Origin of the sequence: uncultured Fibrobacter sp. (assembly GCF_937877005.1) — a bacterium.
Taxonomy (GTDB): Bacteria; Fibrobacterota; Fibrobacteria; order Fibrobacterales; family Fibrobacteraceae; genus Fibrobacter.
This window is the reverse complement of the sequence record NZ_CALEFV010000019.1, coordinates 1-56,548: the sequence shown is the minus strand read 5'-3', so window position 1 is coordinate 56,548 and position 56,548 is coordinate 1. Positions and strand designations below refer to the sequence as shown.

The 56,548-nt window shown below is 52.3% G+C and carries 40 protein-coding genes and 1 pseudogene; 29 read left to right on the top strand and 12 right to left on the bottom strand.

Annotated elements, in window-relative coordinates; translation table 11 throughout:
- Positions 1 to 2,051: pseudogene (locus Q0628_RS01105) on the top strand (spermine synthase); the annotation flags it as partial.
- 49 nt (positions 2,052 to 2,100) lie between these two features.
- On the opposite strand, the gene Q0628_RS01100 reads toward Q0628_RS01105, so the two are convergent.
- Positions 2,101 to 2,928: an outer membrane beta-barrel protein gene (locus Q0628_RS01100; RefSeq protein ID WP_298767722.1), complete on the bottom strand. Its 828-nt coding sequence runs from the start codon at positions 2,926 to 2,928 to the stop codon at positions 2,101 to 2,103.
- A 105-nt stretch (positions 2,929 to 3,033) separates the two neighbouring features.
- A complete protein-coding gene (locus Q0628_RS01095) occupies positions 3,034 to 3,987 on the bottom strand; it encodes a porin family protein (protein WP_298767718.1) in 954 nt (317 codons plus the stop codon).
- Positions 3,988 to 4,038: 51 nt separating this feature from the next.
- Between Q0628_RS01095 and Q0628_RS01090 the strand changes: the two genes are divergently transcribed.
- Together Q0628_RS01090 and Q0628_RS01085 are read left to right on the top strand one after the other, a co-directional pair.
- Complete coding sequence (locus tag Q0628_RS01090) at positions 4,039 to 5,829, top strand: ATP-binding cassette domain-containing protein (protein WP_298767716.1); 1,791 nt, start codon at positions 4,039 to 4,041, stop codon at positions 5,827 to 5,829.
- Between the two features lie 99 nt (positions 5,830 to 5,928).
- Positions 5,929 to 8,646: an Ig-like domain-containing protein gene (locus Q0628_RS01085; protein ID WP_298767713.1), complete on the top strand. Its 2,718-nt coding sequence runs from the start codon at positions 5,929 to 5,931 to the stop codon at positions 8,644 to 8,646.
- 199 nt (positions 8,647 to 8,845) lie between these two features.
- On the opposite strand, the gene Q0628_RS01080 is transcribed toward Q0628_RS01085, so the two are convergent.
- Complete coding sequence (locus Q0628_RS01080; RefSeq protein WP_298767711.1) at positions 8,846 to 10,018, bottom strand: acetate/propionate family kinase; 1,173 nt, start codon at positions 10,016 to 10,018, stop codon at positions 8,846 to 8,848.
- An 83-nt stretch (positions 10,019 to 10,101) separates the two neighbouring features.
- Here Q0628_RS01080 and Q0628_RS01075 point away from each other — a divergent pair, with 83 nt between their 5' ends.
- From Q0628_RS01075 to Q0628_RS01060, 4 genes are all read left to right on the top strand, one after another.
- Positions 10,102 to 10,665, top strand: coding sequence for a phosphatase PAP2 family protein (locus Q0628_RS01075; protein WP_298767709.1), 564 nt, complete (start codon positions 10,102 to 10,104; stop codon positions 10,663 to 10,665).
- Positions 10,666 to 11,340 (top strand): histidine phosphatase family protein, encoded by a 675-nt coding sequence (locus tag Q0628_RS01070; protein ID WP_298767707.1) that lies wholly within the window; start codon positions 10,666 to 10,668, stop codon positions 11,338 to 11,340.
- Between the two features lie 35 nt (positions 11,341 to 11,375).
- Complete coding sequence (locus Q0628_RS01065) at positions 11,376 to 12,362, top strand: hypothetical protein (protein ID WP_298767705.1); 987 nt, start codon at positions 11,376 to 11,378, stop codon at positions 12,360 to 12,362.
- A 91-nt stretch (positions 12,363 to 12,453) separates the two neighbouring features.
- On the top strand, positions 12,454 to 12,729 hold the full coding sequence (locus Q0628_RS01060) for a hypothetical protein (protein WP_298767703.1): 276 nt from the start codon (positions 12,454 to 12,456) through the stop codon (positions 12,727 to 12,729).
- A 48-nt stretch (positions 12,730 to 12,777) separates the two neighbouring features.
- On the opposite strand, the gene folD is transcribed toward Q0628_RS01060, so the two are convergent.
- Together folD and Q0628_RS01050 are read right to left on the bottom strand one after the other, a co-directional pair.
- The gene (gene folD / locus Q0628_RS01055; protein ID WP_298767701.1) at positions 12,778 to 13,617 is read right to left on the bottom strand and encodes a bifunctional methylenetetrahydrofolate dehydrogenase/methenyltetrahydrofolate cyclohydrolase FolD; all 840 of its coding nucleotides are present in this window, start codon (positions 13,615 to 13,617) and stop codon (positions 12,778 to 12,780) included.
- A gap of 103 nt (positions 13,618 to 13,720) precedes the next feature.
- Entirely contained in the window at positions 13,721 to 13,924 is a 204-nt protein-coding gene (locus Q0628_RS01050; RefSeq protein WP_298767699.1) for a hypothetical protein, read from the bottom strand.
- A 305-nt stretch (positions 13,925 to 14,229) separates the two neighbouring features.
- Here Q0628_RS01050 and Q0628_RS01045 point away from each other — a divergent pair, with 305 nt between their 5' ends.
- The 13 genes from Q0628_RS01045 to Q0628_RS00985 all read left to right on the top strand — a co-directional run bounded on the left by Q0628_RS01045 (position 14,230) and on the right by Q0628_RS00985 (position 30,454).
- The gene (locus Q0628_RS01045; protein WP_298767697.1) at positions 14,230 to 15,138 is read left to right on the top strand and encodes an FKBP-type peptidyl-prolyl cis-trans isomerase; all 909 of its coding nucleotides are present in this window, start codon (positions 14,230 to 14,232) and stop codon (positions 15,136 to 15,138) included.
- A gap of 171 nt (positions 15,139 to 15,309) precedes the next feature.
- Positions 15,310 to 15,786, top strand: coding sequence for an RNA polymerase sigma factor (locus tag Q0628_RS01040; RefSeq protein WP_298767694.1), 477 nt, complete (start codon positions 15,310 to 15,312; stop codon positions 15,784 to 15,786).
- On the top strand, positions 15,783 to 16,580 hold the full coding sequence (locus Q0628_RS01035; protein WP_298767692.1) for a hypothetical protein: 798 nt from the start codon (positions 15,783 to 15,785) through the stop codon (positions 16,578 to 16,580). The genes Q0628_RS01040 and Q0628_RS01035 overlap by 4 nt, the downstream gene beginning before the upstream one ends.
- 10 nt (positions 16,581 to 16,590) lie before the next feature.
- Complete coding sequence (locus Q0628_RS01030) at positions 16,591 to 18,969, top strand: caspase family protein (protein WP_298767688.1); 2,379 nt, start codon at positions 16,591 to 16,593, stop codon at positions 18,967 to 18,969.
- Positions 18,970 to 19,087: 118 nt separating this feature from the next.
- Complete coding sequence (locus Q0628_RS01025) at positions 19,088 to 21,589, top strand: TonB-dependent siderophore receptor (RefSeq protein ID WP_298767686.1); 2,502 nt, start codon at positions 19,088 to 19,090, stop codon at positions 21,587 to 21,589.
- 43 nt (positions 21,590 to 21,632) lie between these two features.
- Positions 21,633 to 23,231, top strand: coding sequence for a hypothetical protein (locus tag Q0628_RS01020; protein ID WP_298767684.1), 1,599 nt, complete (start codon positions 21,633 to 21,635; stop codon positions 23,229 to 23,231).
- Positions 23,232 to 23,351: 120 nt separating this feature from the next.
- Positions 23,352 to 24,149, top strand: coding sequence for a DUF3450 family protein (locus Q0628_RS01015; RefSeq protein WP_298767682.1), 798 nt, complete (start codon positions 23,352 to 23,354; stop codon positions 24,147 to 24,149).
- 68 nt (positions 24,150 to 24,217) lie between these two features.
- Complete coding sequence (locus tag Q0628_RS01010) at positions 24,218 to 25,813, top strand: MotA/TolQ/ExbB proton channel family protein (protein WP_298767680.1); 1,596 nt, start codon at positions 24,218 to 24,220, stop codon at positions 25,811 to 25,813.
- A 48-nt stretch (positions 25,814 to 25,861) separates the two neighbouring features.
- Positions 25,862 to 26,545: a MotA/TolQ/ExbB proton channel family protein gene (locus Q0628_RS01005; protein ID WP_073056660.1), complete on the top strand. Its 684-nt coding sequence runs from the start codon at positions 25,862 to 25,864 to the stop codon at positions 26,543 to 26,545.
- Between the two features lie 54 nt (positions 26,546 to 26,599).
- On the top strand, positions 26,600 to 27,004 hold the full coding sequence (locus Q0628_RS01000; RefSeq protein WP_072798016.1) for a biopolymer transporter ExbD: 405 nt from the start codon (positions 26,600 to 26,602) through the stop codon (positions 27,002 to 27,004).
- A gap of 54 nt (positions 27,005 to 27,058) precedes the next feature.
- Complete coding sequence (locus Q0628_RS00995) at positions 27,059 to 27,706, top strand: energy transducer TonB (RefSeq protein WP_298767677.1); 648 nt, start codon at positions 27,059 to 27,061, stop codon at positions 27,704 to 27,706.
- Between the two features lie 133 nt (positions 27,707 to 27,839).
- On the top strand, positions 27,840 to 28,919 hold the full coding sequence (locus Q0628_RS00990) for a tetratricopeptide repeat protein (protein WP_298767675.1): 1,080 nt from the start codon (positions 27,840 to 27,842) through the stop codon (positions 28,917 to 28,919).
- A gap of 29 nt (positions 28,920 to 28,948) precedes the next feature.
- Positions 28,949 to 30,454, top strand: coding sequence for a DEAD/DEAH box helicase (locus Q0628_RS00985; protein WP_298767673.1), 1,506 nt, complete (start codon positions 28,949 to 28,951; stop codon positions 30,452 to 30,454).
- 19 nt (positions 30,455 to 30,473) lie between these two features.
- Here Q0628_RS00985 and Q0628_RS00980 read toward each other — a convergent pair whose 3' ends face one another.
- Both Q0628_RS00980 and Q0628_RS00975 read right to left on the bottom strand, forming a co-directional pair.
- On the bottom strand, positions 30,474 to 31,286 hold the full coding sequence (locus Q0628_RS00980) for a hypothetical protein (RefSeq protein ID WP_298767671.1): 813 nt from the start codon (positions 31,284 to 31,286) through the stop codon (positions 30,474 to 30,476).
- An 11-nt stretch (positions 31,287 to 31,297) separates the two neighbouring features.
- A complete protein-coding gene (locus tag Q0628_RS00975; protein WP_298767669.1) occupies positions 31,298 to 32,308 on the bottom strand; it encodes a hypothetical protein in 1,011 nt (336 codons plus the stop codon).
- 197 nt (positions 32,309 to 32,505) lie between these two features.
- Here Q0628_RS00975 and Q0628_RS00970 point away from each other — a divergent pair, with 197 nt between their 5' ends.
- A complete protein-coding gene (locus tag Q0628_RS00970; RefSeq protein ID WP_298767668.1) occupies positions 32,506 to 38,247 on the top strand; it encodes an InlB B-repeat-containing protein in 5,742 nt (1,913 codons plus the stop codon).
- Here Q0628_RS00970 and Q0628_RS00965 read toward each other — a convergent pair.
- Entirely contained in the window at positions 38,240 to 39,280 is a 1,041-nt protein-coding gene (locus tag Q0628_RS00965; RefSeq protein WP_298767665.1) for a sigma-54 dependent transcriptional regulator, read from the bottom strand. The two genes, Q0628_RS00970 and Q0628_RS00965, sit on opposite strands and share 8 nt — an antisense overlap.
- A gap of 262 nt (positions 39,281 to 39,542) precedes the next feature.
- Here Q0628_RS00965 and Q0628_RS00960 point away from each other — a divergent pair, with 262 nt between their 5' ends.
- Positions 39,543 to 41,663 (top strand): glutamine synthetase III, encoded by a 2,121-nt coding sequence (locus Q0628_RS00960; RefSeq protein WP_298767663.1) that lies wholly within the window; start codon positions 39,543 to 39,545, stop codon positions 41,661 to 41,663.
- A 273-nt stretch (positions 41,664 to 41,936) separates the two neighbouring features.
- Positions 41,937 to 42,890, top strand: a complete 954-nt coding sequence (locus Q0628_RS00955) for a hypothetical protein (RefSeq protein WP_298767661.1) — start codon at positions 41,937 to 41,939, stop codon at positions 42,888 to 42,890.
- A gap of 4 nt (positions 42,891 to 42,894) precedes the next feature.
- Here Q0628_RS00955 and Q0628_RS00950 read toward each other — a convergent pair whose 3' ends face one another.
- Together Q0628_RS00950 and Q0628_RS00945 are read right to left on the bottom strand one after the other, a co-directional pair.
- Positions 42,895 to 43,728, bottom strand: coding sequence for a tRNA threonylcarbamoyladenosine dehydratase (locus tag Q0628_RS00950; protein WP_298767659.1), 834 nt, complete (start codon positions 43,726 to 43,728; stop codon positions 42,895 to 42,897).
- Positions 43,729 to 43,739: 11 nt separating this feature from the next.
- Complete coding sequence (locus tag Q0628_RS00945; protein ID WP_366979005.1) at positions 43,740 to 44,963, bottom strand: cysteine desulfurase; 1,224 nt, start codon at positions 44,961 to 44,963, stop codon at positions 43,740 to 43,742.
- A 59-nt stretch (positions 44,964 to 45,022) separates the two neighbouring features.
- Between Q0628_RS00945 and Q0628_RS00940 the strand changes: the two genes are divergently transcribed.
- Entirely contained in the window at positions 45,023 to 46,420 is a 1,398-nt protein-coding gene (locus Q0628_RS00940; protein ID WP_298767655.1) for an FISUMP domain-containing protein, read from the top strand.
- Positions 46,421 to 46,434: 14 nt separating this feature from the next.
- Positions 46,435 to 47,400: an EF-P lysine aminoacylase EpmA gene (gene epmA / locus Q0628_RS00935; protein ID WP_298767653.1), complete on the top strand. Its 966-nt coding sequence runs from the start codon at positions 46,435 to 46,437 to the stop codon at positions 47,398 to 47,400.
- 17 nt (positions 47,401 to 47,417) lie between these two features.
- Here epmA and Q0628_RS00930 read toward each other — a convergent pair whose 3' ends face one another.
- On the bottom strand, positions 47,418 to 47,915 hold the full coding sequence (locus Q0628_RS00930) for a TlpA disulfide reductase family protein (protein ID WP_298767651.1): 498 nt from the start codon (positions 47,913 to 47,915) through the stop codon (positions 47,418 to 47,420).
- 84 nt (positions 47,916 to 47,999) lie between these two features.
- Between Q0628_RS00930 and Q0628_RS00925 the strand changes: the two genes are divergently transcribed.
- The 3 genes from Q0628_RS00925 to Q0628_RS00915 all read left to right on the top strand — a co-directional run bounded on the left by Q0628_RS00925 (position 48,000) and on the right by Q0628_RS00915 (position 51,504).
- Positions 48,000 to 49,067, top strand: a complete 1,068-nt coding sequence (locus Q0628_RS00925; RefSeq protein ID WP_298767649.1) for a type IV pilus twitching motility protein PilT — start codon at positions 48,000 to 48,002, stop codon at positions 49,065 to 49,067.
- 3 nt (positions 49,068 to 49,070) lie between these two features.
- A complete protein-coding gene (locus Q0628_RS00920; protein ID WP_298767647.1) occupies positions 49,071 to 50,279 on the top strand; it encodes a type II secretion system F family protein in 1,209 nt (402 codons plus the stop codon).
- A gap of 178 nt (positions 50,280 to 50,457) precedes the next feature.
- The gene (locus Q0628_RS00915; protein ID WP_298767644.1) at positions 50,458 to 51,504 is read left to right on the top strand and encodes a family 16 glycosylhydrolase; all 1,047 of its coding nucleotides are present in this window, start codon (positions 50,458 to 50,460) and stop codon (positions 51,502 to 51,504) included.
- Positions 51,505 to 51,595: 91 nt separating this feature from the next.
- Here the strand turns inward: Q0628_RS00915 and pflB are convergent, their stop codons facing one another.
- The gene (pflB, locus tag Q0628_RS00910) at positions 51,596 to 53,854 is read right to left on the bottom strand and encodes a formate C-acetyltransferase (protein WP_298767642.1); all 2,259 of its coding nucleotides are present in this window, start codon (positions 53,852 to 53,854) and stop codon (positions 51,596 to 51,598) included.
- 290 nt (positions 53,855 to 54,144) lie between these two features.
- On the opposite strand from pflB, the gene alaS reads away from it, so the two are divergent.
- Positions 54,145 to 56,548, top strand: a 2,404-nt coding sequence (gene alaS, locus Q0628_RS00905) for an alanine--tRNA ligase (protein ID WP_298767640.1), incomplete at its 3' end; no start/stop codon positions are given.

Sequence of the window (56,548 nt, the reverse complement as noted above, 5' to 3'; positions counted from 1 at the left end):
TGTATTTCCACCAGCCCTTCTGGGGCATGATGAACGAGGCGAACCAGATTTTCAACCCGACATCGGATGGTTATGTTTGCTGGAGCCTCTTTAAATACGCACTTTCGCTCCTGTGGATGGTACCCACCAGCTTCTTTGCAGGCATGACGCTCCCGCTCATCACCTTGATTCTCACGCGCGCCTTCAAGAGCGAAGCGCCCATCGGCAAGGTCTACGGCTGGAACACGGTCGGCTCCATCATCGGCTCGGCAGGCGGCGGACTCCTGCTGCTCCCGTTATTGCAGCTGAAAGGCGCCCTCGTCACGGCGGCGCTCCTCGACTTCGCCATCGGCTTCATTCTTCTAGTGGTTTACCGCAGGCGCTTCCGCTACAGCGTCATGTTCTACATCATGGTGTGCGTGATGATTCTCCCGTCGCTGTTCGTGAAGTTCGACCCGTCGCTCATCACTTCGGGCGTGTTCCGCAGCTACAAGAACATGCACCCCAACGAAAAGATCCAGGTCATCGACGGAAAGACGGCAACCATCAGTTTCCACGAATCGCCGGTGCATTATTACGTGAAGACGAACGGCAAGGCCGACGCGAGCATGAGCAAGAACCGCGAAGCTCCCATCTCGAGCGACGAACTCACGCAGGCTGCAACGGCGTTCATGCCCATGGCCGTGAAGACGGAACCCTACGACGCCGCGATGGTCGGCTTCGGGAGCGGCATGGGCGCGCACTACCTGCTTGCCGACCCCTTGCTCAAGGACTTCGACTGCGTCGAAATCGAAGAAGCCATGATGACACTCGCCAAGGGATTCTACCCGTGGAACTACCGCGGTTACGATGATCCGCGTATCCATATCTTTATCGATGATGCAACGACATTCTTCCACACGAATCGCCGCAAGTACGACATGATTATTAGCGTGCCGAGTAATCCGTGGGTCAGTGGCGTTGCGGGACTTTTTGCGCATGAATTCTATGCCAAGATGCGTCGCTACATGAAGCCGGGTGCACTCTGGGTGCAGTGGATTCAGACCTACGAATTTAACGACCTGATGTTCCTAAATATCCTGAAGGCGCTCGATACGGTGTTCCCGTATGTGAGCCTGTACAAGTCGACCGATGAACCGGATATCATCATGATTGCAAGCGACCAGCCCGTGATGCAGAAGGGTATAGGCCGTTTCTCGACGGATACGGCGTTAGTGGCAGAATTCAAGCGTATTCATCGAGATCCAGAATTCTTTGGCGAAAGGAACTTCCTTTTCACGAACAAGATGGTGGCCTCACTCCTTGATGGCGTTAAGCCTAACAGCCTGTTTATCCCGATGGTCGATAATAAGGCCGAAGAAGCGCGTTTCGTGCATTCCGAAGCTCATATTGTACAGGTGTTTGACAGCTGCGAAGTGTGCTGGCAGCAATACCTTGATCCCGAGGATTATGCGCTTCGTCGCGGAGCCCGAGTGAAGGCGATGCTTGCCGAACCGAGGGACGAGTTCAAGAAGACTTCGGTCCTTGCATTCTTGAAGCTACTGGAAGAAGAGGCTGCTGCCGATACGGTGGTCCAAGCTGATTCGGCAGTCGTAGATTCCGTCCAGTCTGAAAATCCGCGTCTCGCCGCACTCGAAGCGTCTGTCGGTTTCCAGAAGTTCCGCGAGAACTATATCGAGTGGATTCGCTCCATTCCGATGGAAGCCCGCGATACGGACGAGGTCTATATTAAGGTTAGCGAAGCCGTGAATGCAGGACATCTTCCGAGAAGCTTTTCCGAGGAATTCGGCATCATGGAAGCGGCACGGGAAGGCGTATACAAGCAATCGTCTCTCCTGATTGCAGACTTCTTTGATCGTTACGAGATTGGCGAAATGGGTGATATCTTCCTGCGGAACTGTATCGTGATTGCGCTCCTAGCGGGCGAACCGGAACTCGCCGATGTCATCTACAAGAATGCCATTCAGAAGAACGAGGATTTCTTCGCCGTCGAGAAACGGCTGATCGAACGCGAAATCCAGAAACTCCGGAGGATGCAGGCAAGTGCTCCTCAGGGAGACGCGGAGGAATAGAAAAAAAGAACCCTTTGAGGGTTCTTCTTTTTGTATAACCGTTGGACCATTAGAACAGGAAGCTTACGCCGATAGTCGTGTAGAACGTGTTGAGCGAAGATTCGAGGAAAATGTCTTCGCGCATCAGGGACTTGTTGGAAAGGCTCGTGAAGCACTGGACGACGCGCAGGTCGACATGGACCCATCGAGTAATCATGTAACCGATGTCGAATACGCCGCCGACTTCCATGCCGGAAGTCGAAATGGTATTGTCCTGCGCCTCGCTGGCGGCACCGTTCTTGAATTCGGATGTTCCGCTAAGCTTTAGCCCCATGTTCAGGCCGAGGCCTACGAAGAAGTTGTAGTCTTCGAAGGTGTAGCGGAAAATGATAGGAATGTCGAAAATGAAAATGTCGATGCTACCCTCGTTGGTATAGATGTCCATATCCATTTCGTAAGTATAGTGCCTATAGTTGAATGTGAGTTCGGGAACGAGACTCAAATTCTTTAGCATGAAATTCATCTTGAGCATGAGACCGCCACCGACCTGAAAACCGGTGTTCCAGCCGTCGGAGTTTTCGCCGAAGAAGGTGTTTATGCCAGCTTGGGCGCGGACGCCAAGGAGCACTGCTCGGGCGAAACCTTCGTTACGCTGGCGGTTAATGTCGGACCTTTTAGTCGTCTCGGCCTTGTAACGTGCGTAGGCGCTGGCGTATTCTTCATCGTTTGCAAATTCGCTGTCGGTGGAACCGTCGTATGTACCCGGTTCGACTGCTGCATTTTCAGAAGAACCGTCGTTGCCGGAAGATGCATCTGCTGCGGTTGCCCATTCTCCATCATCTTCGGAGGCCTCTTGTGCCATTACTGGCATGGCCAAGGCAAAAGCTGTGGCCAACACTACACTCAATCTCTTAAAGTTCATAGTTTAATAATAATAAATGAACACGTGAATCCCGCCTATAAAATAAATTCACTGTGTAAAAAGGGTGTAGAAAATTTTTTTTTACAGCAGAAGGGTGATGCCGGCAGTAACGTGCATTGTGTAGAGCTTGGTGCGCGTAAGCGCTGATTCTGCGATGAGGTCCTGATCAAGCAGGTTTGTAAAATTTTGTATAACTCTTATGTCGACAATCAGCCATCGGTTGATGGTGTAACCGATGTCGAACAGTCCGCCGATTTCTACGCCGACAGTCGGCAGGGTGTTGGGCCGCTTGTCTTTGTCCTTGTATTCGTCGGTCTTGATTTCCTGCTTGAATTCGGATTCGCCACTCATTTTTAGACCGAGGTTCATGCCGAGTGCGACGAATAGGCCGTCTTCGTCAAAATAGTACTGTGCCATGACGGGAATTTCGAAGAGGAACTCGTCGATGGTTGCCTCGTTGTGACCGTATTGTTCGTTTTCTTCGTAGCTATAGTGACGGTAGGTAAAATCAAGTTCCGTTAGAACGCCGATGGAGGGGCCGAGCGGAAGTTGGGCCATCAGACCGCCAGTTCCTTCGTAGCCAAGGTCCCAGTTTTCGGATCCGTTTCCGAAATGGGTGCTGATGCCGCCTCCGAGACGGATGCCGAACTGAATGCCTCTGGAGAAACCTTCCTTGCGGGCGCGATATTCTTCGGCGTTCTCGTTTATGAAGTTTGGCCTGTCATCGTCTTCTTCGTCGATGTTGACGACAGCCTTTGCTGTGTCCTTGGCAGCAATGCTATCGGCCGTGGCGACAGTGGAGTCCAGTTGCGTTTCGTTGGAGTCGGCAACGACGGCATTGTTGGATTCTGTAGAGGAGGTCTCGCTAGAATTGGCCTCGTTTGCAGGAATGTAGCCACATCCATCACCGACGCAGTTTGGGTCGCTAACTTCACCGGAACCCTCAAATACGCCTTGCGCAAATGCGCTGGAGGTTGCTAGGGCGCCTATGAGAAGGATCGATGAAAAAAGTGTCGACGTCGGAACGAATTTCATATGCCTAATTATAACAATTTTTATTTTTTTGTAAAATAAGACGATAGACATATGCCGATTCTTTCTGCCCAGAACCTTCTTTTGCGCATAGGAGCCAATGCTCCGTTGCTTGATAATGTCTGCTTTGATATAGAATCTCTTGACCGGATTTGCCTAGTTGGCCGCAACGGTTGCGGCAAGAGTACCTTACTTAAGGTGCTTACGGGGGAAATGGAGGCATCGGGCGAGGTCATCAAGAAGTCTGGTCTTCGGGTGGCTCGGATGATCCAGGAGATTCCCGCACACATGGACGGAACGGTGCGCGATGTTGTCATGTCGCTTGTGGTGCATGATGGAAACCACGATGCCCATGCCGAGGCGGTTCTTGGCAAGACGGGGATTGATCCTTTGACCTTGTACGATGACCTTTCGGGCGGACAGAAAAGGCGAGTCCTTTTTGCTAGAGCGCTTGCCACGGAGCCGGATTTGCTTTTGCTTGATGAACCGACGAACCATCTGGATATTCCCGCTATCCAGTGGCTTGAAGGAATAGTTACGCGTCTTTCGTGTGCCTTGATGTTCGTGAGTCATGACCGCGCCTTTGTGCGCCGTGTCGCGAACAGAATCTTTGATTTGGATCGCGGTCGGTTGCGCTGCTGGGATTTCCCCTATGACAAGTTTGTTCAGTTCAGGGATCAGGCTCTTGCCGAAGAGGATAAGGCAAACGAGCTGTTCGACAAGAGGCTTGCCGAGGAGGAAGTGTGGATCCGTAAGGGAATTCAGGCTCGCCGAACCCGCAACGAGGGCCGCGTGCGCGCTCTGATTAAGATGCGCGAAGAGCGCGCGAGCCGCCGCAGCCGTACGGGCAACGTGAATATGCAGATTACCGAGGCGGAGCGTTCCGGACGACTGGTTGCGCGGCTCACCGATGTAAGCTACTCTTACGATGGTGCGCCCCTGATTAGCCATGTGACGACCGAAGTTTCTCGTGGGGACCGTATCGGTATCGTGGGACCGAACGGTTCCGGAAAGACGACATTATTGAGATTGATTCTTGGTGAAATTGTGCCGGAGGAAGGGAACATTCGCCTAGGTGCGAATCTTCAGATAGCCTATTTCGATCAGATGCGGACTCAGCTTCGCGAAGACAAGTCGCTTATTGAGAATATTGGCGATGGCCAGGCCTACATTACCTTGAATGGCGTCAAACGCCATGTGTTAAGTTATTTGCAAGACTTTCTTTTCTCGGCGGATCGTGCACGCGGACCGATTAGCGCCCTGAGCGGTGGAGAACGTAACCGCTTGTTACTGGCCTGTTTGTTTAGCCATCCGAGCAATGTCCTGGTCATGGATGAACCAACGAATGACTTGGATATGGAGACGCTCGATCTTCTGGCGGAATTGTTGGTCGACTACAAGGGAACGGTACTGGTAGTAAGCCACGACCGTGCTTTCCTCGATTCCTTCGCGACGAGTATCCTCGCTATAGAGGATGGCGGAAATGTGTTTGAATCGGTGGGAGGCTACAGCGATTACGAAGCGAAGAAGAAAGTTCGCGACAAGGAAGCCGCGAATGCGGCGCGTATTGCCGCCGAAAAAGAGGCTCCGGCAGCGACATCTGCAACATCCCCAGTCAAGAAAAAAAAGAGAAGTTACAATGAGGAGCGCGAATACGCGGTTCTCCCCGAAAAAATTGAAAAGCTTGAAGCCGAAATCGCCGAACGTCAGACGGAACTTTCGAAGCCCGAAGTTTATACCAATGCAGCCCGGATTGTAGAACTGCAGGGGGAGATTTCCGATCGTGAAGCCGAGCTTGAAAGAGCCTACGAACGCTACGAAGAGCTAGATTCCCTCGGTGGGTGACAATTTTTGGGGTGTTTTCCCCCTTTTTTGGATTTTGCGCTCATTGCCGATAATAAAAAAATGATACATTTATAAGGTTATTAGAAAAATGAGGCGTTTATGGCAAAAAAATTAACTCTTTTGGCGGTCGGAGCCCTGTCCTGCTACGCCGCTGCCGCGTCGGCTGTCGTTTGGAGTACAACCGAAGAGGCTACTTTTGGAACGGCCTACTCCTTTACCTATGCCGATAAAATCGGCTCCTCTGTAGATACGACGAACGTGAACGAGGCCAAGGTGCTGGACTTCACGGTCGCATCTTCGACCAAGGACGCTTATGCCGGGTATGGTATTGGCTGGAAGCAGTCCTGCAATGCGAACTGGGAGTGCTCTGATGTCGCGGTCAGTCTTTCCGCCTACAAGGGCGTGTGCATGACCTATACGGCGGATGCCAAGTTCCGCCTGGATTTCAAGCAGAGCACCATCAAGGATAATAATTACTATGGCATGGACCTTGATGCAGCTGCTAGTCCTAAGTCCGTGTTTGTCGCTTTTAAGGACTTGACGAAGGGCTGGACTTCTTCGTCGACCGTAGCCTGGAGCGCGGCCGCTCAGCTGGGAATCCAGATTAGTTACAAGAATACTCATGCCAAGGCGTCCGGTGGTCTTTTAAGTAATACCGTGAACATTTCGAGCTTCGTGCTGGCGGATTCCTGCATTACCTACGCTCCGGAACTGTTGGAACCCTATAAGTCCGAGGTCAATCCGACGGTGACACTGAATGAAGGTGATACGCTTAGGTATGACTTGACGGAACTTTTCTTTGATGGCGACGGCGATGATCTGACCTACAAGATTGGGATTATCGGTGAACAGGCCGGAATCGTGACGCTAGCTGATTCGCTTTATGCAAAGACCAAGATCCTGAACTTGATTACGGGACCCAATCCTCAGGGAAGTGCCTCTGTCACGATCACGGCAACAGACCCCAGCAAGAAGTCTGCTTCCTATAGTGTGATCGTGGAGACCGTTGATAGGGAAAATGCTCCCGTGGCTGTGGATGACCACTACGAGACGAAGGAAGAAACCAAGCTGACGGTGTCTTTGAAGGGAAACCTCCTCGAAAACGACTATGATGCCGATCGCGACGGGTTTACTCCGGAACTGGTTGAGACGACAGCTCATGGTGAGCTGGTCTTTGATGCGGAAACGGGCGGATTTACTTATACCCCCGAGGAAAACTTCTTTGGCACGGATGTGTTTACCTATAGTTTGACCGAAGTTGTTCGTGCCTCCGATTCCTCCTATGTAGTCAAGACAAGTAACATTGCTACGGTGACTATTACCGTTACGAATGTGGATGACCCGATCGGTGTGACGGTAGTCAAAGACTTGATCATGGTGGAAACGGATGAACGCAATCTTGGCGATACGGTTGTAGTGGATGAGGACTTTGGTGCCTTTGTCGTTAAAATCCCGACGGAAAACGTTATCTTTAGCGACCCAGACTATGTTTCGACAAGCGTTCCTGTCAATGTGAAGACGGATGATGTTGTCTCGGCCGAATACGGCTTGATAGGTTTGAACCATGTAATTGAAATCTCGTCCGTTGCAGATGCAAATGGTGTTGCCAAGGTGCGTCTTTTCGCTGCAGACGGCAAGGATACGGCAAGTGTCGCGTTCTTTGTGAAGGTCAATCCGGTGGCGGATAAGCCGGTTGCAGTCGAAGACTCCTATAAGGTCGTTCAGGATACCTTGAACAAGGTGCTTAAGGCGAAGGGAGTTCTTGCTAATGATAAGAACCCCGATGGAACAAGTGTCCTCAAGGCGTACCTCCTTGATGATGCCGCTCAGGGAACCGTGGAACTGGCCACAGATGGATCCTTCACTTACGATGCAGGTCATTTTGAAGGCGAAGATTTCTTCACATACTTCATCGTGAATGCGGAGGGTGATACTTCCGCTCCTGCAACAGTGTCATTGACTGTGGAATACAAGAATCAGCCTCCGCAGATTGTGGAAGGTGTCCTTGATACGGTGGGCGACCGCCTGGCCGCACTCAAGGAAGACTTCCTGGTTGCAGTTAGGTACCAGAAGAGCGAAGTGCAGTCTTGGTTTGCTGACGATGCCGATGCGGTCACGAAGTTGACTTTCTCTGCTCGTAGTACTGACAGCCTGCTTCGCCCCACCTTCTCTTCGGGTGTTCTTGTCATTAATTCTGCAAAGAATGTCTGCGGTGAAGCCGATGTAATCGTGACGGCAACCGATACCAAGGGCGCTTCTACGGATCTGGTGATTCCCGCGATGATTAGCTGTGTCGAGGACAAGCCTGCCGCAGTTGCCAAGACTGCGACACGCTATGTGGGCCTTGAAGCAGCCTGGGTTGACTCGGTTAATCTGAACCAGTACCTTTACGACCCCGATGGTGATCTGCTGACATTCTCCATCGTGACGGGTGCAGGCATCGACAAAGACCTGAAATGGGAAATGGAAGATAGCCTCCTGATTATAACTCCGGCTGAAGGTGCTGTAATCGCTCCCCAGACAGCCTACACGTTCCTTATTTGGGCCAAGGATGCTACCGATTCCGCTTCTACTAGAATCACGTTCGTGGTGGACAACGATCCGAATTCGATTGTTCCCGTACTCGCAGCTCCGAAGGCTTCCTGGCAGAGCGCCATCCTCGCTGACCGTGGCGTGGCTGCAATCTTCGATATGCAGGGCCGCGTGATGTGGAAGCACAGGCTCCCGGTGAGCGAAGCCGATGTGCGTAACGCTGCCGCTCAGGTGCAGGGCAGAAAGATCCTGCAAGTGAACAAGCAGACCTGGACCATTAGGTAACGCACTGCTTCGTCATCCTGAGCAAGGCGTTGTAAAACGCCGCATCGAAGGATCTCGTTGAAAATAACGAAAGAAGGCTCCGCTTAGCGGGGCCTTTTCAGACCGTTCGCGCCAGAATCAGCAAAACAAGTGCAGGGTTGGCGCTCACTCTTGCAACCGCCCCAGCTTAACGCATGGGGCTTGTTGCTCACGGTTACTGCTATTTAACGAGAGCTTCAGTATCCAGCGCGATGAGGAGTTCCTCGTTCGTCGCAACGACCATCGCGGTCGGGGTGCCGTCCTTGCTAATGATGTGGCCGGATTCCTTGCCGTTCTTCTCGTTGCGGGCTTCGTCGATCTGGTAGCCGAGAATCTTGAGGTTGTCCATCGCCATCTTGCGGACGAGCTTGCTGTTCTCGCCGATACCGCCGGTGAACACCAGGGCGTCGATGCGGGGGAGTGCCATGGCGATGCCGCCGATTTCGCGGGTGAGCCTGTAGGCGAAAGTTTCGAGGGCGATCTGTGCGCCCACGTGGCCTTCGCTTGCGGCCTGCGTCAAAGTGCGCATGTCGTTGCTGAGTCCGGAGAGGCCGAGGAGGCCCGATTCCTTGTTCACGAGCTTGTCGAGGCGGTCGATATCGTAACCGTATTTTTTGCTGATGAAGAAGAGGATGGCCGGGTCAAGGGAGCCGGAGCGGGTACCCATGATGAGGCCTTCCAGCGGGGTAAAGCCCATGGTGGTGTCAACGCACTGGCCGTTCAGAATGGCGGAGCAGCTGGAACCGTTACCGAGGTGAGCGGTAATGAAGCAGCAGTCTTCCGGCTTTTTGCCGAGAATCTTGGCGGCTTCGCCGGTCACGAAGCGGTGGCTTGTGCCGTGTGCGCCGTAGCGGCGGATCTTGTCTTCTTCGTAGAACTTGTAGGGAATGCCGTAGAGGTAGGCTTTGCGCGGCATGGTCTGGTGGAAGGCGGTGTCGAACACGGCGACCTGCGGGAGGCCCGGGAAGAACTTGGTGGCGCATTCCATACCGGTGGCGTGTGCGGGTTCGTGGAGCGGGGCGAATAGCGTGATGCTGCGGATGTAGTCGATGACTTCCTGCGTGACGCGCTCGCTCTTGACGTACTTGCCGCCGTGCACTACGCGGTGGCCGATGGCTTCGATGGTGTCGGTGAGCTTCTGTTCGGCGAGGAACTTCTGCACTTCGGCAACGGCTTCGGCGTGGGTCGGGCAATCGAAATTGAAGTCGATGTTGCCGACCGGGCCCTTGGCCTTTACGTGGCCGTTCACGCCGATATTTTCGACGAGGCCGCTGGAGATGGACTGCTTGGTCTGGGTGTCGATAACGGCGAACTTGACCGAGGAGCTGCCGCAATTAAGAACGAGTACGCGCATTGTATTATCCTTTTTGTTTTAACAGCTGATAAAATAGGAATTTTGGCGTGGCGTCGCCAATTGAAAAATCTACATTTACCCCGATGTTCAAGAAAATAGCAGAGTTTGACAATCGCGTGTCGGTGTATTGGACGAACCGGCATTTTTCCGAGAAGACGACGAAGTTTCTCAAGTTTTATGTGCGTCTGGGAGACGGCTACATTTGGGGCGTTTTTGCGGTGGTGCTTTTTTTGCATTTGGGCTGGTCGGCGTTTTGGCCGATTTTGGCTCAGGCGGTTGTTGCCATTCTCGTCGCACTTATTGTTTACGAAGGCGTAAAGCTTAGCACAAAGCGGCCGAGGCCATTTGCGGCGAACCCGCAAATCAAGGCGGAAGTTCCGCCGCTCGACAAGTACAGTTTTCCGTCGGGCCATACCATGAACAACTTGGCGGTGGCCTCGGCGGTGTTCTATGCGGTGCCGCAGTACGGCTGGATCATGATGCTCTTGCCGCTCACATGGGGACTTTTGCGCGTGTACTTTGGCGTGCATTGGCTCACGGATATTATTTGCGGTTTCCTGCTCGGCATTTTGAGTTTTGCGATTGCGCATGCAATATGGGTTCTTTGCTCGCCGTCTGTTCTTGCGGCAATCGGTGTCGGGGCTTAGATGGAATTTGTCCCGGCTGCGCAGTTTTTTGAATCCCTTGCCGCTGACGAACGCGTATTCCTTTTGATTCGTCACGGGGAACGCAGGCACATTACTCCCGAAGATCCTGACTTCGGTGCGCATGTGGGCCTTACGGAACGCGGGCGCGAACAGGCTTTGTCGCTTGGCAAGTGCATTCCTGCCGAGGGCGACATGAGTTTCTTTTCGAGTCCGGTAGGCCGCTGCATGGAGACGGCTTTGAATATTGGCGTGGGGCGCGGTATTGAAAAACCGCAGGTGCAGCCGCTTGATTGCCTAGCGGAATACTTTGTTCAAGATTACGGCGAATACACCAAGGTGCTGCACGCCGGTTTTTACGAAGGTATTTGCGAATGGCTAAAAAATGAGGCTGCTCAAAAGGCACGTGGTATTCGCGAGGCTTTCTATCCGCTGGCGGCAAGATCCGAAGAATTGCTTGCGATGATGCTTGAAAAAGGGGACGCCCGATTCAACATTTTTGCGACGCACGATGCCTGGGTGGTGCCGTGCCTTACGCACTTTTGCAAGATGCAGTTTTCACCGAAGCGCTGGATGAATTTCTTGAGCGGCCTGGCCGTCGTGGCGGATGATTTCGGAAAAAAGGTAAAACGGCTTGTTCCTGTGACAGCTCTTGAAACGGGCTGGCTGAATTTTTAGGTTCCCTGACGGCTAATTAATATATATTAAGGGGTATGGAAACCGCATCTAGTACATATCGCCGCATTTTTGTGTTGGGTTCCGGATTTAGCAAGTCCTTTTGTCCGCAGATGCCCACGCTCCGTGATCTGAATGAGCTTATACCTTTTGGAATATCGGATGAATTTCCGCATCTGCGGGACTATTGCAGGCGTTTTCTAGAGTTATGCAATAATCAATCTGAATACCTGAACATTGAAACATTGTCGACTTCGATCCTTTCGGCGCAGATTTTCCCGGGAATGCGAGAAAGTCTGTATCATTCCAGTCTGCGATTCGAGCTTCTGCGCTTTATTGCGAGCGTCATTCGCCACGATCAAGGTATCGAGGGTGAATCGCTACAGATACTTCGGATGTTTCTGAGAAATTGCGTGAATAGCCCTCGGGAAGGCGTTCGCGATACGCTTTTGCTCTCGTTTAATTATGATATGCTAGTCGAAAATGCTATTTCCGATGACGAAGATCTTTCAGAGCAAGTCTCGGTAGATTATGGCGTTCGCATAGACCCTGCCGACCGATCTGCGGTTCGAGAGCCGCGGACCCATACGGTTGACTTGATCAAGTTGCACGGATCGCTAAACTGGTATGCGGTCAAGGGTGCTTCCGATTCGCTGGATCTTCAGAATGTGTGCCAGGTCGAACCCTGCGACCGCAGTTTCCCTATTTATCGCGAAGACACTCCCATCTATATTCCAATGGCGCACGCGAAGGAATCCTTCTTGCGGGGAAGCTTGTTCAATTTGTTATGGAGCAAGGCGGATTATTATCTTAAGAATGCGGAGGAAATCTATTTCTTGGGATATGGTTTCCCGAAGACCGACATGAATAATTTGGAGTTTCTTCTTGCTCACCGGGATCGGTTCAAGAAAGTGGTCGTGTTTGAAAAACCTGGACATCCGGAGCTTGAACGCCTGACAGGGCTGTTTGGCGATTCTCTAGTGCAGTCCATGGATGCCAAGATATTCTTGAAGGAATTCTGCTAGCAAATTTCCTTGCTATATTTGAAAGCGTCTGAATTAGAGGGCGTAAATGAAATTTGTCGGTTTATTGTTGCTTGCATGTGCCGGAATGGCCATGGCACAGTTAGTGCAGAAAAAGGCGACTGTGGCGGATTCTGTCGATCTTGGGACGAAGAAGGGGCCGATGGTCTATTCCGATCCAAAAGAAAACGAAAAATCGGCAATAAAGGACGCAACTGCCTCTATGGATAGTCGTCAGTTCTCGAATGATTCCACGGTGGGAACGATTATCGGCGTCGGGGCGGAATTTGTCGGCAATATGATGAAGGGTATGCTCTCGCCTAATTCGCCCGAGGCGGATGCCGTCGAGCTGGAACGCCAGCGCCGCTAAAAAAGGCCCACGCCGATACGTGGACCTTTTTCGTTAATTTTTTCTGGGTTATCCGAGGAATTTTTCTCCGCTTTCCACGCTCTGGTAGATGAGCGTGTTGATGGTCATCGGACCCACGCCGCCCGGAACCGGGGTATAGGCGGATGCGATATCTTCAAGACCCTTTTCTATGTCGCCGACTCCACCTGGATGATAACCGGCATCTACGACGACGGCTCCCTGCTTAATCCATTCCTTCTTGATGAATTCCGGCTTGCCGACGGCGCCTACGAGAATATCTGCTTGCTTGATGTAGTCGGGGAGGTTTTCGGTCTTGCTGTGGCAAATGGTCACGGTACAGTTTGCATTCAATAGCATGAGTGCCATCGGCTTACCGAGAATGGCGCTGCGACCCACGACCACGGCGTGCTTGCCGGCAAGCTGAATGTTGTAGGCCTTGAGGAGACGCATGATACCTGCGGGAGTGGCGCAGCCGTAAGCTTTTTCGCCCATTGCCATGCGACCGAAACCGAGGCAGGTTACACCGTCAACGTCCTTGCGGGCGTCGATAGCTTCGAAGGCGGCGCGTTCGTCAATGTGTCGAGGAACCGGGTGCTGCAGTAAGATGCCGTGCACATCGTTATTTTCGTTGAGTTCCTGGATCTTGTCGAGAAGTTCCTGGGTGGTGGTTTCCTTTGGCATTACGACACGGATGCTTTCCATGCCGACGCGGGCGCAGGCGTTGCCCTTCATTTTCACGTAGGTGGCCGATGCGGGATCATCTCCGACGAGGATGGTGGCGAGAATCGGGGTCTTGCCGGTCTTTTCCTTGAGCTTTGCCACGCGGACGCTGAGTTCTTCTTCCGTGGTCTTGGCAAGAGCTTTGCCATCGAGGATGAGTGCTGCCATAAAGGTCTCCGTTTTTTCGCCAAAGATAGCAATAAAAGGTTCGCTAAATAAAAAAACACCCCGCCGGGCGGGGTGTCATTAAGTGTTCTGTATGGAAAAAACTTTAGAAGAGATCCTTAAAACTCGGCACCAGGGAGCAGACGAAAACCCATGGGTAGGAAAGGGATCCTTTCAACCAACCGGTCTTTGCCGGGTTAGGTGCCACAGTGGGCGAAATCTGCGAACCGACCATTTCGTCAAGGCTTTCACGGACACCGTTGATGGAGGTGTCGAACTCCTGCTTGTTCGCGGAGGCAGAATTTATCATATTTTGAAAACGATAATTCATACTTTTTCCTTATTTCTCTCTCTTGTGTGTAAATTTAGAAACATTGTCTCGTTCGTGCAACCCTATTTGTAAAGTTCTAGTTACGTCAAGAGCCCCTAATCGCAATGCTCAATTTGGATAAAAGTGCGTTTTTTTAGCGAAAAACAATGTTTTTGGAAAACTGACGGGAAAAAAAGGCGGTTTCTGAACTGTTTTTGGTGTTCCCAAAAAGTGTTCTCTCAATGTTCCTAGAGTGAATTTTGTATGTTTAGTGTGGTTTAAATCACTAATAATCAAGGACTTATATGAAGAAAATTGCCGGTTTTTCTCTTGGGTTTGCCGTTTGTGGGATATTTGTTGCCTGCGGTGGAAGCCAAAAACCTGCGGTAGAACCTACAGCGGCTCCTGCTCCTAGCGATACGGTGGCGGTGGCCCCTGCTGCAGCGCCCGTCAAGGCGGACCTGACGAACCCTACGGATCGGTATAGCTACGCGTTGGGCATGGATCTCGGCAAGGCTGTCGCTAATATTAATGTTCCCTTGAATATTCCGGTGCTTATGGAAGCTATTAAGGACCAGGTGGATTCTAGCCGCGAAGTTCTCATGAACGATTCTGCCTCGCAGTCGGCACTTCAGGATTTGTTGCTGCAGATGCAGAAGCAGAAGGAGGCCGAAGAAAAGATGAAGGCCCAGAAGGCGCTGGATGAACAGGCTCAGGTGCTTGCCAAGAACGCTATGGATTCTACAATCAAGATGACGACCAAGGGTGTGCAGTATCGTGTCCTGAAGGCTGGAACGGGGATTAGCCCCAAGATTTCCGAACGGGTACAGGTGCATTATGTGGGTTCGCTTCTCGATGGAACGGAGTTTGACAACAGTGTGAAACGCGGTGAACCGCTTGAATTCCCGGTGAATGCTGTTATTGAGGGTTGGCAGGACTTGCTTCTGGTGCTCAAGGAGGGCGACAAAGTAAAGGCCTGGATCCCGAGTGCTCTCGCTTACGGCGAAGCCGGTGTGCCGCCGATGATTCCTTCGAATGCGATGCTCGTATTCGAAGTGGAGCTTCTTAAGGTTTTTGCAGAAGTTCCTGCGATTGACAGTACCGCTCAGGTGCCCCCTGCACCGGAACCCGCTCCTGCTGTCGAAAAGCCTGCAACGGAAACGGCTCCGGCCGTGGAGAAGAAGCCTGCAGCAAAACCTGCTAAGAAAAAGTAATTCTCTCTTAAAGGCAGAAAACTCCCGAAGTGATTCGGGGGTTTTTTGTATACAGAGTAAGGTCTTGTCCTGTATACAGACTGAGATTGGCTTTTTATCTAAATTTGCGGTAACACTTTTGACCTCGACAAGTGTTACAATGGTATGAACGGGAAAAATCTCCTTAACCACATGGCTTTTTCGAAACTTTACGAGGCTTATGCCCCGATGGTTTACCGCCGTTGTGTCTTTTTGCTTAAGGATGAAGACGAAGCGAAGGATATGTTGCAGAATGTTTTTTTGCGCATATACGAGCGTCTCGACTCGCTGGATTTGGCGCAGCCGTCCAGCTTGCTGTGGAATACGGCGACCAGGCTCTGCCTGAACCGCATCCGCGACAAGAAGCGCCGCGGTCTCGATGTCGATACGAGCGATTTGCTTTTGAGCATTGCCTGTGCCGAAGAAGACGGCGGACGTGAAGCCGGTGGGATATTGGCAAGGATTTTTTCCAAGGAGCAGGAATCGACCAGGACGATAGCGGTCCTCCACTATGTGGATGGCATGACCCTGGAAGAGACTGCGGAGACTGTTGGACTTTCGGTGAGTGGCGTGCGTAAGCGTTTGCGTACCCTGCAGGCGAAAGTCAAAAATCTGGAGGTTGAAAGATGACTGCTGTCAATAAAATTTCCGATTTGAAGGTGGAGCGCTACCTGCTCGGGGAACTGAGCGAAGAAGAAATGTCTGCCTTGCAGAAGCGCGAAGCGGAAGATGAAATCTTTGCCGCCCGCGTGAGGGCGATGCGTGAAGAGAATGCCCGCATTCTCGCGGAGAATCCGTTTGCGGGGCTGGAATCGAAGCTGGAAGAATCCGTGGATCGCACGGGAGCGTGCGGTGAGGAACATGCCGGACTTGGTACCTTGTGGCTCAAGGTGGCGGCCGCCTTGGTTGTCGCGGTGGGTGTTTTTCTGATGGTGGCCTTGAACCGCAATGTTTCGACCTACGATAGCCCCGATGCTACGATGGAAGTGGCTATGGCAGGCGAAGGTGCCGCTCCGGAAGTTGCCGATACGCGCATCAAGGGGCTGGGCGTCCGCATCGAAGTGTGGAAGAAGACTGCCGATAGCGCCGTGCAGATGTCGAATTTGGACGAGGCGCGCGAAGGCGACGAAATCCAGTTGCGCTACTCGGTGCCGGAAAAGTGCTTCGGGATGCTTTTCAGCTTGGACGGCAACGGTACCGTTACAATGCACATGGCCGACGAGAACCGCGCCATTGAACTTGTCCCGGGCAAGATGACGACGCTTCCGTTTGCCTACAGGCTTGACAATGCGCCGAAGTTTGAAACATTCTACTTGCTCACATCGGACGAAGAATTTTCGATCGATGCAAACGATATTGACGCTGCGTTCAAGAGGAAGGGGGTGCGCCAGGAGCACTTGACGCTTCGCAAGGTGGAAAAGTAAGGGGGAGAAGATGAAAAAGTTTTTGGGTAAAATTCTATTCTGCGATTTTTTGTCGGGATCGGCGGTGCTTTGCCTGGTGTGTCTGGTGGCGATTTTGGCTGCAGCGAGCAATGTGCATGCCGCTACGAATTCCGGCGAAATCTCGATTAACCGTTACGTGTTTGCGGTGAGCGCGAACAACGGCGGCAAGGGCCGCCCGGTACTGCGCTATGCCGAAAGTGATGCCCGCGCATTCGCCAATGTGCTTTCGCAGATGGGAGGCGTTGCAAGGCAGAATGTGTACCGGGTGACGGAGCCGAGCGTTTCGGAACTGCAGAAGCAGCTGGACATGCTCGACAAGAAGCTTGTTTCGGCTAGGGAATCCAGAAAATCGGCGAATGTGGCGGACAATTCCCGCGAAGAAGTGCTGGTGTACTACAGCGGACATGCCGACGAGAAGGGACTTCGCCTCGGTGAAGAAATTTACAGCTGGAAGGAATTCCGCAAGCGCATTGATGCGCTCAATGCCGATGTAAAGATTGCGGTGATTGATGCGTGCGGCTCGGGCGCCATTACGCGTGCGAAGGGCGGTGTCGCTGTCCCTGCGTTCATGGTGGACAAGAGCAGCGACATGAAAGGCTACGCCTTTATCACGAGCAGCACGCAAGATGAATCTAGCCAGGAAAGCGACAAGCTGAAGGGTTCGTTCTTCACGCATTCGCTGGTGAGTGGCCTCCGCGGCGCAGGCGATGCAAGCGGCGACGGCAAGGTGACGCTTTCCGAAGCCTACCAGTTCGCCTTCAATGAAACTCTCCAGAAGACCGAAGCCACCATGGGTGGCGCCCAGCACCCCAGCCGCGACATGAACTTGGCGGGCACCGGTGACGTGGTGATGACCGATTTGCGCAGCACGAGCGCAGGCCTTGAATTGGACGAAAATGTGGACGGTCACCTGTTCATTCGCGACGAAAGGGGCGAACTGGTCGCCGAACTCTACAAGAAGTCCGGCCGCGCCATGAGTCTTGGGTTCCCTGCCGGCAAGTATAGCGTTCGCATGGAGCGGCCTGCCGAATTCAAGGAAGCCTCGATTACGCTTTATGACAACAACCGTGCGCGACTTTCCAAAAAGCAGTTCAATACGGTCACTGTCGAAAAGACGGCTCTCCGTGGCGAGATCAAGAGCGAACGGTCTTGTGCTGGTGGCGATGCGGCAAAGTGCTCGCTGGATTCCTTGGACCGCAACGGCATTTCCCGCACGACTTTTGACTTTTACGACCGCGACAAGGAACCGCGCAAGGGCGTGCAGCTGGGCCTCTTTGCGACCAAGACGAAAGACTACATGGTCGGTTCGCAGGTGAGCCTGTTTGTGAACAGCGCCGACAAGGATATGCGTGGCATCCAGGTGACGGGCCTCTTGAATATCGCAAACGAAAATATTGACGGGGCACAGATTTCGGGCTTGGTGAACTACGCCGAAAGTGTCGATGGTTTGCAGCTGTCCTATATCAACTGGGCGTCGGAAAGTTCCGAAGCGGCGCAGATTGGTTTTGTGAATGCCGCTCTCGATACCATGCGCTACTTGCAGCTTGGCTTTGTGAACGCTTCGGAATACAGCAAGACCCATGTCGGTTTTGTGAATGCGAGCGTGGGCTCTGGCGTGCAGGTGGGCTTTGTGGATGTCGCCAAGGACGCCGATGTGCAAGTGGGCTTTGTAAATGTGGCAAAAGACAATGATGTTCAAGTCGGCTTTACGAACGTGGCGGTCAATACCCGCGTAGGCGTGGGCTTTGTGAATGTGGCGGCTTGGGAAGGTGGAACCCAGGTGGGATACGTGAATGTAGCGCCCAAGTCCAAGGGCCGTCAGGTGGGCTTTGTGAATGTTTGCGTGGAATGTGAAAAGACTCCGGTGGGCTTTGTTAGCGTGGTGGGTAACGGCGTATGGTCGGCATCGACCACCCTTAACGAAATGGGTGCTCTGGGTCTTTCGCTCCACTTGGGTACGGCCTATTTCTACACTGCTTTTGAATGGGCTCGCCCTTTCGAAAAGGGTAATGGCTTCAAGCACTTTGAAGATCGCTACGAAAGCGGCTACGGAATCGGTACGCAGTTCGGCAAGTACGGTAACCATTTTGAACTGGAATACATGCTCCTGAATGCCTATGATGATTTTTCGTTCAGTGGCGAAAGGGATTGGAATTACCACCACCGCCTGCGTCTAGGCTTTGTGCACAAGCTGTTCCCGGGTGTTGGCCTTGCGGTTGGCGGCTCACTGAACCTTGTAACCCTGGGCTATGCGGACAAACTCTGGCCAAAACCTTGGAACAACTACCACGACGACTTCGGCAGCGAAAAGCATAAAGGTCGTTTCTGGCCCGGATTCTACTCGGGCATTACCGTGGGAAGGTTCTAAAAAAAGAAGTGACACTTTTTGCTCCTTATAGTGTTACAACAGCAAATAGGTATTCCTATTTGCTATTTTTAATTTGAATGCGAGAATTTTTTTGAGACGCTATATTGAAATTTTTGCTTTGTTACTGGCTATGTTCAGTGTAGCCGCCGTGGCACAAGAACCTGTGCCCGATTCGCTTGCACCCCAAGGAATTACTTTTAACGGAATCGTACAGGATTCCTCTTTTGCCGCGGGCGAGAAACTGAATGTTGAAATTCTCGAATCGGGCGAAGCCTTGCAGACAACTGTTGGCACCCCTTTCAGCGTGGTGCTCCCCGAAGATACCCTTTGGAATGTGTGCGTCACGAATTCGGACACAGCGGGTGCCGAAAAAGAAAAATGCTACGAACTCAAGTACGTTGGCGCAGAACGCAGTTTCTCACAGGCACTGGGCGAGGCTTTTGCAGAACCCGATTCTATAGTAGAAGGGGAAGGCCTTCCCCTCGCTGCTGCCGCTGACACGGCATCCGCTACCCCTTCTAGCGGGGGTGGGGACGCCCCGCAACGTCCCGACTCGCTTGCAAAAGATACTTTGGCACAAGATTCCGCGAATAAAGACGTCGACGTCGATGCTCTCCTTGCTGCGGGCGGCAACGAGAAGGTCACCGAGCTCAAGAAGGTCGTGGTGCAGTTGCGTAAGCGCCCCAAGCGTAAACCCGGCGAATCCGTGGTGTCCGCGAAGTCCATCAAGCGCATGCCAGGCCTTGCCGAAGCCGATGTCATCAAGAGCATCCAGGCGCTCCCGGGCGTGGTCGCGAGTTCCGATTTCAGTTCCAAGATTTACGTGCGCGGGGGCGCTGCCGACCAGAACCTGTTCCTGTTCGACAACGCGGTCGTTTATTCGCCGGTGCATTTCTTTGGGCTGTTCAGCACTTTCCTGGTCGAAGGCATCGATGACGTGCAATTCTACAAGAGCGGATTCCCGGCGCAGTACGGTAACCGTCTGAGTTCGGTGCTCAAGATGGATGGCCGCGCAGGTGGTCAGGATGCCGTTGACGAATGGTTCAGCAAGTCGAGCATCAAGATCAGCACCTTTGCGGCCCAGCTCCACACCGAAGGCCATCAGGGCCCTGCCCGCTGGGTGGTGGCGGGTCGAACCACCTACATCGGCTACATGCTGGATTTGATGAATGCCCTCGATATTATCGACCTTGCGCTAGATTACGAATTTACGGACGTGCAGGGTACCTTCATGTACAACTTTACGCAGGATACGCGTATGAAGTTTAGTTTCTACGTGGGTAAGGACCGATTGAGTTTCGACCCCCTCTATATGGATTGGGGTAATGTTGCAATTCCGATTAATATCATGCACCGCATAAATGGTGACTGGGAATACAATGCCACCTTGGCTTTCAGCGAGTTCTATCAGACGATGAAGATTAGCGATCTTATGTCGATTGAAATGTTTCTTTACACTTTTAGCGGAAAGCAGTGGCTGAGCTACCGAGGTATTTCGAATCATACTATCACAATGGGCTATGAACTTGAGTATGACTACGAAAGGTATCAGGAGCAGATGGCGACAATCAGTGCTGCTGATATCCAGAAACCGTTTCACCATGTGGGATATGTGCAGGATGCCTGGAAGTTTGCTCCTGATTACCTGTTGCAATATGGCTTGCGTTTTAACTATCAGACCGCGGCGGAACATTTCGGTGTCGAACCTCGTGCCTCGCTGACTGTGAATCTGGACGATACCAGGACTATTGAGTTTTACGGGGGGTACTATCTGCAGTATCTGAATGCGTTGGTCTATACCGACCAAGAAACCCTGAATGAATTTTATTATCCGGCAACGACAACGACGACTGGCCGCCATATTGATCCTGCCTCTTCGTGGCTATTTGCTGCCGAATATAGCCAGCGTGGGATCATGGAAGATTACGATGCGACCGTAGGTGTATACTACAAGACGCAAAGTAACCTGAATACATTCGTGACGCAACTCGATACCAATGACGAGGCTACGTCGAATGACATGGTTCTAGCGGATCAATTCGGAACTGCGGAAGGCTATTCTTTTGGTTACGAACTTTCGCTGCGCAAAGATAAAGGTTGGTGGTTTGGTGGCATCAACTGGAGCCAGAGCATTAGCGTCGCGAAAACCAATGATGGAACCAAGGCGTATTTCCCAAGCTGGCACCAGCCCTATGCAATCAAATTTGATGCGGGAATCAACTGGAAGGGCGACGAAAATGCTCTCTGGAAACACGAGAAGAAAGGTCGCTATTTCCGGTCGTCCCTAATGTTGAAATATTCGGCGGGCATGCCAATTAATGAATACAAGGGTTACTATGTGTCTCAGGAAATCGGGCGCCAGGAATTTACCGATGATATCGTGGTCATACCGGGTAGCCGCAATGCGGGCCGACAGACCGATTATTTTAGAGTTGATGTCAAGGCAATCGATATCGGTCGCGAGAATAAGTGGAATTTCAGCTGGACAATAATCAATTTGACTGATCACGACAACATGTTCTACACATTCTATGATACCAGTAAGAACCCGCCAGAGAAGACTTCTATTTCGCAGTTTCCCTTTTTGCCAATCATGCTGAATTATGAGTACTACTTCTAGTCGAAAGAGAACTTTTGTGTCATGTACGCTACTGGGGGCTTTTTTGCTTGCAGCGTGCGATTTTCATGGACCATGGGAGTATTATCCCGAAGAGCGGGATATTTATACGGGTATCTATACCTATGGTTATATCCTTGCCGATGACGAGGCGAACATCTGTTTTTCGAAAGTCTATGAATTGGATGAATCTTCGGCAGAAAGGTTCGCTTTCTATGACAGTGCCCTGGTCACGGTGAATGGACGCTTTCTCTATGGGAATAGGGTCGACCGTGAAGTAGATACGACGATAAGCCTCTATTCGGACGGTTCCAGGCCGAATTGCTTCCGTAGTGGAAACTTTTGGGGTATTTCTGGTGAGTCATATACGATGCAGGCCTATTTTGAATGGGATAGCTTGGGTAACAGGGTGCAGTCCAAATTCAAGGCGGTGGCGAATATTCCGAATCCAGTGAGGGTCAAGGGACTGAATGTTCCTTTGCAGGATGGATCGTATGAATGGACGGAATACGATGCTGCAAAGAAATTTAAGATAAAATTTCTGGAATTCCCGATGGACATGGAATTCGTGAAATGCGCCATGGACTATGACAAGACTGTCCGCGGAGTGGTTTCGGTATTGAATTATGATATCAACAATGGAGAGTCGGTAAAGACGACTTTCAATGATATGCTTTCGGGATTGATGGAAGAAGATTCGTTGGGGTATAGGGGTATTTCTATGCATGACCCTCTAGAAAGAATGCAGAATCTTGGATATACGATGAATCGCTGGGTGGCAGGTTTCAATGTGCTCGATACGCTTTACCTAATGAACATGATGATGCCGTTGGGGGATATCTCTGTGGATTTTTATGCGACGGATGCTGCCTATATTGATTATATAGACAAGGTGAAGGAATCCGTGAACGATTCGCGCATTATTCCAGAATCCAATATCGAAAATGGCATAGGCGTGTTTAGCGGAATGGCGAAAACGAGGATTAGCTTGACCATTGTCGGCGATGGCGTGAGTATGGATCATATTGCATGGTCTAATTGTGACTATACGGGCGGAATGGATGATAAAAGCTGGGAAACCCGCGGATGTCGCCTTTATCAGGATGTGGCCTGCTCAGGAATGCCTGCTGAAGAAATAGATCTATATGGATTGCTTGCGGCTAATGAACATGCTATCGAATATTACAGGGATTCGATTTTTAACCGAAATCTCAAAACCTGCTATCCGTCAAATGTCAAGGCCGCCATGATGCTCGATACTACGAAATGGTCGCTATTCTTGCCCGATTCCATTAGCGAAAAGGATAAATCCGAGGCTTATGCCGATGGATTGAAACGTTACTGTGTCGCCAGTAATTTTGAAAACAACAAGATTGCCGATTGTTACGGCATGTATCAGCAATGTATTGTGTCTAAAGAAGAAAATAGTTGCAAGGATTACCTGTGGAACTGGTGCGCTGATCGGAATTGGGATTTTTCCTATGAGCAGTGCCTGTCCGCATTTGTGAGTCGCTATTACCTTGAAGAGCAGAAGTCCAGTATTATTCTTAAGCAGGTCCAGAATATATGCCGCTATTCCCGTTCAAAATTGCCGGCCTGCGAAAACTGGTGTAAGGAGCGTGATGGTCTAATGGAATGTGAATAAATTATTGATCCGAGTGACATTGTTTACATGTTCAAGTGTTCTAATTATATATTTTGATATCCAATCAATTGCGAAATTATTATGAAGAAAATGAAATTATTGCCTATTACTTTTTTGATAATGACTCTTTCGGGGGTGGCGTTTGCCGACCGCGATGCTGAAATTCGCGACTTGAAGCTCGAAAAAGACAAGCTGAATTCTGAAATCCAGAAATTGAACCGCCAGATTGCCTCGACCGATTCGATGCTCAAGGCGGACGATTCTCGCTACAAGACTCTGCAGGCCCGCTACAAGGCCGACACGGAACGCCGTCGTAGCGAAATCGATACCTTGAATGCGAAAATCAAGAACGTGGCCGCCGAACTCCAGACAGAGCGTGGCAAGCAGGCCCGCGCCAAAAACAAGAGCGACAATGTAGCCGCCAAGCGCAAGGCCCTGCGCGAAGAACTCGCTGGCATTAGCAAGCGTTTAGAGGCGCAAGTCGCGCAGACGCTCCCGTGGGAACGCGAAAGCAGGCTTGACCGCGTCAAATCGCTTACCCGCGATATCGAAAGCGGTAACGCGAGCGAAGAAGAAGCCTTTTCTCGCCTCAAGTCGCTCGTTGCCGAAGAAACCAAGTTCGGCGATGAAGTGGCAATCATCAACAGCCCGCTGACCCGTAAAGACGGCGAACTCATTAATGCGGCGATTCTGCGCATTGGTAACCAGTGGATGGTTTACAGCGACGATAACGGTACCGTATTCGGCGTACTTGTTCGCAAGATGGTGGACGGCAAGATTGTTTACGAATGGAACGAAGACTTGAATTTGGAAGAACGTGCTGCGGTAAAGCTCGCGCTCGACGTGAAGCAGGCGAAAAAGCCGCCTCAGGTCGTGAAGCTGCCCGTAAGCCTTTCTGTGGTGGGGGGTGAAAGATAATGTTTAATGTGAAAATGTGTAATGGTGTCATCCTGAGCTATACGAAACTAAGAACTTTAGTTCTAAAGTTGAGTTATCCACTTTGTGGAGAAGCCCGTCAGGGCGCAGTCGAAGGATCTAGAGCATTTTTGTTTGCGTCAATCCTTTTCCTCTCGGCCTCCTCCGCTTTTGCATGGCCGTGGTCTGGCTCGGGCGAAAGCAAGGCTTCTGCCGAAGACCAGGCACGAATCAAGGATTCCCTGCAGACTGAAGAAGTTCGCAACTTGCAGCGCGAAGTAGAAACTTTGACCCGCATTCGCCTGCAGAAGGCGGATTCACTTGAAAAGCTTGAAGCCGAACACTGGCGCAAGCGTTATGCCGAATCCCAGTTGACCGAAGAACATCAGGCCGCCTCGCGCGAACTGGATGCCCGCTATTCCAAGCTCTCGACCGATCTTGGCCGCGTGAGCGAAGAAGTGGCGGCAAGCAAGAGCCTGACCGAAGAAGCCGAAGAGCGTGCGCAGTCCGAAGAATCTGCCTACGATGCGTTGAATACGCAGGTGAAACTTTCGATTGACAAGACGCTTGGCGATGCCATGGGCGATTACCCGGTGGGCATGAACGGTCGCCTGATTCGCCTGAAGCAAGCCTCTAACGAAGCCGAAAAGGCGACGCCGAATACGATTGGTGCGGTGCAGAGCTACATGGACGATTTGCTGATTCGCCATGAACTAACTTATACGCAGTTCTATGGCCGCGAAACTTCGCAGGTGGGGAGCCGCCCCGATGTGAACGTGAACCGCTTGCGCCTGGGTACCGTGTTTCTCGGCGAAGTCGCACAAGATAACGGTGACGTGCAGGCATTGCTGCGCTCTGGCGCCTTGCAGGGCAAGGTGTTCGAATGGAATGCGACGCTCCCGCCCGAAATGGCCGGAAACGTGAAGCAGGCCGTGGTGCAGGCCGGTTCCGCTGGCGAAAATGCGACGCCGACGGTCGTGATTCCGCTGGATGTGCTCCAGAATAAGGCCATCAAGAATGCGATTACCGACACCAAGGAACTCACGATGACCGAAAAGTTCAAGGAGTTCTTCAAGAAGGGCGGCATCGTGATGTACCCGCTCATGTTGGTGGCGATTTTTGCGTTGCTCCTTTGCCTGGAACGTTTCTTGGTGCTGACTTTTCGCGGACATTTGGGCCGCCGCTTCCTCAAAAAGTTGAATGCACTCGTGAAGGAATCCCGCTACGAAGATGCCGCAAACCTTTGCCTGAAAAAGGAAACGAGCCTTTCGCTGGTGCTTTTTGCGGTGCTGAACCGCGCCCGCGACAAGCGTGAAGATGCCGAACGCTCGCTGCAAGAAGCGATGTTGCGTGAACAGCCGAAATTGGAACGCCGCATGGGCCTCTTGGCTGCCATGGGGGCGATTGCCCCGCTGCTTGGCTTGCTCGGAACGGTGACCGGTATCATTACGCTCTTTACCGTGATTACCGAAGTCGGTACGAACGACGCCCGCGTTTTGGCTGGCGGTATTTCCGAAGCCTTGGTGACTACGGAAACGGGCCTTGTGATTGCCATTCCGGTGATGATTTTGCATGGCCTTTTGAGCGAAAAGATTGAAAAGGTTACGAGCGAAATGTATGTGCAGAGTACCTCGCTGTTGAACAGAATTTTCGGGAAGAAGGATTAAACGTCATTGCGGACGAAACAATAAACGTCATTGCGAGCGAAGCAATCTATGAGCAATACGCATTACATATTCCTGGAATCTCTGCAGAACACTTACCAGGCGGGTGGCGTGGTCATGCTCCCGATTCTCTTGGCAGGCGTTATCGGATTCTACTTCCTGTTTTCGAGCTGGTTCCGTATCGGGAGTGACTTCTTCCGTGCCGACATCCACAGGGTCATCAAGCGCATGCGTCTTGACTTGAACGGCGGTAACGAAGAATACGAAAAGAATGCCGAACCCCCGAGCGTCGAGAAGGCATTACGCAGGCTCCGCAAGCGTGGCGGACTTTTGGGTCGCGAATTGAGCTATGCGATTGATGTGGCAAAGGAAAATCCCGAAGGATTCCGCGACTATATGCAAGTGCGCCTCGCCAAGACGGTACGCTACATGGAGCAAGGAAACCACATTGTGTCGGTGATGGCCTCGGCAGCACCGCTCCTGGGACTCCTTGGAACCGTGACGGGCATGGTCTCGACCTTCGAAGTGATTACGCTTTACGGAAACCAGAACCCGGTGCTCATGGCCGATGGAATTTCTGAAGCGTTAATCTCAACGCAGAGTGGCTTGCTTGTCGCATTCCCGCTTACGCTCTTGAAACAGCGCCTGGATGAACGTGTTGAAATTTTGCGCCAGAAGATGGAACTCGGCGCGACTGTGATTGAAAACTATTTTGTGGAAAAGGCTGAAGGCTAATACGTCATTGCGAGGCGCGAAGCGACGAAGCAATCCAAGGACGAAGGATTTATTATGGAATTCAACTTACCGAGAAGAAAGCAAAAAGACATGGGCATCGAAATGGGCCCGCTGATGGATATCGTGTTCATCTTGCTCATTTTCTTTGTGGTGACGTCTTCGTTTACGCGTGAAACGGGTGTCGACGTGACTAAGCCGCAGGCACAGTCTGCAAGCCAGCTCGAAAAAGAGAACTTGCTGATTGCCATTACCCGCGAAGGCACGATTCACATGAATGAACGCCAAGTAGATCTTGCGAGCTTGCAGGATATCTTGAAGCAGTCGCTTGCAAAGGCTCCGGATCGCGAGGCGGTGGTGATTGCCGACAAGGGGGCTGAAACGGGCGTGTTGGTGCAGGTGATTGACATGTGCAACTTGGCTGGAGTAAAAAAGGTCTCGATCGCGGCTCAGGCGGAGTGACACGTAGTGTCATCCTGAGCAAGCGTAGCGCGTCGAAGGATCTAGGACTTTGTAATGTTAAGATTGTTAAAGAAATTATTTAAGCGTTTTAGCATTTTGCTCGCGGCGGTTCTCGCGAGTATGCTTCTCGTGTTCTCGGTGACGATGGCCAACTTGTTCTTGAGCGGCAAGGTGTTTCACGAAAAGAAATACAACAAGACCGAAATCGCAATCAAGAAAGTAGACGAAGTCGAGAAAAAGGTGGAAAAGAAAAAGCCCGCACGCAAGCCGAATCGCATGAAGTCGAATTCCCGCTCGCCCAAGGCGGGTCCGCGCTTTGCGATGAACTTGGGGGCTGCCTCAGGTAACGGTGGCGCAGCCGTCAGCCGCGACTTGGTGGCCGATTTCCGTGGCGGCGCGCTTTCAACCGATAAAGGCGATGTGGACAAGAAACCCGAAAGCCGCAGCATGGCGAATTTCCAGGTGCCGCCCAAGATTCGCGACAACGAAATCGATGCGACGCTCCGACTCAGTTTTTGCGTCGATGTCAGCGGCAAGGCGTACGACATCAAGGTCCTTGAAGAATCGCCTGCAGGCTCTGGCCTTGCGCAGGCCGGTCGAGAGGCTCTTGGGCGCATGACGTTTAGCCCTGCAGAAAAGGCGGGCAAGGCGGTGCCCTTCTGTGGCATGGAACAACCGTTCGAAGTGAAGTTTAGGGACTGATGCGATGTGTAGTGTGTAATGTGGAATGGAAAGTAATGTATGGTGTCATCCTGAGCGGAGTCACGAAGTGACGTAGTCGAAGGATCCAATGGAATTTATGAATTTGTTCAAATTGATAAATATTTTTTATGAATTGAGACGAGGCTTGCGTGGGCATCTCACTGCCTATAATTCTCGTAGTCTCGTTGCCCGCGGTTCCTTGCTAGTCGCCTTACTCTTCGCAATACCTGCTTTCGCAGCGCAGTCCGCGTATGATTTGATGGAACGTGCGAATGCCCTTTACCGCGATGGAAAATTCAAGCAGGCCATTACGCTTTACCGCAAGGCGGAATCTCGCGGCGCGGACCCCGTCGCGACCAGTTTCAACATCGCGAACAGCTATTACCAGCTAGAAAAGTTGCCCGAAGCCGCCGCCACTTACCGCAAGGCAATCGACTTTTCGAACGGAGCGTTTTCGCCAGCACTCTTCAACATGGCGAGCGTGTATTTTAGACTCAAGCAGTATCCGGAATGCGTGGCGGCGTATCACCGCGCGTTGAAACTGGAACCGGAAAATGTTTCCGGTTGGCTTTACTTAGGCGAAGCCTACAGTAAAACCGGCGACGCGGTCGGCGCCTTGCGTGCCATTGAAAAGGCGTACCAGCTCGACAAAGAAGATATCAGTATCGTGTACCAGCTTTCCGAAGCGAACATCTCGCTCAACGATTTTGAACGCGCCGTTGCCGTGATCCGCGAAGGCTATGCCGCCCACCCCGAAGAAATCGACTTCTTGGTTTACCTGGGTGATGTTTACCGTCTGAACAAACAGTACGAAGAAAGTGCTGCCGCCTACCGCGAAGCATTGGGAGTTCGTCCTGATGATCCGGCGACCATGTACAAACTCGCCGATGTTCTCGCCGAAGACAACAAACCCTTCGTGGCGATGGATGTGCTCAACAATCTCACTCAAATCAAGCCCGACTTTAGCGATGCCGCCATCTTCCTCGGGAACCTAGCTTACGACGCCAAATTCCTCGACCGCGCCGAATCCGCCTACGAGCTTGCCGCAAAGCAGGGTAACGCCGAAGCCGTTTTCGGCTACAAGAACATGGCCTACGATGCCCATGCTCAAAAGCGCGATGACGAAGCCTTGCGCTTGCTGCGTGCCGCCCTGGGCTACTTCCCGGACGATGTCACCTTGCAGGCCGACATTCTAGAGTTTGAGAGAAAGTAGCGCAAGTTTTTTCTAGATTTGCCCCCAATATGCTATTTTCAGAACTTCCCTTGGCAAATCCCCTGCAGCGAGCGGTTCGTGCCGTTGGCTATGAAACTCCAACACCGATTCAGGAACGGTCTATCCCAAGCCTCTTGGAAGGCAAGGACCTGTTGGGAATCGCTCAGACAGGAACGGGCAAGACGGCTGCTTTTGCGCTCCCGATTCTGCAACGCCTGCTTGATTCAGGGAAGTTCCGTGCTCCCAAGACGTGCCGTGCACTCATCTTACTCCCGACTCGCGAACTCGCTATTCAGGTGGAGGAATGCTTCAAGCAGTATGCCCAGTTTACGGCGATTTCGACGGCATGCATTTTCGGTGGCGTTAGCGATGTCAGCCAGAAACGCAACTTGATTCGCGGCGTAGACGTTTTGGTGGCAACGCCGGGTCGCCTGCTCGATCTCATCAATCAGAAGGCGGTTTCGCTCAAGGCCCTCGAGTTCTTCGTGCTCGACGAAGCTGACCGCATGCTCGACATGGGATTCATCCACGATATCCGCAAGGTGGTGGCGCTGCTGCCGCAGAACCGCCAGAATCTGTTCTTCAGCGCGACCATGCCCGAAGACATCACGAAGCTTGCCGCAACCATTCTGCGCCCGAATCCGGTGAGGGTCGAGGTGGCTCCGCAGAGCACGCCGATTGAACGCATCCATCAGGAACTTTACCGCATCGACAAGCGCCGCAAGGGGGCTCTTCTTAAGGAACTGTTGCTTGCGCACCCCGAAATGAAGAAGGTGCTTGTGTTCAGCCGCACCAAGCATGGCGCCGACAAGATAACCCGCGTGCTTGAAAAGGCGGGCATCAAGTGTGCTGCCATTCATGGCAACAAGAGCCAGAACCGCAGGCAGGAGGCCTTGGGCAACTTCAAGTGCGAACAGATCCGCGTGCTCGTTGCAACGGATATCGCTGCCCGCGGAATCGATGTGGACGACGTGTCGCACGTGTTCAACTACGACTTGCCCGATGTCCCGGAAACCTTCGTGCACCGCATCGGACGCACGGCCCGCGCAGGCAAGGACGGCATCGCCATCTCCTTCTGCGCCCCTGATGAAGAACAGGACCTGCGCGCTATCGAAAAGCTGACCCGAATCAGCATCCCCGAAGGCGACAAGGCGATTTTCGAAAAGCTTCCGCCGCCGCAGAAGGAAACTCCCGAAAGCGAGATGCGCAATGCCCGTGGCCGCGGGTTCCCGCGCCGGGGCAATCCGCATGATTCCCGCCATAGTGACAGGCGCGAAAGCCGAAACGGCTTGAAGCCTGAGCAGCAGGGCTCTGCACCGCAGCAGTCCGCGCCCAAGGCGCAGAACAAGCAGAAACACGAAAAGCGCCCCGCACAGAATGGCGGAAGCGTTCAAAATGCGAATCGTGAAAGTCTTGGAAATGTCATGCACCAGGAAGGTCGCCGGACTATCGGCAAGAACCGCCCCGGTTCTCGCGCACGCAAGCGCATGCGCGAAGCGGCTGCCAAGGCAGCCGCTGCAAAGCAAAACATTTAATATTTAGCGGAAATTCGGGTTAATCCGCCTGGTAGATGAACCAGCTCCAAGTAATTTTCGCCTTTTCGCCTTCGCTTGTAACAGACTTCTCCGAGTTTTCTGCAACCCATCCGAGATTTTTGACGGATACGCAAAGGGACTGGTCCAGAAGGTCCTCGTCGTCGTAATAGTCGTCGTGTTCGTTCTTGTCGCGGAGAATGGGGCAGATTTCAATGGCGTCGATGCCGCGGGGCAGCTGGACTGCAACCTTCTTCTTGCCTTTCCATTCCTTGACATCGAGCGTGTCCAGCGCAATGGCGGAGTACGGGTCGTATTCGGACGGCTCTAGGTTGATGTAGGACTTGACTAGGAATCGGATTTCGGGATCACCAATGTCCTCGTCTTCGCTGATAGACTTGACTGTCTGCTTGTAGCTGGTGAGCGTAATGCCCAGCATCTTGTTCATAAGCAGGTAGTTGATTTTCGGGTCTTCATTCTTGCCGATGAACCTACCCTTGTTGTCGTAGTTGTCTTCGTCCTTGACCATCTTGATGATGGTCTTTACGTCAAGAACGGTGTCCGTGTCGCTGCCCTTTCCGAACAAATTCAAGAAATTGTCGCAGCGTTTCTTGCTGTCCTTGACGAATAGTTTTGTTTCCTGGTAGCAAGTGTAGTTGTCGACATTTGCGCGCTGTGCGTCGAGAGAGTCAAATGTTGCGTCTAGATCAAACGAAACGGTGGGTTGCTTCTCGTTTTCCACATCCATGGGGTTGTCGCCGCAGGCCATCAACTGGAAAGAAGCCAGGGCGAAAAGCGTTACGATAGCTGATTTCAACATAAATTTCTGGTACATGATGAACCTCTCTACCTAATGCTAAAGTCCAGGAATACGCGCCAGGTCGGGTGGCTGTCGTGACCGATGTGGTTGTATCGGTGGTTGGTATTCTGCGATGTTCCACCGATGGCGAACATCTGGAATTCGATAGAAACAAGCCTGCTTTCAATGCCGAGACCAATCCAGCTGTTGAATTCCCAGTCGTCCATATAGAAGAATTTCTTGGTTTGGTGACTTTCGTAAACCGGGAAGGGGTTCTTGCCTTCGGCTTCGATCAGCTCAAGTTCCTTTTGGAGCTTCTTGTCCTTAGTGTATAAATAGAGTCTGTTTTCGGTATCGACCATTTCGTAAATGGGTTTAGTGAGACCAAGGGTAAGACCTGTATACAAGTAAGTTGTGGTTCCTTTGATGTGGTAGCCGAATTTGCCTGTGAGTGGCATGTCGAGGGCGAAGTTGTGGTATTTGCGATCAATGTTATGGACTAGTGTGTATTTTTCGCCGGCATCAGTCTTTCCGTCGGTGGAGCTGTAGTCAAAGTTCCAGCGGGAATACCTGTAAAGGGCGCCCGCTCTTCCCTGAATGCCCAGGTAGTTGCCGAAATAGCGCCTGTAGAAGTAGTACATGCCAATTCCCGTTCCCCAGTCGACGTCATGGTGCATGTGACCGTAGCTCTTGTCGTTGTAAGAGGCGTCGGCGAGTGTGAGGCCGTGGTGAAGCGTCTTGGAGCGTTTCTTGGCGTTGCGCTTTGTTTTTGCGAGGTATTCTTCGTAGGTAATCTTGTTCCGCGGCTTCTTGGGTGCGGCGGAATCGGCGGCTGCGGCGACTGTGGAATCGGTAGCGATTGAATCCTGGATTGCTGCTGTCGTATCTGAAGTCGTAGCGTTCGATGTCGCTGAATCGGCTGGTACACTTGTCTGGTCCGAAACGGCTGTCTGCGAAGAATCAATGGCGGCACTTGCGGAATCGGCGGGCTGTGCTTGTGCAAACACGGCCACTGCAGCAAGGCTTGCGATGGTCAATAACTTCTGTATCGTCGTCATGGTATTACGAAATACTCCCAAAATAAGGCTTCCCTTTGTAAAAATAAGTAAAAAATCGTCAAAAGGAGAAAATTGTCTAAAATTTGTTCGTTGTAAAGAAATTTTAATTATTTTGATATTGGGAGAAAGGTATGCGGTACTTTTCTTGTTTCGGGCTATAAAGAGATAGGCTTACGATGAAAGAAAGAAGATCTTGCATGTTTACAGGGTTGATGACCTTGTTTACCCTGGTGTTTGGGGTTCAGTTGGCGTTTGCAGACGTCTGGGATGGTGTTACTAGGACTCCGGCGAAGAAGCAGACCATCAATGACAAGGATTTCTACCTGATTGAATCGGCTGCCAACTTGGTGTGGTTCTCCGACACGGTGAATAAGATTGGCGGAAATGTTGGGCTGAATGCCAAGGTGGTTGCCGAGTATATCGACTTGGATAATCACCCGTTCACCCCGATTGCGGCGGGTAAGGGGGAGACTCAGTTTTCGGGTATCTTTGACGGAAATGGGGTCACGATCGCGAATGTCTATATAGATAGCTTGTCCCTGGGTGCGATCAATCCTTCTTACGAACAAAATGTCGGCTTCATTGGGTGCTTGGGATCTTCTGGTCACGTCAAGAATGTCGTGTTGGAAAATGTTCATTTGGGCGCCAATGCGGATCGTGGCTTTGTGGGGGGCGCCGGTAAGGATAACCAGATTAGTGTGGGGCCTATAGTCGGTTGGGTCAATGGGGGCACGGTTTCAGGTTGCTATGCTTCAGGTGTCGTTTATTCTAAGGGAAAGGGACAGGGTGTTGGCGGCATTGTCGGTACCTTGACGGGTGGCAAGATTATTGACTGCCTGAGTGTTGTCTCTGTAAATGCTTCCGGCGAAGATGGCTATGTCGGCGGTATTGCAGGTTATTCGAACAAAGGAACGATCTTTACGTCTGTTTACGATGGCAATAGCCTTGTGAATACGCAGAACGACATGATTGGCGGCATTGTTGGTAAGGACAAGAGTGCAACGCAGGAGGTTACCATTGAACTCTGCTACTATGATTCCGATGTAGCGGCAGATGGTGTTGCCGATGCGGTCGTTGTGGGGCAAGCTCCCATTGGAGTGAGTGACGCAAATAAGGAAGAATATGTCTGCAAGCTGAATGGGGGCTCTTGGACATCCAATGCATGTAGTGAAGACACGGGTGTATGGTCCAATGAACAGCATATTACAAACCAGGGCGTGTCAAAGGATTCTGATGGTGAAACGGTATTCGTCGTAAAGTTTGAGGCGAATGGTGGTGTGTTTGCCGCGGGAGCCAAGATGCACAAGGTTCAGAGATACAAAACGAAGCTGACTGCCGATGAAATTTCCACTCCGACTTATGAAAACAAGGTCTTTCTCGGATGGTCGTTGAAGGCAAATTCGAAAAAGGCTGATGCTGATTTGGGTTATGTCTATGGAACGAAGTCTGTATACGCCGTATGGCGCGACCAGGTTGTCTACACGGTGACATTCGACCACAACACCGGCGATGGTGCCGAGAAGGTCTCGAAACAGGTTGTTGAAGGCGAAACCATTACGACAGACGGAATAGACTTGAGTGACTTGCCGACGGTGTTTACGGTGGGCAAGCAGAAGTATTATTTCGATGGTTGGTCCACTTCTAAGAATGGTGGCAAGATTGAATCCTTCGGGGTGGCGGCTGGTGATGCGACCTTCTATGCGCGCTGGACTCTTTATCCCCAGTTTACCGTGTCCTTTAACATGAATGGTCACGGCGAGGCTCCTGCCGCAGTGGTTGTTTCGGATGGCGATGCTGTGGATGCTCCCGCCGCGCCGACTGCCGAAGGCTATGTCTTTGGAGGTTGGTACAAGGAAGCAGCTTGCAAGAATGTTTATAACTTCAAGAGCGAAGTGACGGAAAATGTGACTTTGTATGCAAAATGGACTCCTGTTGTATATAAGATTCTTTATAACTTGGGTGGCGGAACGAATGATGCGGATAACCCGTCCTCCTACACGATAGAAACGTCGTCTATCGTTTTGAAGGCTCCGGTCAAGGAAGGCTACGAGTTTAAGGGCTGGTTCTATGATGGAGCTTATACGAACAAGGCGGCACAGATTACGCAAGGCTCTACGGGTGACAAGACGCTCTATGCGAAGTGGGCTGTCAAGACCTATAAGGTTGTGTACAATGGAGGCTCCAAGAGCCAGGACTATGGTTTTGAAACCGAAAAGATTCATGGTGTCGACTTGACCTTGCAGGGGGCGGTCTTTACAGCAGCCGGGTATACTCAAGACGGATGGGCAACCCAAAACGATGGTGCCAAGGTTTATGAGCTGGGAGCGCTCTATTCCACGGATGCTCCTATCGTTCTTTATCCGCACTGGGCTGTTACAGAATATACTGTTACATACCATCTGGATGGAGGCGTCAACCATGTGGATAACCCCGTGTCTTACAATCTGAATACGGCTGCGGTTAACCTGAAGAATCCGACTAAGGTTGGCTACGATTTTGGCGGTTGGTATGCTGCGGAAGACTTTGGCGGAAGCAAGGTCACGAAGCTAGAAGCGAAGTCTCCTTATGGCAACAAGGATTTCTATGCGAAGTGGACTCAGAAAACGGTGACGGTCAAGGTCGAAGCAAAGTCCTGCGAGTACAATGGCAAGAGTTGTGGTGCCAAGGTGACGGTATCGGGTGTTCCGAGTGGATACAAGGCTGTTGCTGTGACGGATTCTATCAAGAATGTGAATGATGGTCCGATTGAAGCTAAAATTGTGGGCTTCGTCATTACGGACAATGCGACGGGTGATACGGTGACAACAAGCTTCAATGTCGTCTACCAGGAAAGCGGCTCGGTGACGGTTACTCCTAGGAATGTAAGCTTTGAAGGTAAGGATGTCACAAAGACCTATACGGGAAGTGAAATCCATGTTGAAAGCAAGGCTACTCCTACGGGTCTGCTGTCTGGACATACCCATAATGTGGGTTACGAAATTACTGCGACGGACGCTGGTTCTTATCCGGCTGTGATGACCGCTCCTGCCGATGTGAAAATTCTGGACGCCGACGGCCATGACGTGACGGCAAACTACAATGTGACTTCGATAACGCCACCGTCTACGGGTCTTACGATTAACCCGAAGAATGGCTCGTTCACCATTAAATTGGCTGACGAAAATGTGCCGGTCGGCGGATCGATTCAGGGAACTCCGACGAGTACGGCGGCTAGTGGCACGACGACTTTCAGGTACCAGGTTGACGGAGATGGCGACGTGTGGAAAGAAAGCTTGAGCGAATTGACTATGCCGACGACGCCGGGCACATACACGATCAATATCAAGGCTTCTAACCCGAACTATACCGGAGAGCCAACGACGACTGCAAAAATAACGATTACGGCATTGCCAATCATCACGGTGATAGCCGCAAGTGAATCCAAGGTATACGATGGCTCTGTGTTGGTTAATGCGAATTACACCTGTCCAGAATGTGCGACATCGTTGAGTTCGGGAGATGTGCTGTCTGTAACGATGAATGACGTCTCCATTACGAATGTAGGTTCTGTTACCAATATGGTGAAGACAGTCAAGGTTACCAATAGCGGTACTGATGTTACGGCCAACTATGCAATCAACAAGGTCGCGGGTACACTTACAGTGACCAAGGCTCCGCTGACCATTACGACTCCAAGTGCATCAAAGGTTTATGACGGTACTCCGCTCATGGCTCCGGCGACCGCGACGGGTCTTGTCAACGGAGAGACGCTCACATTTACGACGGCAAGCCAGACGGTCGTTGGCTCCAAGGCGAACTCCTATACGATTAGTGGAGGAACCGCTTCGCTTTCGAACTATGCCGTTACGGAAAACCTTGGTACCCTGACGGTGACCAAGGCCTCGGCGACTATTACCGTTGTAAATGTGTCGAAGCAGTATGGCGATGCCGATCCGGTGTTCAGCGGTAATGTAACGGGACTTGTCAACGAAAACGATCTTGGCTCGGTGACCTATTTCCGCACCAACCTTGCGGACAAGAATGCGGGTTCCTATGCCAATGCGATTTCGGCAAGTTACACCGCGAATCCGAACTACAATGTGAATATTGTGAAGGGTAAGCTCACGATTACCAAGCGCAGCGTCTCGCTGACCTCGGCGACTCTTTCCAAGGTATACGATGGAGAGACTCTTACGGCCCCGACGGTGACTGTGGGCGGCGACGGCTTTGCCCCGAACGAAGGTGCCTACTTTACGGTTACCGGTTCGCAGACCGATGTTGGCTCTAGCAGCAACGACTTCACCTATAAGCTAATTGCCGGAACCGATACGTCCAAGAACTATACGATAGCCGCCCCTGTCTATGGAACGCTCACGGTGACAAAGGCCCCCGTGACGGTAACTGTTGCCGGACGCAGCGGTACCTACGCCTATAACGGCGAAGAACAGGTGGTGTCCGGTTACGACATCTCTGTCGACAACGCCCTTTACTCTGTGGGAGACGTTACCTTCAGCGGCGATACCGTAATCCGGAAGACCAAGAGCGGAACCTATGCGATGGGACTTTCTGCAGCGAAGTTTGCAAACAAGAATGGCAATTTCAGCGTGACATTCGACGTGACCGACGGTTCCCTGACCATCACCCCGCCTGTCGTGGTGGTGTCTTATAACGATGCCGGCGATACGCTCCATGTGGTGGTGGGTGATTCCGATTCTGACTCGTTGGTCAGCGAAAAGATCAACGATGCTCTCGCGGGCCATGTGCCGCCTATTCCGCTTCCGACCAAGGCTGAAGACGAAGATTCTACCTACGACTTTGACGGATGGAAGCTGAACCCCGGAACGGGCATGTACGAAGCGAACTTTGATGCGTCTGTCAAGCTGGATACCATCAAGGTGAAGTATCAGGATGATCCTGAACGCCTTACCGAAGTGGTTGTCCACGTGACGGATATCCACAAGGAGATTGTCCAGAAGATCAACGAGACTCTTGAAGGTATGGGAATACCTCTTCCGAGCAAGGAATCCGATGGCGATTCGTCCTATGTACTGGACTGGAAGCATGATCCGAGTACGGGAATCTACGAACCGGACTTCAAGGGCGTCCTGCTTGTGGAAACGATCGTTGTCAAGTACGGCGATGGCGATGCGGATACGATCCATGTCGATATCCGCTCAAAAGATACGGAGTCCCAGATCAACCAAAAGATAAACGATGCTCTGAAAAAACATTTGCCGCCGATCAAGGTGGAAGGCCCTACTTCTGCCCATACGCTCATCGGCTGGAAGAAAAACGAGAAGACCGACTACTACGAACCGGTGTTCGTGAAGGGCGAGCTGGTGTTCAAGATAAACTTCCATCTGCCCGAAGGTGCCGAACTGACCAAGAAGTTCGATGGCTACCGCTTTGGCGAAGTGACCAAGTTGCCCAAGGCGGTCATGAAGTCCGATACATCATGGAAGTTCAAGGGCTGGTACACAAAGACCAAGGGCCGTGGCGAACATGTCAAGGCGATGCTTGAGACGGATTATGGCAACAAGAGCCTTTATCCGCTGTTCCAGAAGACGGTGCGCTACAATGTCAATGGAAAGACGGGCGAAATCGAAGTCATCTACACGGACCGTGCCGATACGGTGATTGCCCGTGCCCTGGAAAGCGTCGTTGTGAAGAATTACACCAAGGGCAAGAAAACCTACGCATTCACGGAATGGAAAGTCGAGAATGGCGTCTATACGGCTGTGTTCACGGAACTGAAGCTTAGCTTCGATGTGGTTGTCGATTCCCGCTCGTTTGACATCGTCGATGCACAGGTAGGTTCACGCTTTGCTGTGATTGACATGGGTGGGCGCGTTGTCCGTAGCGGTATCGTGTCGAACGGCTCGCAGCGTGTGGATGTTTCGAAGTCCGGCAGCTACATGGTTCGCGTGGGCCGCGAAGCGGTGCAGGTGAACATCAAGTAATGTTGATGCCCAACCGGTGCACCTTGTAGTGCATGACTCTCGGCGAAATACTTAAATCGCGCGCGGCAGCAGACATGTTGCCGCCGTTTCTTTTTAAGGCCTCGCTCAGGATTTCTTTTTCGTAGGTGTCCATGAGCGTTGAGAGCGGCGCAATCTTGTTCGGGAGCATGGGCTTGCGGGCCGATTCGTCGGTCTGCAAGGTGGGCGGCAAGTTGTGCGAATGGATGCAGTCGTCGCTGGTGGCGAGGGCTGCGCGCTCGATGCAGTTTTCAAGCTCTTGCACGTTGCCGGGCCAGTGGTAACTCATGAGCATGTCGATTGCGGGTGTCGAGAGTCGCACCACGTGTGTGCCGTACTTGAGGTTCACTTGCGAAATAAAATGCTCCGCCAAAAGTAGAATGTCGCTCTTGCGCTGCGCTAGGTCGGGGAGCGTTATCTGCACGATATTCAGACGGTAGAACAAGTCTTCGCGAAAAAGTTTTTGCTGCATTAGGCTTTCGAGGTCGCGGCTAGAAGCTGCAATCAGACGCACGTCGCTATGCAGGTGGATGTTGCCCCCTTGGCGGTAAAAGCTCTGGTCTTGCATGAACCGCAGCAGAATTTCCTGGTTCTTCGGGCTCAGCGCCGAGACATCGTCCAGGAATAGCGTGCCGCCGTTTGCGATTTCGGCCTTGCCCAGGTGGCGGCTGTTTGCGCCGATGAATGCGCCGCGCTCGTAGCCAAAAAGTTCGCTTTCAAAAGTGTTTGCCGGGTTTCCGAATCCTTCGCTCAAGTTTGTGCAACCCATTACGACGAACGGATGTTCCTTGCGGGCGGAAAGTTCTGCGATGGTGTGGGCGGTGAGTTCCTTGCCCGTGCCGTCGTTGCCGTAGATAAGCACCTGTGCGTCGTTCTTGGCGCACTTCTTAATTTGCTTGTAGACCTCGCGCATTTCGCCGCTGTTGCCGACCATTTTGCCGGGCTTTTCGTCGATAATGTTGCGCAGCTCGCGGATCTCCGCTTTCAGCTTCTCTATTTCTTCAGCTTCGTTCAATTTGTCATCCTGAGCGTAGGGGCGTAGCCTCGGAGTCGAAGGATCTCCCTTAGCTCATACAACGCCTTACTAGTTTTACAATAATGTAATAATATACCTTAATTTTACAATATTGTAAAATATTTTGTTTCGAAACCTGTAAAATTTGGGTGCCAACCCTCGTTTTTATTCCTAATTTCCTTCCATAAATTGAAAAATTCATTCTGAGATCCTTCGACTACACTTCGTTTCGCTCAGGATGACACTTTAGAAGAGGTTCAAAATGAGCGTAAGCTACCGCAAAAAGACCATCAACGAAATCGCAAAGGCCCCTACCGCGCCCGTCAAGCCGGCCGGTCCGGTGAATGTGGATTTCTACGGCGAAGATGTGTTCAACATCAACGCCATGCGCGAATACTTGCCCAAGGATGTCTGCGAAAAGCTGATTGCAACCATTAACGAAGGTGCCGCCCTCGATCCGAGTATCGCAGGCGATGTGGCCCACGCCATGAAGAAGTGGGCGATGGACCGCGGTGCCACGCACTTTACGCACTGGTTCCAGCCGCTCACCGGTTCCACTGCCGAAAAGCATGACTCCTTCCTTGAACCCGACGGTTGCCGCGCCATCATGGCCTTTAGCGGCAAGAACTTGATTGTCGGCGAACCCGATGCATCGTCTTTCCCGAGCGGCGGACTCCGTTCCACGTTCGAGGCCCGCGGCTATACCGCCTGGGATCCGACCAGCCCGGCGTTCATCAAGCGTCACGGCAATGGTGCAACGCTCTGCATCCCGACTGCATTCTGCAGCTACACCGGAGAAGCGCTCGACAAGAAGACTCCGCTTCTGCGCAGTTTGCAAGCCCTTTCCAAGTCTACCCGCCGCCTTATGACCTGCTTCAAGGCGGGCCCGAAGAAGACGACGGTCACGCTCGGTGCCGAACAGGAATACTTCCTCATTGACAAGCGTTTCTACCTGCAACGCCCGGACCTGTACCAGGCTGGCCGCACGCTGTTCGGTGCCGCACCCGCGAAGCACCAACAGATGGATGACCACTACTTCGGTAGCATCCCGGCTCGAATTCTCAACTTCATGAACGAAGTGGAAATCGAACTCTGGAAGCTCGGCATTCCGGCCAAGACCCGCCACAACGAAGTGGCGCCTGCCCAGTTCGAACTCGCCCCGATGTTCGAAGAAGTGAACCTCGCTTGCGACCACAACATGATGATTATGGAAGTGCTCCGCAACGTGGCCGACAAGAATGGTCTCGTGTGCCTGCTGCACGAAAAGCCTTTCGCCGGCGTGAACGGTTCCGGCAAACACAACAACTGGTCCGTGTCTTACGGTAAGGGCAACCTGCTTAATCCGGGTAAGGACCCGCACCAGAACGCCGTGTTCCTCACCACGCTCTGCGCCATCATTTATGCCGTCGACACCCATGCTGACTTGCTCCGCATGACGACTGCTGGCGCCGGCAACGATCACCGCCTCGGTGCAAACGAAGCTCCTCCGGCGATCGTCTCCATGTTCCTCGGCGACCAGCTCATGGATGTCATCGAACAGATTGAACAAGGCGTGCCCAAGTCCAGCAAGCAAGCTGGCGCGCTCCGCATCGGTGCCGACATGCTCCCGGCCCTCCCGCGCGATGCCACCGACCGCAACAGAACTTCTCCGTTCGCCTTCACCGGCAACAAGTTCGAATTCCGCGCTCCGGGTTCCAGCCAGAGTTGTTCTGAACCGAACGTGGTTCTGAACACCATCGTGGCCGAAGCTTTCGACATGATTTCGGAACAGCTCGAAAAGCTCGACGAAAAGAACTTCCACACGGGCCTGCAGAAGATTCTGCAAAAGATCGTGAAGGAACACAAGCGTGTGATTTTCAACGGCAACGGCTATACCGACGAATGGATTGCCGAAGCTGAGCGCCGTGGCCTCCCGAATATCCGCACCTCCGTGGAAGCCCTCAAGGCCCTCACCAAGGAAGAAAATATTCAGTTGTTCGAAAAGTATGGCGTCATGAACCGCCGCGAAATGGAATCCCGCTACGAAATCAACGTCGAAGATTTCCACAAGCGCATCCACATCGAAGGCGAAGTCTGCCGCGACATGGCCAAAAACATCATCTTGCCGAAGGTCGTCGAGGCTTACTCCAGCGCCCTCAAGACCAACGAAATGGCTTTGAACCAGGGCTTCCCCGGCGTCGATGCCTACGTGAAGTCTCTCGGCGAAGGCGTCAAGAACCTGAGTGCCGCCATCGCTACCATGGAAGAAAGCCTGAACGGCCTGCACGAAGGTATTCTCGATGCGATGGCCGCTTTGCGCAAGGTTGTCGATGGCCTCGAAAAGGTCGTCCCCGACGAAATGTGGCCTCTGCCGAAGTATAGGGAGATGCTGTTTATTTATTAATAAACAGCATCGGCCGCACGTCGCAGGTGTGCGGCCAAATGTCCGTTTATTTATTAAACAGCATCAGCCGAGCGTCGAAGGTGGAAGCCCAAATGTCCGTTTATTTATTAGTTGTGTCATCCTGAGCGAGATCCGTTAGGATCGAAGTCGATATACGATACTTGGCAACTTGTTGCCTTAGTAGAGTTAGGTTCGAAGGAGCAGGATCTCTAGTAATAGTCCTTAAATTTTCCCTGCCTTCGGGCGGGGATTTTTTTTAAATTTGGCTTAGTCATGTTTTTTAGGAAACATTTGGGTTTTATTTTTGGATTTGGAGTGGCGGCTGTTGCGCTTGCCATGGTCTACCTTTCTACTCGTCCGCTTATCCCGTTGGAAGTTCAGGAACAGATTGAATCCGATATTGAAAAGTGTGGCGGACAGCTGAAAGAGGCCCGCTGTGCGGTAAGTGGTGAAGGCGACTGGATTTTTCTGCAGGAAAGTCTTGTCAATCTGGTGGCGGATTGGAAAGACAATTTGAAGCCCTTTGTCGCTTTCAATGATTCCTTGGAAGCGCGCGGTATCAAGTTGGTGGTGGTGCCTGTTCCAGATAAATTGCAAATTGAGGCGGAACATTATTCAGAAGAATTGTCGGGTGGTATCGTTGCCCCGCAATATGAAGAATGGGTAGATGCGTTGCAAGACGAAGGTGTTGTCGTTGTCGATGCGGTAGAGGAGTTTCTCGAAAAGAATGAGGAAACGCCCATGTTCGAAGCGTACGAAAGCCACTATACTAGCGCAGGCCGGCAGGTTCTTGCCCAGATGATAGCCGATTCCATCAACGAAATGGACTTGGATGTTCCGAGGGAAGAATGGTTCCTGCGCGATACGGTTGTTCCCGGTACCGGGAATCTTTATCACTTGAAGTACAATTCTTACCCGGATTACGATGTGCGCGTGTTAAAGACCGTGGATGCAGAAGGTAAACGCTACCGTGGATCCAAGGATGCTCCCATTGTGGTAATTGGCGATAGCAATGCCGATTTTGGTTGGAACAGTTCTTCCAATATTGGCGCATACATTGCGCAGGCGACAGGGATAAAGACTTTTACCCGCAGCCGTATTGGTGGCGGAAACTTGGGCCCGACCTTGTTCAAGGACCGTTCGGAATTCCTGGATGGCAAAAAGATGGTGGTCTGGGTGTTTGATGGCCGTGAACTTTACGGCGATTTCAGCATGCCGGAATTTTAGCTTTTTACTCGGCGCTTGCTAAGGCCTTCTTGTAGATGTCCTGCATCACGAGGCCCGCAATCATGAATCCGAAAATGGCGGTGGAGTGTGCCATGGTGCCGTTGATTTGCGCCTTGCTGCTGCACCATTCGTGATCGACTAGGCTTGCATTCCGGAGTTCGGCTTCGCTCCTTTCGTGGCGCACCTTGGGGCACATGCAGGCGTCCGTTCCGCAAGAAGAATTCTTGCCGCGGTTTTTCAGGAGTTCGTCGCTGTAGACGCATAGCACTTTTTTCTTGAGAGCCATTTTCTTTTTCTTGAACTTGTCGCGCAGGGCGCGGGCCAGCGGGCAACCGGCGACTTTCCAGAATTCGGCGACCTTGATTCGCGTGGGGTCCATCTTGAGGGCTGCTCCCATCGAAGAGAAAACTGTGGCCTTGGTGCGCGTGGCGTGCCACAACAGCTGCATCTTGTTTTCGAGGCTGTCGATGGCATCGATGATGTAGTCGAATGTGTCCAGTTGGAATTTGTCCGTATTCGCTTCTTCGTAGATGTCTTGGAGTGCTACGATATTGGCGTGCGGGTTGATTTCGAGTAGGCGATTTTTCAGCACGTCCACCTTGACTTGCCCCACGGTTTTCGTGGTGGCCATCAGTTGGCGGTTCACGTTGGTGACGCACACGCGGTCTGAATCAACGAGTACGAGTTCCTTGATGCCGGAACGCACCAGGCTTTCGGCGCACCAGCTGCCGACTCCGCCGAGACCGAATATGATGACGCGCTTCTGGTAGATGTTGCCCATCACGTCGTCTCCGAGCAGGAGCGATGTGCGGTTAAAGATGCCTTTCTCGATTCCCATACGAGTCCCGGTTAGCCGAAGAGTCGGAGAACGCGCTTGATGCCTGCGACAAAGCGGTCGATGTCGCGCTTCAGGGTGTACGCGCCGAAACTGAGTCGAAGCGTGGCGTCGACGCCGAAGCGGTCCATCACAGGTTGGGCGCAGTGGTGCCCGCTGCGAACTGCAACGTTCTCTTCGTCGAGAATCATGGCGGCGTCGCTTACGGCGATGCCGTCGAGGGTTACGCTGATAAGGGCCCCGCGTTCCTTCGGGTTCCCGAAGATTTTTACCTGCGGGATTTGCGCAAGCTGTTCCAGCGCGTAGTTCGTGATTTCTTCTTCGTGCTTGCGGATGTTCTCGATGCCGACTTCATTAATCCATTCGATGGCCTTGCCGAGGCCGATGACTTCGGCAATCATGGGCGTGCCTGCCTCGAAGCGCGCGGGAACGTCGGCGTACGTCGTCTTTTCGAAGGTCACGTTCTTGATCATCTCGCCGCCACCATGCCAGGGGGGCATGCTGTCGAGAACTTCGTACTTGCCATAAAGCACGCCTACGCCTGTGGGACCGTACATCTTGTGGCCGCTGAAGGCGAGAAAATCGCAGTCCAGCTTTTGCACGTCAATCTTGATGTGGCTCGAACTCTGGGCGGCGTCAATTAAAACTTTCGCTTGGGGTGCGGCGGCGCGAACGGTCGCGATAATTTCGGCAATCGGGTTCACTGTGCCAACGGAATTGCTCACGTGGGTGACGGCCACCATTTTGGTTCGCGCATTCAACAACCCGGGAAGTGCTGCCAAATCCAGATCGCCGTTGTCCAAAACGGGAATCACCTTGATTTTCGCGCCCTTCATTTCGGCGACAAGCTGCCAGCTTACGATGTTTGCATGGTGCTCCAGACCGCTAATCAAAATTTCGTCGCCCGCTTCGAATAACTTGCGACCGTAACTCCACGCCACCAGATTGATGCTTTCGGTGGTGCCGCGGGTGAACACGATTTCGTCTTCAGTCTTTGCGTTAATGAATTTTGCGATGTTCTTGCGAGTCTTCTCAAATGCTTCGGTAGTGCGGGCACTCAAACGGTATACACCGCGCTTTACGGAACTGTAGTGTTCGCGGTAAAATTCGTCCATTGCGTCGATCACGCAGGCGGGCTTTTGCGTGGTGGCGGTGCTGTCGAGGAAGGCAAGCGGCTTTGCGTCCTTATCGCCTGCGACAAGCATCGGGAATTCGCTACGGATTTTTTCTGCATCTATCATGTCTGTAAATTTAGAAATTTCTATATTTGTCGCGGGAAAATTCAATGAGGGTTACAATGAAAATTCTTAGAGGTGTATTGTTTGTGGGAGTTCTTGCTTTGGGTGCGGCTACTGCCTATGCCCAGCCGGATCTTCGCGATGCCATTGATGCTGGTGATGTGGCGACTGCTCAGAAAATCGTCAAGAAGGGAGAAATCGATCAGATATACTGTGGCAAGCTCTCTGCAGACGATGCGGTCAAGGTCTACGAAAAAGTCTTCAAGGCCATGCCCTATGAATCGTTTTCCAATTGCCCGTCGCAGTTTTCCTATGGATATGGGACCAAGGTTTGTGCCAATGCGAAGGCTATGGATGCGTGTACCGAAGTTGTCTCGTATTTGCTGATGGAAGGTGAAACGGGCAATGTGAAGGCTCTGGAAACCTTGGGAAAGGTGATAAAGGTTGCCTTGAAGACAAAGGCTTATGCAAAACCCGTCAAGGTGCCTGTCGATACAAGCTTGTGGGTCCCCTGTCCTAAGAAGAAAGGGAAAGCTCGCGAAGCCTGCACTGAGGAATGCTTGGAGCGGGCTCTCAACACGAAGGATTCCTTGCATCTGGAAACTTGCGAATCGAATCCGGAACATTTTGTGGATACGACGATTAAGGTGACGATGCCGTCTCCGCTGTATGAGAAGATTCGCAAGGGCTTGCTTGAGGGATACTGGAAAACGCAGAAAACGACTGCCGAACAGTATTCATTGATGATGCAGAGTAATGCGAAGGTCCTTTCAATCCCAGATTCCGAGGTCGTGAATCTCTCCTATGTCAATCGCTGGGCAGACAAGCATAAGGCTGATTCGACGGCGCTTCCCGGTGGAGAACTTTTCCGTTTCTGCGCTTCTTGGCAGCCTGCCGTGGATTCCATGTTGGCGTCCAAGCAGTTTGAAACGCGTTGCCCCGTGTTTGAAACCTTTGTTGACAATCGCGATGGTCAGACCTACAAGGTCAAGGAAATCAATGGTACTCGCTGGTTTGTCCAGAATTTGAATTACGCCATTGAAGAAAAATCAATGTGCTATGATCGCGAAGAGGACAATTGTAAGGTGTATGGTCGTCTTTATACGCAGGAAGCCGCTCTCGAGGCTTGCCCCGAAGGAACTCGCTTAGCAACGGATGATGACTGGAAGCTGCTTGAAATTTATGCCGGTGGTGCAAATACCGCAGCCGAAAAGCTCCGTAGCAATGGTAGCGATGATTTTGCCTTTACGGCGATGTTCGGGGGCTATGCGAACAAGAATGGCATTTCGGTAATTCAGGGAGAAGGTGCCTATTTCTGGACGAGCAAGGATGTGGGGGATGGCCGCGGAATTGCACGTTCCATGTTCAGTACCGATAAAGAAGTTTCTACGATTCCAGTGGACAAAAAATTCTCCTTGGCGGTTCGTTGCGTGATCGAAGCGGCTCCGGCAAACTAAATCTACTTGGAGAGATGTCGTTGAAACAGGAAAATTTCCGGCCGACTTGCGATAGGGATTCGTGGGTTCGTCGCCAGGCGTTGATGAACAAGGTTCGTCAGTTCTTTGTGCAGCGAGATGTTCTCGAAGTGGAAACGCCAGTTTTGTCCAATGCTGGGGGGACCGATCCTCAGCTGGACTATTTCGAGGTCGAAGGGAATCGCTATATGATGACGAGTCCCGAATTCCACATGAAGCGTCTGCTTGCTGCTGGCTTCGGAGATATTTTCCAGATAACGAAGTCCTTCCGTAAGGACGAGTTCGGTGCCCATCATAACAATGAATTCAGCATGGTGGAATGGTACCGCATTGGCATGCCGCAGGAAAAACTGATGGAAGAAGTCGAGGAGCTCGTTTCTGAAGTCATTGGACGTCCTATCCATGCTCGGCGTACGCGCTGGATCAATGCTTTTAGAAATTATGCGGGCGTGGATCCGTTGATGGCTTCGGATGACGAATTTGCTGCGGCCTGTACTGCTCGCGACATTCCGCTTCCGGCAGATGGTACGGCCATGTCTCGCGAAGACTGGTGGGACTACCTGATGGTCTTTGCCGTTGAACCGGCACTTGCAAAGAACGGGCCTGAATTCATTTTGGATTATCCGCAGTCGCAGGCAGCCTTGGCGCAGACCTACGTGGATGAAGAGGGGCACACCTGGGCTCGTCGTTTTGAACTTTTCGTAGACCGGGTGGAACTCTGCAATGGGTATACGGAATTGACCGATGCGGCGGAACAACGTCGCCGTTTTGCGGACGATCTCGATATTCGCCGTCGCATGGGTAAACCCCTTCCGCAGGTAGATGAGCATTTCCTCGCCGCGCTTGAATCGGGAATGCCCGCCTGCTCCGGTGTGGCGCTCGGTCTAGACCGGTTGTTTATGCTTGCGATGGACAAAGAGAAAATTTCGGATGTCGTTCTCTTTCCAAGCATAATCGCATAAATGAAGTCTTCTGGTTGCTAAGGACTATTGACTAATTTCCCGATGAGCGATCTCATTTCTTTTTCGCTGAATTCGCCGACATTGACCTTGACAATGCTGTCCTGTGCGTTTATAAGGTAACTTACGGGAATGACCCCCGGGTTGCCGAGAGTGTTCATGATATCGTAATTCCAATGGAATGTTGTCCAGGTGATTCCGCTTGCCTTGTTGTATCGTGCCGCGATTCGGGGAGAGTCGTCCTCGCTAATGAGTAAGATCTTGAACCCCTTTTCGCTGAATTCGTTGTCCAGTTTCTTGAGGTGCGGAAGTTCGTTTCTGCAACCGGGGCACCATGAGGCGGTGAGGACGACGAGCGTCGCCTTTCCCTTTTCGATCTGATAGCTGGAAATTTCTCCGTTGACCAAGTGCCCCTTAAAATCGGCGATTTTTTGAGGAACGGCTTGAAAGGAGCCTTGTCCGCAGGCTGCAAGGAAAATGCTACAGATGATGGCGCTTAAAAGGGGCTTGTGTTCCATTTTGTAGCCTTAAAATAGTGTTTTTTATGAAAAAAGCGGAAATTCAATGTAAAAAATGCCGTGATTTAAGTTATATTCTTTAGCATGGCATACAATATTCAAGATTTGCTTTCTGAAATGGTTCAACGAGGAGCTTCTGACTTGCATATTACGGCAGGTTCTCCTCCGCTTATTCGTCTTTCCGGTAAATTGACGCCCATTGGCGAAGAAAAGCTGAAACCGGACGAGACGATGCGCATGACTTATAGTCTAATGAACGAAGGCCAGAAAAAGACTTTCGAACAGCAGAAGGAGTGCGACTTTTCCTTCGGTATCGCAAACCTCGCTCGTTTCCGTGCGAACGCCTATTTGCAGCGAGGCTGTGTTGCGCTTGCCTTGCGTATCATTCCGCTTGAAATTAAGACCTTTAAGGATCTAGGCCTTCCGAAAATTATGGCCGAATTTACGACTCGTCCCTCGGGCCTTGTGCTCGTGACGGGGGCGACGGGTTCGGGTAAGTCGACGACGCTGGCTGCCATGATCGACAAAATCAACAAGGAACGTCATGACCATATCCTGACGGTCGAAGATCCGATCGAATTCTTGCATAAGCATCAGGGCTGCATGATTAACCAGCGCGAAGTGGGTAGCGATACCAACAGCTTTGCCCAGGCGCTTAAGATGGCTTTGCGTCAGGACCCGGACGTGGTGCTCATCGGCGAAATGCGTGACTTGGAAACGATTCGAGCTGCATTAACTATTGCAGAAACCGGTCACTTGGCTTTTGCAACGCTCCATACTAACTCATGTGTGCAGACCATCAACCGCGTGGTGGATGCTTTCCCGAAGGGTGAACAGCAGACTGTGCGTACCCAGCTCTCGTTTGTGTTGCAGGGTGTGATATGCCAGACCTTGATGCCGAAAATTGGCGGTGGCCGTGTCATGGCCTACGAAGTGATGAACGTGACGCCTGGTATTCGTGCGCTGATTCGTGATGACAAGGTCCATCAGATCGAATCCATGATTGAAATTGGTCAGAAGTTCGGTATGAATACCATGAATATGTGCCTGTGTGACTTGGTAAGACAGCACAAGGTGGACCGTTTCGATGCCCTTGCTCGTTCTCCGAGTCCCGATCAGCTTGAACAGATGTTCGTGAAGGAAGGTGTTTAGTCTATGGCAGAGTTCCTGTATAAAGCGACCAATGCTCAAGGTAATAACTTTGAGGGCTCACTAGAAGCGAAGGACAAGGCTGAAGCGGAAGCCTTGTTGCTGCGTCGTCGCTTGGTCATTGTGAGCCTCAAGAAGAAACCGACCGAAATCAAGATTAAGATTGGATCGGGTATCAAGCATGCTGATATCGCTCGCTTTACGCGTATGTTCTCCTCGATGAGTTCTGCCGGTCTGCCGATGTTGCAGTGTCTGAACATTCTGGAAGCTCAGTGTGAAAATCCTGAACTCAAGAATGTGATTCACAAGATAACGCAGTCCATTAATGGTGGTTCGTCGCTTGCCGATGCGCTCTCGCAGCATCCGAAGGTTTTTAGTTCCCTTTATACGAACATGGTTGCTGCTGGCGAAGCGGGTGGTATTTTGGATGGCATCTTGGCGCGTTTGGCCGATACGCTTGAAAACCAGGAACGTCTGAAGCGCAAAGTGAAAAAGGCTTTGACCTACCCGGTAATGCTTGTTATCGTGGGTACCTTGGTGGTGATTGCCCTTATGACGTTTGTGGTACCGACATTTGCTGAACAGTTTGAACAGTTGAATGCGGAACTTCCGGGGCCGACATTGGCTGTGATGGCCATTTCTGATTTTTTGCGTGATCATGCTCTTATTTTGATTATTATGGTGATTATGCTGATAGTCGGCTTTAAGATGTGCATGAAGGTTCCTAAACTAAAGTTTGCGTGGGATGGTTTCATGCTAAAGGTGCCCAAGTTGGGAGACCTCCAGATTAAGTCTGCCACGGCAAGCTTCGCCCGTACTCTCGGAACTCTTTTGAATGCGGGCGTGTCCATCATGGATTCTTTGAAGGTGGTTGCTTCGACGGTGAACAACAAGGTTGTTGAGCGCGCCATCAACAAGATCGCTATCGGTATTGCTGGTGGTAAGAGCATTGCAGACCCCATGACCGAAGTGGGAATTTTTCCGCCGATGGTTGTCCAGATGACGGGCGTGGGCGAAAAAACCGGTAACTTGGGCGGCATGCTTCTGAAACTCGCGGACTTCTACGACGAAGAAGTGGATGCCGCCGTGGATGCGGTTGTCGGCATGATGGAACCCTTGATTATCGTGTTCCTCGGTGGTACCGTCGGTGGTCTTCTCGTCGCTATGTATATGCCGATGTTCTCCATGGGCGATGCTGTTACCGGGGCGGCGTAGTAATCTCTTTCCTTGTACAATGTAAATGAGGCCCCCGACATGATGCCGGGGGCTTTGCTTACAGGTCTTTTGCATAAGAATTGATACGGTTGATACATGCGTGTCAAATTTGCATTTTGAACGCTAACGCAGACTCCTGAAGCGAGGTATATTTAAAAACAAAGAAAAGAGGTATATCATGAAGACGAAACTCCTTTTACCGATTATCGCGCTGGCCTTGTTTGCCGCGTGCTCCGATGATGGCAACTCTGCTACGGCTCCTGCAGCACCGACTTCCGAACCTGTGGCAGACACGACTGCGGTTCCCGGTGTTGATCCGGCTGCAGATCCTGGGCAGCAGACAGAATCAACGGAAAATATGACCGATTCTACTCTAGCAGATACAACGGCTTCCACTACGGATCAGACGGATACCAGTGCAAGCGTGCCTACGGACCCTGTGACTGATCCCGTAACAGATCCGACTACGCCGGTTGAAAACCCTAATGTGACGTATGTCTATTATGGTGCGGAACTTACCGGTAAGGATCAGTTCAAGTACGGTCGTTTCGAGGCCCGCATGAAGATGGTTTCGATTCCGGGTTCTGTAAGTTCCATGTTCCTCTATTATGATAATTCTTGGGAAAAGGGCGTTGAGCCTTGGAACGAAATCGACATCGAAGTTCTCGGAAAGGGCGGTACGATGTGGCAGTCCAATATCATAACCCGTGAAGCCGATCCGAGCATCAAGTCGACTACCGCTTCCGAAAGCAAGCCCCTGCATGACTTCGGATTCGATGCAACCGAAGACTTCCACTTGTTCGCGATTGTCTGGACTCCGGAATATGTCGCCTGGGAAATAGACAGCGTGGAAATCCGTCGCGATACGCTTGGTATGGCTCGTGGCACGCATGCCGATGCCGATCAGGTCGCGTTCCTGACTGAACAGCAGTCTCTCCGCTTTAATCTTTGGGCGTCGAAGAGCGCTGGCTGGGTTGGTCGCTTCACGGGTGAAGAACTCGCTGCCGGGCCTCAGGTTCAGTGGATTGACTATGTTCGCGTGTATTCCTATGACGAATCTACGAAGGGCTTTACCCAGTTGTGGCAGGATGATTTTGACGGCACAAGTCTGTCGGAACATTGGGCGAAGGGTAACTGGGAAATGGAACGAGTCGAACTGGATCCGTTCAACGTAGTCGTGGAAGATGGCTACTGCAAGTTGATGATGACTCGTGAACCGGGCTAAACTTTCCTGATATAGTTCTTGTTCTCCTCCATAAAATCAAAAAAAACGCTCCGGAATTCCGGAGCGTTTTTCGTTAGTTCTTCTATCGCGATTACAGCGTGCCGTGGCAGGTACGGCTGATGACGTCGTCCTGCTGTTCCTTTGTCAAAGAGAGGAACTTGACTGCGTAGCCAGAAACGCGGATGGTGAAGTTCGCATATTCGGGCTTTTCCGGGTGTGCCTGAGCGTCGAGCAACTTTTCCACGCCGAACACGTTCACGTTCAGGTGGTGGGCTCCCTGGGCGAAGTAACCATCCATCACGGTTACGAGCTTCTGGGCGCGTTCGTCGTCGCTGTGGCCGAGGGCGTTCGGGCTGATGGTCTGCGTGTTGCTGATGCCGTCCAGCGCGTATTCGTACGGGAGCTTCGCGACAGAGTTGAGCGATGCAAGCAAGCCGTTCTTTTCGGCGCCGTAGCTCGGGTTTGCACCGGGAGCGAACGGGGCGTTTGCCGGGCGTCCGTCGGGGAGCGCTCCGGTGGCCTTTCCGTACACCACGTTACTGGTAATCGTAAGGATAGAAGTAGTGGGTTCTGCGTTACGGTAGGTGTGGTGCTTCTTGATCTTCGCGATGAATTCCTTCAACAGCCACACGGCGATTTCGTCGGCGCGGTCGTCGTCGTTACCGTACTTGGGGAAATCTCCCTTCACCACGAAGTCCTTGGCAAGGCCGTCGTCACCGCGGACCACCTTCACCTTGGCGTACTTGATGGCAGAAAGGCTATCTACCACGTGGCTGAAGCCTGCGATACCTGTTGCAAACGTGCGGCGTACATCGGTATCGATGAGGGCGAGTTCCGCGGCTTCGTAGTAGTACTTGTCGTGCATGTAGTGGATCAGGTTCAGCGTGTTCACGTAGATCCCTGCGAGCCATTCCAGCATGATGTCGTACTTGTGCATCACTTCATCGTAGTCGAGGTATTCGCTCGTAATCGGCGCGAGCTCCGGTCCGATCTGCATGCCGGGCACCAGTCCGCCCTTTTCGTCCTTGCCGCCGTTGATGGCGTAGAGGAGGGCTTTGGCGAGGTTTGCGCGGGCACCGAAGAACTGCATTTCCTTGCCGGTCTGCGTTGCGGACACGCAGCAGCAGATGCTGTAGTCGTCACCCCAGATGGGACGCATCACGTCGTCGTTCTCGTACTGGATGGAACTGGTCGTCACGGAAATGTAGGCGGCGTATTCCTTGAAGTTTTCGGGCAGGCGCTTGGTGTAGAGCACCGTGAGGTTCGGCTCCGGAGAAGGGCCCATGTTTTCAAGCGTGTGCAAGAAGCGGAAATCGTTCTTGGTGACCATGGAACGTCCGTCCTGGCCCATGCCGCCCACTTCGAGGGTGGCCCACACCGGGTCGCCGCTGAAGAGCTGGTTGTAGCTTTCGATACGGGCGAACTTCACCATGCGGAACTTCATGACCATGTGGTCCACCAGTTCCTGGGCTTCGGTTTCGGTGAGAGTGCCGTTCTTGAGGTCGCGTTCGATATAGATGTCGAGGAAGGTGGAAATACGGCCCACGCTCATGGCGGCGCCGTTCTGAGTCTTGATGGCGGCGAGGTAGCCGAAGTAGAGCCACTGGAAAGCTTCGTGGGCGTTGGTTGCCGGTTCGGAAATGTCGAAACCGTAGCTTGCGGCCATCACCTTCATTTGCTGCAGGGCGCGGATCTGTTCGGCCACTTCTTCGCGAAGGCGGATTACGTCGTCGGTCATGGTGCCGTCGCCCACGTGGGCGAGATCGTTCTGCTTCTGCTTGATGATGTAGTCGATACCGTAAAGAGCTACGCGGCGATAGTCGCCCACGATACGTCCGCGACCATAAGTGTCCGGGAGGCCCGTGAGCAAGTGCGCCTTGCGGACGGCGCGAATTTCGGGAGTGTAGCAGTCGAACACGCCCTGGTTGTGCGTCTTGTGGTATTCAGTAAAGATCTTGTGGAGGTCGGCGTTCGGCTTGTAGCCGTACTGCTGGCAAGCTTCTTCCGCCATCTTGATGCCGCCGAACGGCATGAAGGCGCGCTTGAGCGGCTTGTCGGTTTGCAGACCCACGACCTTTTCCAGGTCCTTGAGTCGTTCGTTGATGTAGCCCGGCTTGTGGCTCGTGATGGTGGAGACAATGTCGGTATCCATGTCCAGCACGCCGTCGTGCCGGCGTTCTTCGGCCTGCAGGCTCTGCAGTTCGTCCCACAGCTTCTGGGTGGCGTCGGTCGGACCTGCGAGGAACGATTTGTCTCCGTCGTATGCCGTGTAGTTGCGCTGAATAAAGTCGCGGACATTAATTTCGCTTTGCCAGAGTCCGCCGGTAAAGCCGTTCCATGCGTTAATCATGATTCCTCTTTGCTCGGCGTTCCAACGCCATAAACTTGGGCGGCCGAGTCTTCTGTTGCTTGTTCTTATTTGTACTGATAATATAGAAAATAAGGGTACTCGCCCAAAGGGTTTGGAAACACTATATTCCGCTTTTGTAATTTGCCCTTTTTTACTAAGAACTTCCTAATTCTGCATCTGTCAATGAGTTATGAAATTGTATCGTGAGAACTTCGGGCTTTAGGTAAGCTCCGTAGGTGCGGATAATAAAAAATTTCTAAATTTACCCCCGAAAATAAAAGGGACACATTATGCCTACTATGACTTCTGCGCAGGTGCGCGAATCTTTCATCAAGTTCTTTGAATCCAAGGGCCACCTCTTTGTGCGTTCTTCGCCGGTGGTTCCGCATGACGACCCGACGCTCATGTTCACGAACGCGGGCATGAACCAGTTCAAGGCAATCTTCCTGGGCGACAATCCGAAGGGCTGGAAGCGCGCATGCAACAGCCAGAAGTGCCTCCGCGTGTCCGGTAAGCACAACGACCTCGACGTGGTGGGTCGCGACAACTACCACCACACCTTCTTCGAGATGCTCGGCAACTGGAGCTTCGGCGACTACTACAAGAAAGAAGCCATCGCCTGGGCCTGGGAACTTTTGACCGAAGTGTGGAAGCTCCCGAAGGAACGCCTGTTTGCGACCGTGTACCAGGACGATGACGAAGCCTGGCAGATTTGGAAGGACGTGTCCGGCCTCCCGGATGACCGCATCATGCGCTTTGACGCTCACTCCAACTTCTGGGAAATGGGCGACACCGGTCCGTGCGGCCCCTGCTCCGAAATCCACTACGACCGCGGCGACCTCGCCACGCAGGCCGAAACCTTCAAGGACCCCATCAAGGGCGTGAACGGCGAAAACGACCGCTACATTGAAATTTGGAATAACGTGTTCATGCAGTACGAACGCGTGAGCGACGGCAGCCTCATTCCGCTGAAGGCAAAGAACGTCGATACCGGTATGGGTTTCGAACGTATCTGCGCTATTCTGCAGGGCAAGACCAGCAACTACGACACCGACGTGTTCACCCCGATTATTGCAAAGATTGCTGAACTTAGTGGCGTGCCGTACAACGATGGCGAAGCCGGCACCCCGCACCGCGTGATTGCTGACCACATCCGCGCGATTTCTTTTGCTATTGCCGATGGCGCACTCCCGAGCAACGAAGGCCGTGGCTACGTGCTCCGCCGCATTCTGCGCCGCGCTAGCCGCTTTGCCCGCCTGCTCGGCCAGAAGGAAGCCTTTATCTACAAGTTGGTGCAGGTGCTCGCCGATACCATGGGCGACGCCTTCCCGGAAATCCGCGAGCGCAAGGAATTCGTTGCTAGCGTGATCAAGAGCGAAGAAGAAAGCTTTATTCGCACGCTCGACGCTGGCCTCGAACGCTTTGCCGGCATCGTGCAGGAGTTGGGTGCCGGTGCAAAAACCGTGCCGGGCGACAAGGTGTTCCTGCTTTACGATACCTACGGATTCCCGCCGGACCTCACCGGCATCCTCGCCGAAGAAAAGGGCCTTACGATTGACGAAGAAGGCTACAACAAGTGCATGGAAGAACAGAAGGCCCGTGCCCGCGCCAACATGAAGCAGGGCATCAACACCATGGGTACCGAAGGCTGGACGCAGTACAGCGAAGAAAGCACCAAGTTCGTGGGCTACGAACTTTCCGCTTGCGAAACGAAGGTTGTGCGTTGGCGGGTCGACAAGGACGTGCTTTCCATAGTGCTCGAAACCTCTCCGTTCTATGCTGAAATGGGTGGCCAGGTTGGCGACAAGGGAACGCTGGTTTCTGCTGATTTGGAAATTGACGTGTTCGACACCGTGAAGGTGAACGACACCGCCCTCTGCCGTGGCAAGGTGAAGAAGGGTACCGCCAACGAAACGACGATGGGCGCTGTGTTCATGGCCACCGTCGATAACGACCGCCGTAACGACATCCGCAAGAACCACTCCGCCACCCACTTGCTGCAGGCGGCTCTCCGCCAGGTGCTCGGCACTCATGTGCAGCAGCAGGGTAGCTTTGTTTCCAACGAACTCCTCCGCTTCGACTTCAGCCACTTCAACGCGATGACTGCGGTCGAAATCCAGAAGGTGGAAGACATCGTGAACGCGAAGGTCATGGAATGCCTGCCGGTCAACACCCAGGTGATGGGCGTGGACGAAGCCAAGGCCAGCGGTGCCATGGCTCTGTTCGGCGAAAAGTATGGCGACGAAGTCCGTGTGGTGAAGATGGGTGCCTGCAACGAAGAATTCTCCAAGGAACTCTGCGGTGGCTTGCACGTGCAGAACACCGGTAACATCGGCCTCGTGAAGATTATCAGCGAATCCAGCGTGTCTGCTGGTGTGCGCCGTATCGAAGCAGTCTCTGGCCGTGGCGCGCTCTCGCTGCTCCGCGCCGGTACGCAGATTTTGACCGCCCTCCGCGAACAGCTCCGCTGCAAGGACGCCGAAGTTCTTGACAGAATTCAGCAGAGCTTCGCCAAGACGCAGAACCTCGAAAAGAGCCTGCAGTCCGTGAAGCTGGAACTTGCAACGCTTGCCGCTGCCGAACTCCTGAACGGCGGCATCAACGTGGCTGGCGTGAATCTTTACGTTCGCGAACTTTCTATCCCCGATGAAAAGTACAAGGACTTGCTGGACGGCGTTCAGAACAAGCTCGACA

Coding starts and splice junctions, on each gene's coding strand:
- Q0628_RS01000 (WP_072798016.1), top strand. CDS start 26,600: ATGGAATTCAACTTACCGAGAAGAAAGCAAAAAGACATGGGCATCGAA.
- Q0628_RS00975 (WP_298767669.1), bottom strand. CDS start 32,308: ATGACGACGATACAGAAGTTATTGACCATCGCAAGCCTTGCTGCAGTG.
- Q0628_RS01040 (WP_298767694.1), top strand. CDS start 15,310: ATGGCTTTTTCGAAACTTTACGAGGCTTATGCCCCGATGGTTTACCGC.
- Q0628_RS00925 (WP_298767649.1), top strand. CDS start 48,000: ATGGCATACAATATTCAAGATTTGCTTTCTGAAATGGTTCAACGAGGA.
- Q0628_RS00915 (WP_298767644.1), top strand. CDS start 50,458: ATGAAGACGAAACTCCTTTTACCGATTATCGCGCTGGCCTTGTTTGCC.
- Q0628_RS01050 (WP_298767699.1), bottom strand. CDS start 13,924: ATGATAAATTCTGCCTCCGCGAACAAGCAGGAGTTCGACACCTCCATC.
- Q0628_RS00920 (WP_298767647.1), top strand. CDS start 49,071: ATGGCAGAGTTCCTGTATAAAGCGACCAATGCTCAAGGTAATAACTTT.
- Q0628_RS01070 (WP_298767707.1), top strand. CDS start 10,666: ATGGAATTTGTCCCGGCTGCGCAGTTTTTTGAATCCCTTGCCGCTGAC.
- Q0628_RS01045 (WP_298767697.1), top strand. CDS start 14,230: ATGAAGAAAATTGCCGGTTTTTCTCTTGGGTTTGCCGTTTGTGGGATA.
- Q0628_RS01015 (WP_298767682.1), top strand. CDS start 23,352: ATGACTCTTTCGGGGGTGGCGTTTGCCGACCGCGATGCTGAAATTCGC.
- Q0628_RS00970 (WP_298767668.1), top strand. CDS start 32,506: ATGTTTACAGGGTTGATGACCTTGTTTACCCTGGTGTTTGGGGTTCAG.
- Q0628_RS00960 (WP_298767663.1), top strand. CDS start 39,543: ATGAGCGTAAGCTACCGCAAAAAGACCATCAACGAAATCGCAAAGGCC.
- Q0628_RS01030 (WP_298767688.1), top strand. CDS start 16,591: ATGAAAAAGTTTTTGGGTAAAATTCTATTCTGCGATTTTTTGTCGGGA.
- pflB (WP_298767642.1), bottom strand. CDS start 53,854: ATGATTAACGCATGGAACGGCTTTACCGGCGGACTCTGGCAAAGCGAA.
- Q0628_RS00980 (WP_298767671.1), bottom strand. CDS start 31,286: ATGTACCAGAAATTTATGTTGAAATCAGCTATCGTAACGCTTTTCGCC.
- Q0628_RS01075 (WP_298767709.1), top strand. CDS start 10,102: ATGTTCAAGAAAATAGCAGAGTTTGACAATCGCGTGTCGGTGTATTGG.
- Q0628_RS01065 (WP_298767705.1), top strand. CDS start 11,376: ATGGAAACCGCATCTAGTACATATCGCCGCATTTTTGTGTTGGGTTCC.
- Q0628_RS00940 (WP_298767655.1), top strand. CDS start 45,023: ATGAAAATTCTTAGAGGTGTATTGTTTGTGGGAGTTCTTGCTTTGGGT.
- Q0628_RS01090 (WP_298767716.1), top strand. CDS start 4,039: ATGCCGATTCTTTCTGCCCAGAACCTTCTTTTGCGCATAGGAGCCAAT.
- Q0628_RS00985 (WP_298767673.1), top strand. CDS start 28,949: ATGCTATTTTCAGAACTTCCCTTGGCAAATCCCCTGCAGCGAGCGGTT.
- Q0628_RS00995 (WP_298767677.1), top strand. CDS start 27,059: ATGTTAAGATTGTTAAAGAAATTATTTAAGCGTTTTAGCATTTTGCTC.
- Q0628_RS01035 (WP_298767692.1), top strand. CDS start 15,783: ATGACTGCTGTCAATAAAATTTCCGATTTGAAGGTGGAGCGCTACCTG.
- Q0628_RS01085 (WP_298767713.1), top strand. CDS start 5,929: ATGGCAAAAAAATTAACTCTTTTGGCGGTCGGAGCCCTGTCCTGCTAC.
- Q0628_RS00950 (WP_298767659.1), bottom strand. CDS start 43,728: ATGGGAATCGAGAAAGGCATCTTTAACCGCACATCGCTCCTGCTCGGA.
- Q0628_RS01060 (WP_298767703.1), top strand. CDS start 12,454: ATGGCACAGTTAGTGCAGAAAAAGGCGACTGTGGCGGATTCTGTCGAT.
- Q0628_RS01005 (WP_073056660.1), top strand. CDS start 25,862: ATGAGCAATACGCATTACATATTCCTGGAATCTCTGCAGAACACTTAC.
- epmA (WP_298767653.1), top strand. CDS start 46,435: ATGTCGTTGAAACAGGAAAATTTCCGGCCGACTTGCGATAGGGATTCG.
- Q0628_RS00955 (WP_298767661.1), top strand. CDS start 41,937: ATGTTTTTTAGGAAACATTTGGGTTTTATTTTTGGATTTGGAGTGGCG.
- Q0628_RS01080 (WP_298767711.1), bottom strand. CDS start 10,018: ATGCGCGTACTCGTTCTTAATTGCGGCAGCTCCTCGGTCAAGTTCGCC.
- Q0628_RS01095 (WP_298767718.1), bottom strand. CDS start 3,987: ATGAAATTCGTTCCGACGTCGACACTTTTTTCATCGATCCTTCTCATA.
- folD (WP_298767701.1), bottom strand. CDS start 13,617: ATGGCAGCACTCATCCTCGATGGCAAAGCTCTTGCCAAGACCACGGAA.
- Q0628_RS00930 (WP_298767651.1), bottom strand. CDS start 47,915: ATGGAACACAAGCCCCTTTTAAGCGCCATCATCTGTAGCATTTTCCTT.